The sequence below is a fragment of the Thermostichus sp. OS-CIW-30 genome (assembly GCF_054060215.1).
On sequence record NZ_JBSSCZ010000016.1, the window covers coordinates 1 to 54,733 of the forward strand.

The window sequence follows — 54,733 nt, forward strand, 5'->3', positions numbered from 1 at the left end:
ATTACCCTTGCCTCAATGAGAACTGCTTACCAGTACCGTTTGCGACCTACGCCCAGCCAGATTGCTTTGATGAGCGAGTGGCTAGACTTGTTACGCAAGCAGTACAACTACCGCTTGGCAGAGCGCTTTGCGTGGTGGGAACACAATCGCTGTGATAGCAATGCTTGTCCCCTAGTCTGTCATTTGCCCCAGCTGAAAGACAAGCCCGATTTCTACTCCCAGAAACGGGACTTGGTGAAGACGAAAGCCCTGTTTCCGGAGTACAGAGCCATCCATTCGCAAGTCCTGCAAAACTGCATAGAGCGAGTGCACAAAGCATTCGACCGCTGGCTGAAGGGGGACGGTAACGGCAAGCGGGCAGGGAAACCCAGATTCAAGGGAGTTGGGCGGTATCGCTCCTTCAGTTTCCCCCCAATGCAACAGGACTGCATTTGCGGGCAGTTTATCCATCTGCCCAAAATCGGTGCTGTTCGGATAATTCAGCACCGTCCTTTGCCTGAGGGCTTTGTGATTAAGGCGGCTACCATCAGCCGCAAGGCAGACGGGTGGTATGTGACCTTGAGCCTGCAAGATTCGTCCGTCCCTGAGTTTACTCCTGAGTCTGCAACGCTGGAAAACACTACAGGGATCGACGTGGGACTGGACTCCTTTTTGGTGACCGACGCGGGGGAGTCTGTTCCAGTTCCCCAGTACTATCGCAAGGCAGAGCTCAGGCTCAAGAGGTTGCAGCGAGCCTTGTCTCGCGAGAAGAAGGGGTCAAACCGCCTATGGCTAGTGACTAGTGGATAGTGACCAGTGGATAGTGAATAGTGACTATCCACTAACCACTATCTCAGCGCAAAGATTTTCATGACAAAACAGCGAACTGGCTGGTAAGCAAAGGCAAGCATATTGGGTACGAAGCCCTGAATATCAAAGGTGTTGCTAGAACCCGACTAGCAAAATCTACCTATGATGCTGGGTGGGGACAATTTCTGCGAATTCTGGCAGTCAAGGCTGAAAGAGCTGGGCTGAGGGCGATTGCAGTGAATCCCAACGGCAGCAGTCAAAACTGCTCTCGGTGTGGTCAAAGAGTACCGAAAGCGATTCAAGACAGGTGGCATTCTTGTTCCCATTGTGGGCTAGAACTAGGGCGCGACCACCATGCGGCCATCCACATCAAGCACAGGGCGGTGGGGCATCCCGTTCTTTTCGCGTCAGCGGGACGTAGTCCTTAAAGCGCAGGAAATGTCCTTTTCGCGCTAGCGGCGCGGAGCGCTTTGCGTCAGCATGAGTGTGGGAGTATGTCACGCTGAAGAAATCTACAGGGATCCAGTTGGGGACATGTCGAATCCTGCTGCTGTCCAGGACTTGTCTGCCAGCCTGAAGATCGGCCAGGTGGCATTGGCAGCTGGCTTGTCCGTGCGCACGGTGCGTTACTACGAGTCGATTGGCCTGCTGAAGCCAACGGTGGAACGGGCGGAGTCCAGCTATCGATTGTTCGACCCTTCGGTTTTGGTTCGCCTGGCTTTTATCCGCCGCTGCCAGAGCCTGGGCCTGAGCTTAGAAGAAATCCGCCAAATCCTGGATGTCCACGACCGAGGGGAGCAGCCTTGTCCAGAAATTCGCCAGCATCTGCAAGGCAAGCTGCAGGAGATTGAACAGCGAATTGCCGATCTGCAAGCGCTGAAAAGCCAAATTCAAGGTCTCCTCTCCGATTGGCAAATCACCCCTGCGGCTGCTGATGAAAAAGAGGTGATCTGCCCGATTTTGCAAAAACCAGAGGCCAGGGGCGGCAAGGGCAACAGCCGTTACTCCACCGTTACCGACTTGGCCAAGTTGCGCGGCTGATCCACATCGGCTCCGCGGCGCAAAGCCATGGCGTAGGCGAACAACTGCAGGGGGATCACGTTCAGAACCGCCGACAACAGGGGTGTCGTGCTGGGCACCTCGATGATGTGGTCGGCTTTCTCCCGCACCTGGGTGTCTTCGGGGTTGATGAGGGCGATCACCCGTCCCCCCCGCGCCCGCACCTGTTCGATGTTGGAGAGCATTTTTTCGTAGACGGGATCCCGGGTGGCAATGCACACCACCGGCACCCGCTCGTCGATGAGGGCAATAGGGCCATGCTTCATCTCGCCTGCCGGGTAGCCTTCGGCGTGGATGTAGCTCACCTCTTTCATCTTCAAGGCTCCTTCCAAGGCAATCGGGGCGTTAACCCAGCGGCCCAGGTAGAGCATGTTGGCAACATGATGGTACTGCTCCGCCAGTTGGTCGTAGAGGGCGGCGTCCTTCAGCATCAGGCTGATCTTGCCCGGCAGCTCAATCAAGGCTTGCAGGTGGGCTTGGATCTGGGCCGGGCTGAGGATCCCTTTGGCTTGGGCCAGTTGCAGGGCCAGCAAATACCCCGCCACCAACATGCCAGTAAACACTTTGGTGGAAGCCACGGCAATCTCCGGCCCGGCATGGATGTAGAGGACTCCGGCATCCGCCAGACGGCTGGCCTGGGATCCGATGGCGTTGACAATCGCCAGAGTCGGGATCCCTTGGGTGCGGGCCTCGCTCATGGCTGCCAGCGTATCGACGGTTTCTCCCGACTGGGTTAAGGCCAGCAACAGGTGGTTGGGGCGCAACACCGGCTGGCGGTAGCGAAACTCAGAGGCGTAATCCACCTCTACAGGGGTACGGGCCAAGCTCTCGATGAAGTACTTGAGCACCCAGCAGGCGTGCCAGGCAGTACCACAGGCTACGGCGTGGATGTGCTCAATGTGGGCCAGTTGCGCTTCAGAAAGCGTTAGCCCCTCCAGTGTCACCCGGCCCTGTTCCAGATCCACCCGCCCCCGTAGCGTATCGGTGGTGGTGCGGGGCTGCTCAAAGATCTCCTTTTGCATGAAGTGCTTGTAGCCTCCCTTGGCGGCTGAGACGGGATCCCAGGCCACGGTGATGCTGGATTTGCGCAGCTCCTCGCCGGTAATGCGCAGGTAGCGCACTTGAGACTCCGTGAGAACCGCCATTTCCCCATCTTCTAAGAACACCACCTTGCGGGTATGGCGGACAATGGCAGGCAGATCGGAGGCCACGAAGTTTTCTCCTTCTCCCTCTCCCACCACCACGGCTCCGGCATTGCCCAAACGGGCTGCGATCAGCCGATCCGGCGCCTCCCGATCCAGAGCCACCACGGCGTTTCCCCCCCGCAGTTGCCCCATGACCTGGCCAAAGGCCGCCTCAAAGGAGCCCAGCTCTTCTGTATAGAGGCCGAGCAGTTGGGCGATCACTTCCGTATCGGTTTGGGAGCGAAATGGGATCCCCCGCTCCAGGAGACGCTCCTTTAGCTCCAGGTAGTTTTCCACAATGCCGTTTTGGATCACCACAATGCGCCCGCGCTCGTCGCAGTGGGGGTGAGCATTTTCTTCGGTCACGCCGCCGTGGGTGGCCCAGCGGGTATGTCCGATCCCTACCTTGGCCGTGGGCATGTTGGCCGTCAGCTTCACCAGCAGGTTGTGCAGCTTGCCGGTGGCGCGAACAATCCTCAATCCCTCTTCGGGATCCACCGTGGCGATGCCGGCAGAATCATAGCCCCGATACTCCAAGGTGCGCAGGCCCTCCAACAGGATGGGGGCAGCCCACTGAAAACCCACGTAGCCGACAATGCCACACATTCCTCACACCTCAACCTCAGTCGCGCCAGCGTTGCGTAGCAATACAGGCAACACCTTATCCGCAAAGCCTACCCCAGGTTGGGGATCCCTTCAACGGCTTTGGCCGCCGTTGTTACCTCAGCGGGTCATCTCAGGGATCCCAGACTCCCGCTAGAGAGAGGGGAAAGGCAGCCAACTTATGGGGAAGTCTGCGGCTGCCATCCTTGGGATCCAGAGACAATCCCCTGGGCAAAAGAGACGGGCGCAAAACGAAAGTGATACCCTTCGGCCACCGCGGGCTGGATCCCATCTTCCCCAGGGACGCTGGAGACCAAGTTGCTCAGCCCTAATACCAACTCTCGAATGCCGCGGCGAAACTGGGGATCCCCGGTCAGCTCGTCGATGTCGGCGGTAATTTTTTGCATATTCTGAAAGGTGATGCGGGCGGAATCGAGGGTTTGGCGCAGAGTAGCTAAAGTGCCCGGATCGTTGAGGCTGGCGGCAATCTGCTGCAGATCTTCGGTAGCTTGGGCCACGTTCTCCGCAGCCGCTCGCACCTCGGCCAGGATCTGGCGCACATCGGCCTGGAGTTGTGGATCGGTAACCAGCGGGCGCACCGCGCTCGACATGGCCTGTAGATCGGCGCTCACCTGCTGAATGTTCTCCAGGGCGGCGTTAAGGGAAGTGCGGTTTTGATCCACCAGGGCGGTGAATTGATCGGCAGCCGCTTGCAAACTGCGGGCAGTTCCCCTCACAGCTCCAGCCGCGTCTTGGATGGCTGTGGCAGCGGTCGTGAATTGCAACAAGTCCAGATCTTCGGTGCGCAGGGCAGCTACTCGCTCTTCCACGGTTTCTGAGAGATCGGCCACGCTATTGGCAACGCGGGTGAGCCCTTCTAGGGTGGCGTTAAGGGTATCGAAGAGCTCATCGTCGTTGATCCGTGTGAGCAACTGATCCAGCCGGATCAATAACTGGCCAAAATCCACTCCAGGTTTGCCCTCCACCACATCCCCATCGCAGATGATTTGACTGCTGTCGCAATCCGCTGCCAGAGGGGATCCCGTTGCCGCCTGACCCCTCCCCTGGGGCAGGATGTCCATCACCGTTTCCCCCACCAACCCCGTCTGTTTGGTAAGAAACAGGGAATCGCGGGGGATGACTAGGGGCTGATCAATGGTCACCTGTACTTCTACTTGGCTGGGTTGAGGCACAATCCGCTCCACTCGACCTATGGTTACCCCCCGCAGCCGCACGCTGGATCCCTCTGTCAGGCCGACCACGTTGGTATAGGTGACGGTAAATTGAAAGCCGCGACTGCCAAAGCGCAGGTTGTAGATCCACAAAAACAGGCCGGCAAAGCCCAGCGCCCCCGCCAGGATCAATAGGCCCACTGCCCCTTCTCGCACTGCTCGCGAACGCATCACACCTGCCCCGCCACTTGAATTGGCCCTTCTACGCTACCGCTGAAAAACTGCCGCACAAAGGGGTTATCGCACGTTTCAATCTGCTGCACGGATCCCTCCCACTGCACCCGCCCCTGAGCCAACAGGACAATGCGGTCGGTGGCGCGGTAAATGGTGCTGTGCTGGTGGGTCACCACAATGTAGCTCTCACAGGCTTTTTTCACCTGCTGCAGCTCCCGGATGAGATCTTCAATTACCGTGGAGGCAATGGGATCCAAGCCCGCTGTGGGCTCGTCGTACAGCAGCAATTGGGGCTCATCCTGGGGCAGAGAAGGATCCTCCATAATGGCGCGGGCGAAGCTGGCCCGTTTGCGCATCCCCCCCGAGAGTTCTTCTGGCAGGTTGTGCTCTTTGCCCGCCAGTCCCACCGCCTCCAGCTTGGCGGCCACCAATTCCCGAATGCGGGAGTGGGGCAACTGCGAGTGCTCGTAGAGCAAAAACCCCACGTTTTCTTCCACCGTCAGGGAGTCGAAGAGGGCGGCCTGCTGAAACACCATCCCTACCCGCAAAGGGGGAGTTGCATGATGGGCTTGAATCTCCGGGAGTGGGATCCCGCACCAGAGCACTTCTCCAGCGTCTGGCTCCGTTAGGCCGGCGATGATGCGCAGCAGCGTCGATTTCCCGGTGCCCGAAGGCCCCACCAGGCCCAGGGCCTCACCCCGGTACACCTTCAGATCCACGTGGTCAAGCACCACCGTCGAGCCGAAGCGCTTGGAAACTTGGCGCAGCTCCACCAAGGGGGCAGTGCTCTGCACTGCTGGCATGCTCAGAACCTCCGCCCTCGCCAAAGGCTGGAGCCTATTTTCCGCGGCCTGCTGCTCCTTTGGGCTGTCTATGCTGCTTCTGAAGCACTTGACCAATGATTTCAAGCAAAACTGGGGGCTCAGGATGCTTCCCTCCTTGAGTCGGCTTCACTGCTAGTTTAGGAGTCGGCAGGGGCCAAGGCAATGAAGCAGCCCACAGCCCTATCAAGGCAGATCAGGGATCCCTGGCGATAGGCCCAAGCCGTACCTCTCCTCTCCATTCTCTCTGCTCTGGGGCTCAGGGGCGAGGTCTTCCTCAAGGGCAGTCACCCAACCGGAGGGGACGATTTCCATCTCGTCTGTAACCCCTGCTCTTTTCTCTTCCCTCTTCTCTCCGTCAGCCAGCTCCGGCTGTTCATCCTGCTCCGAATTGAGTTTCACGCGCCGCGAGAAGCCCCAGACAAATAAGGGGATCACGGCCACCACCATCCCCCACTCTGGGATCTCGATTTGGGGGAAAAACACCTCCAACAACATGGTGCTCCCCACCAGGGCAATGATGGCAAAAGCGGCATCTTCCAGGTGAGAGAACTCATCCAACCAACGCAAAAACAGAGAAGCCATGTAGCGCATCAGGGTAATGCCGAGAATGCCGCCGAGGATAATGACCCAAGCCTTGCGGGAGACACCCACCGAAGCGGCGATGCTGTCGAAAGAAAAGACCAGATCCGTCAGTTCCACCATTACCAGGGTCTGCCAAAAGTTGGCGTGGCGGGTGATGTCCTGTTCTGGGCCTTCTTCCCCGCCCCGAAAATGCTGCCAGGCCAGCCAGAGCAGATAACAGGCCCCGAAAAACTGAGCGGGTGGATACTCCACCAACCAAACTGCCGCGAAGACAATGGCAATGCGAAAGCTGTAAGCGCCGATGATGCCCCAGCGCAAGGCCCGATTCTGCTGCTGGGGGGTGGGCAGATGCTTCACCAGAGCTGCTAGGGCAACGGCGTTGTCCGCAGAGAGGGCGGCCTCCAAAAACACCAAAGCCACTACCAAGAAAATATCTGTCCAGGTGAAGGACTGAGTCATCCCTTGCGCCAGGATCAAGGTCGCTCCCATCGCATCTGTTGCATTTTTGACAAGTGTTGCATCAATTAGCATATTCGCGCGTTTTGTCCGCCCCAGTCAGTCCAACACAGCAGTTAACCAGCGTAGGAACCCTCCCCATCTTCGGATAAAGGTACCCCAGAAAAAGGCATGAACCCAGTTAGGTGACCAGAGGCAACACCCTCAAACTCCCGAAGGATGGGAAAGAGAAAGTCCAAGCCTAAACTATGGCCTGAGTATAGCCTGTTTGGCTCAGGATCTATTTACAATTCTTAACCTTCCGAAATCTGTCGATTCCCTGTTGGATCTCCAGTGGGGCCGCATGAACTCAATCGAGCTGCCAGCCGTTGTCCGCAACGCAGGATCTGGCCTGCCAGAATCGCCGCCCCAAAACCGTTATCAATGTTCAGCACTCCCACCCCCGCTGCGCAGGAGTTGAGCATCGTGAGCAGGGCAGCCAAGCCCTGGAAGCTGGCCCCGTAGCCAATGCTGGTGGGCACAGCGATCACCGGACAATCCGCCAGACCCGCCACCACGCTGGCCAAGGCCCCCTCCATGCCCGCCACCACGATCAGCACGTCTGCTTGCAGGGCCGCCCGGTTGTGCAGCAGCCGATGGATCCCGGCCACCCCCACATCCCAGAGGCGCTTCACCTGAAATCCGGAAAGCTCCAGCGTGAGGGCGGCTTCTTCTGCCACCGGTAAGTCGGCAGTGCCGGCGGAGATCACGCTGACCTGTCCAGGATGGCTGACCACCTGCTGGGACGGGATCCAACACAAGCGGGCCAACTCGGAATACTGGGCCTGGGGCAAGCGGCTGCGGATCTCGGCATACACCTGGGCTTCGATGCGGGTGGCCAAGGCCAGGGATCCCCGCTGGTGGAGTTGCTCCAGGATTTGGGCGATCTGATCTGGGGTTTTGCCCGGCCCCCACACGGCTTCAGGAAAGCCCGTGCGCAAGGGACGGTGGTGATCTACATGGGCGAAGTCTCCCACCGGCTCAAAGGGCAGAAAGCGACAGGCTTGCAGGGCTTGCTCTGGGGTGAGCTCCCCTTGGGCCACCGCCCGAAACAGATTCTGCAGCGCTGTCGTGGAAGGGGGGTTCATGGAAGGTGAGTTCAATCTGCAACACTCGGCTTGGATCTTGCTTGGATCTATGGCGCTAAGGACCCGCGCGGGAAAAACAACACCGGATGCCAACTTTGCCGCAAGATTTCGCCGGTGAGGCTGCGAACCGACCACTCCCAAAAGCTGCCCACATGGGGGGAGGCAGTGGCAATGGCCGTCATGTCTTCATCGGCGGCGGTGGCCAGGATCTCTTTGAGAGGGGATCCCACCCGCACCAGGGTGCGCAGCTGTACGGGCTTCACCTGCTCGCTCAGGGGTTCAAGCACCTGGGCCAGGTCAGCCTCGGCTTTGCGTTGGAGCACCTCCACCGGAGTTCCTTGGTTGCGGCGGGCGCTGGGATCCACCACGTAGAGCAGGGTAAGCGTCTGGCACTGGGAAGTACCGGGCAGCAGGTGGCCGAGATGGTTCAGCAACTGCTGACGCGGCTGCTCAAAGTCAAAGGGCACCAAGAGGCAGCGAAACAGGTGGCGACTGCGCAGGCGCAGTTCCTCCAGGGTAAAGGTAGCCAGCAGCTGGGGGCGCATCACCAGTAGGGGGATTTTCAGCTTCGGCAACAGCGTCATGGTGGTGCTGCCGAACAATTTTTCGGCGAGCAGGTTGTGGGTACCCATGCCTGTAATCAGCAGATCGGAGCCATAGGTTTGGATGCCTTTTAGGATTAGATCGGCTGGCCTGCCCACCTGCACCAGAGCCTCGACTTCCAACCCTGCTGGGATCGGGTTCAGCAGCTTCTGCAACTGGGTCTGCTCTGCCTGGACTTCGGGGGTAATGTCGTCGGGAATGCCGATGTCGTCCTCTTGCCAATCTACGCTGCGGACGAAGGTGACGCGCTCGATGCCATTGCTGTGCAGATCTTCTAGACACTTGCCAAAACGCTGCAGGCCATCTCGGCGGTCGGTGGCAATTAACACGTTTTTAAACATATCGTTTTGAGCATTAGGAGAGAGGGTAGCCGGCTCAAGAGCAACGCTTTGGCCCGCAGCGATCCTAAGCTAACACCTTGCGGGGTTGTTCCCAAGGCAGCAGCTCCGGATCTCTCTTCGGCATCGGTTGCTCAGCGGTTGGGATCTGCCAGGTTGCGAAACTGGGTGTACTGGCTTTCGAACAGCAGGCGCACAGTGCCGGTGGGGCCGTTGCGATGTTTGGCGATAATGACTTCGGCAATGCCGCGATCGCTGGTGTTGGGATCGTAGTACTCCGGGCGATAGATCATCATCACCAGATCGGCATCCTGCTCGATGCTGTTGTGAACTAGCAGCCCGTTGGCCACAAAGTTGTGGTGGCGGGGCATCTCGATGTCGTAAACCGGCTGAGGCTCCCCCGGCTCGCTGATGAGCACCACCGGATCCCAGATCAGCCCCTCCTGCACTACCACCGCCACCTCTTCCTCCAATTGCAGCTCGTCGAGGGTTTTCCAGCCGTCTGGGGTCAAGAAGGGATGGTTGCCGGTGGCGCGAATGGAAAAGTTGAGGCGGGTCTTCAGAACACAGGTGGGCTGCCGACCACTGCAAAACACTTTCACAGGCTGTTGGGGCACCAAGCGCCCGCGCCCGTTCAAGCTGAGCAGGCGGGGCAGTTCCGCCGCAGCCGGCAGGGCCGCCAGTTGATCCAGCCGCCAGATCTTGCCGCGATCCGCATCCATCACCTGCGTATCCCCGGCCAGACAGCCCGATTCCCGCAGGTCTGCCAGTTGCGGGCGCTTATCGGAGCGAGACTCAACAGCTCGACTGAGCTGAGAAAGCACCAGCACCGGCACCATCAGCTCTTTGGCCATGGCCTTGAGGCCACGGGTAATGCGCGACAGCTCCTGCACCCGGTTGTCAGCAGCGGATCCCTGCATCAGTTGTAGGTAGTCGATCAACACCATCCCCAACGTTCCCCCCTGTTCCGCCTGCAAACGCCGCGCTTTGGAGCGAATTTCTGTAACGGTACAGTCGGGGGTATCGTCGATGAACAGGGGCAATTGCGATAAAAAACCAATGGCTTGTCCCAGGCGCTGCCACTCGTGTTCGCTGATGCGCCCAGAACGCAGACGGCTGCTGTCGATGCGGGCTTCGCTGGCCAAAAGCCGCTGCACCAGTTGCTCTCGTGACATTTCCAAGCTAAAGATGGCGACCGGCTGCTTGGCATAGGCAGCCACATTTTGGGCAATGTTGAGGGCAAGACTGGTTTTCCCCATCGAGGGACGACCGGCCAGAATCAGCAAATCGGATCGCTGCAAGCCCTGGGTCAGGTTATCCAGGTCGATGAATTTGGTCGGGATCCCCGGAAGCTGTGCCCCGCTTTGGAACTTCTCTTCCAAGTCCGAGAAGATATTGACCAAAACCTCAGAAGCCGGGATGAGGCTACGCTGCACTCGCTCTTGGGTGAGGCCAAACACCTGCTGCTCGGCTTGATCCATCACCTGAGACAGGGGCTGACTGGTGTCGTAGGCCAAACGAGCCAAGGTATTGCTCACCTGGATCAACTGGCGGCGCATGTATTTATCCATCACCAGGCGAGCATACTGGTCGATGTTGACGCTGCTGACGGTTTGCTCCAGCAGACGACGGATCGCCCCTGTTCCTCCCACCCGCTCCAGAAGATGATGATCCGCCAACCAGGCAGACACAGTCATCAGGTCAGTGGGTTGGCCTTGGCTGTGCAGTTGGAGAGCAGCCCGGTAAATCTCTTGGTGGGCAGAGATATAGAACATCTCTGGACGCAGAAACTCCGCGACCCGCACCAACGCATCCGGATCGAGGAGAATGCCCCCCAGGATTTCCTCCTCGGCTTCAATGTTTTGAGGAGGAAGCCGATCCCCACCCGTTAAGTCGTAATCGCTGATCACCACAAGCCAGGATAGGAAAATCAACCCAGCCCTAGGGCAACCGGCCTCTCAGCCAGTCAGCTCCAATCGTCAGGCGGGTCAAGCTCTAGGCTGAGCATACCCGCTTGTTGCCTAAGGCAAAAACCCTACTCACCCCGGGATCCCTCACGGGAACTCAGGGATCCTCGAAGGTGAGTCCTCATTCGGGAGTAACCTGAATGCGCAGCGTAGCGGTAACTTCGGGGTGTAACTTTACCTGCACGGGATAAACCCCGGTTTTTTTGATTTCCTCGTTGAGGAGAATGTTGCGGCGGTCGATATCTAGACCGCTGGTAGCCAGCACCACCTCGGCAATATCGCTGGTGGTCACCTGCCCAAATAGGAGGTCGTGTTCTCCCACTTTCTTACGGATGACAAAGCGACCGATGGTCTCCAGAGCAGTCTTGTAGTTTTCCGCCTGTTGTCTTTCTGCCAGTTTACGAGCTGCCTCCTGCTCCAGACGCACCTGCTGCTCTTTCAATATGCCAGGGGTAACCCGCACCGCCATCTGCCGTGGGAAGAGGTAGTTGCGAGCATATCCGGGCTTGACGTTGACAATCTCTCCGGGCTTGCCCAGCCCTGGGATCGCCTGGCGCAGCACAACCTGCATGTTACGTTTCGACATTGGGAAGACACTTCTTTTCTCGACAGCCCTCCATTCTAGAGGCTCAGTAGAGCCATTGTCAGCTTATGGTCATTTCGATTCAAACCAGGACACTGCACCCCCACCTAGAACGTTGGTCGCGCCGTCGCGTCAGCGTTACGGAGCAATAATGTACGGGGGAAGAAGGCTTTTCTCAATAGCCCAGGCGTCTCACCCTAGCCTGAAACGACTATAAACTCCAAAGCAAGCTGCCCCCTACGCCTCAGCCCTTTGGCATGAGGGATCCCTTCTCGGAGCTCATTGCCGATGAAGCTCTCTTGCCAAAGCAAGCTGCCCCCTACGCCTCAGCCCTTTGGCATGAGGGATCCCTTCTCGGAGCTCATTGCCGATGAAGCTCTCTTGCCGCTCGCAACCCCGGTAGGAAGACAAGAAGCCACCTTGTTTCTAAACCAAAAATGCGGAAGGTTATTTGTTTCAGGAAATACTTAGCAGAGGGTATAGAGTGGCTGACACCAAAGGGGATCCCTTGAGGGGTTTGCAACATTTGGCGGATATCCCCAAGGATAACCTGGGCTTAACCTCGATTTAACCAAAAACAACTGACCTTTACGTTATAGTAGCTGGACGAATTGGTGAAGTCTTCGATGGAGCGTTCCGTGGGAAACCTTGCGTGCTCGGAGGGAGCCTTGGGGCGCTGCGATCGGTTGAAGGCTTGTTGAGGATCGCAGGGTTAGCTTGAGGGTTGCCTCCAAGCTTCCAGGCGGTAGTGGCATACCCAGCCCGACGAGTTTTGATTGGGTTGGGTAAGGTTCTCGAGTGAAGTAGCCTTTTTTAGATCTGGGCTAGGATTTTATCTTCATCTGGGAGAGGAGATCTGTATGGTGACGTTGCACCCCTTGGAGCGTCGTTCTTTCCTGAAGTTTCTATCTGCCACTGTTGCCGGCTTTGCGGCCAGTCAGACGAATTGGCAGCGGGTGTTTGCTCGGCAGACCATCACCATCAATGGCGCTGGGGCGACCTTCCCGGCCCCCATCTATCAAACTTGGGCCCAAGAGTTTGGCAAGAAAAACCCTAACATCCAGGTCAACTATCAGTCTGTAGGAAGCGGTGCGGGTCGTCGGCAGTTTGTAGCCCGCACGGTCGATTTCGGTGCCAGTGACAGCGTGCCCCGTCCTGAAGAGATCAACCAAATTGAGAATGAGGCTAACCCTCCCAAAGGGATGGTTTCTGTACCCATGGTGGGCGGAGCGTTAGTTGCAGCGTACAACATTCCTGGGGTGGGCCCCGAAATCCGCCTTTCCCGCCTGGCACTGGCGAATATCTTCCTGGGCAAGATCAAGAACTGGAACGATCCCCTGCTGGCTGGCCTTAACCCACAGGTGACTTTCCCGAATTTGCCGATTACCGTCGTGCATCGCTCTGATGGAAGTGGTACCACCGATATCTTCACCACTCACCTCAACGCTATTAGCCCAGAGTGGAAGCAAAAGGTGGGTCGCGGCTCTTCGGTAAACTGGCCAACCGGCGTAGGGGCGCGTGGGAACGAAGGGGTTTCCGAGCAGATCAAGCAAATTCCTGGCTCGATTGGCTACGTGGAATTCGGCTTTGCCAAGCTCAACAACCTGAACATTGCCCGTCTGGAAAACCGGGCAGGCAAGTTTGTAACTCCCAACGTCGAGACGGAGAAAGCGGCGCTGGCCAGAATTCAGCTCGACGAGCGTTTGCTGGGGGTCGATCCGGATCCTAGTGGGGAAGACTCTTACCCTATTGCAGGCTACACCTGGATCCTTGCCTACAAGGTTTACCCCAAAGCCGAGACTTCCAAGGCCGTTAGAGAGTTTCTCCGCTACGGCCTCACTGAGGGGCAGGCTTTCGCTGAGCAGTTGGGATATGTCCCTCTGCCGGAAGAAACGCGGCAAAAAGCTCTGGCTGCGCTGGAAGGCATTACCCCGTAAAAACTCTTACCAACCACTTCTGGCTTCAGGCGGATGAATACCTTTTTTTCTGACAGCAGTTCTATGTTTCGGCCTCGGCCGGTTTTCCAGCGCCGGCGCGACCAGGTTTTTATCTGGGCTACGCGGATTGCCGTGTTTTTCTCGGCCTTCCTGCTGCTCTGGATTGCTCTGGAGATCGGCATTCAGTCTTTACCTGCTATAGACAGGTTTGGACTAAGCTTTTTCTGGAACACCACCTGGGATCCGGTCGAGGATATCTATGGGGCCTGGCCACAGATCTACGGCACGCTAGTGACTTCTCTCATCGCTCTGATTGTGGGGGTTCCTTTTAGCTTTGGCATCTCTATTTTTCTGAGCGAGGATTTTCTTCCGAAGTCCTTGCGTCTGGCTCTGATCATTGTGGTTGAGCTGTTGGCGGCTATTCCCAGTGTGGTGTTCGGCATTTGGGGATTGTTTGTCTTCATCCCCTTCTTCCGCCCCGTTCAGATGTTCCTGTACGAGAACTTCAATTGGCTTCCCATTTTCGGCACACCACCGATTGGGCCGGGGATGCTGACGGCAGGGGTTGTCTTGGGGATCATGATCATCCCCATCATCACGGCCATCGCCAGAGAGGTTTTGGTGGCTGTTCCTCCTGAGCTGCGCGCGGCTGCCTATGCGATGGGGGCTACGCGATGGGAAGCCATTTTTGGAGTGGTACTACCGGCTGCGATTGGGGGTATGTTGGGGGCTGTGGTGCTGGGTTTGGGACGCGCCCTGGGCGAGACCATGGCGGTGGCAATGCTGATTGGCAATGCGCGGGGGATTAGAGTCTCGCTTTTGGCCCCTGCCAGCAACATCCCTGCATTGCTGGCCAGCGAGTTTGCAGAAGCAGCCGACGAGCAGATCTCGGCTCTGATGTATGCGGCTTTGATCTTGCTGGTCATTACGCTGGTGGTCAACATCATCGCTGAGCTATTGGTTCGGCGCGTCAAGTTTGCTTTGACAGCTTCTCGGGAGTAGAGGAACATGGCGACACAAGTGGCAGCACAGGCCAATTTGTTCAAACGCAAAGTCAGATCCAAGCGCGTCGTGCTGGACTGGGTGATGACAGGCCTGATCTTTGCTTCCAGCATTTTTGCGATTGTTGTGCTCGCTTCCATCCTTTACTATGTTTTCGTCAATGGCATTGAGCGCTTCAATTGGCAGACCTTAACCCAGCTTCCTCCTCCTCCTGGCGATCAGGTAGGCGGCTTTGGCAACGCTGTGCTGGGAACGATCATTGTGGTATCGATTGCCATTACAATCACTTTCCCTATTGGTCTATTTGCTGCGATCTATCTCTCGGAGTTCGGCCAGAACAGTTCTACAGCATCATCTCTGCGTTTCATTATCAAAGTGCTGACGGGGGTTCCTTCCATCATCGCTGGCGTGTTCGCCTATGGGGTGCTGGTGCTTTCCACCAAGACCTTTTCTGCCCTTTCTGGCGGAGTAGCTCTATCGGTATTGACTTTGCCGATCATCATCCTCTCCTGCGAGGAGGCTCTGCGCTTGGTGCCGGCGGACACTCGGGCTGCCGCCTACGCCTTGGGAGCTTCGCGGGTGCAGACTGTGTTTCGGGTCGTTTTGCCAGCTGCTTTGCCGGTCGTTCTGACGGGAGTGACCTTGGCCATTGCCCGAGCAGCTGGGGAGACTGCACCTCTAATTTTTACTGCTCTGTTCAGCTTTCTATGGCCTGATGGTCTGCTGAAGCCAGTAGCCTCGTTGGCGGTGCTGATCTACAACTTTGCCATTGTTCCCTTCGAGAACCAGCAGAAAATTGCTTGGGGAGGAGCCTTGGCTTTGGTGATTCTGGTTTTGATCACCACGATCAGTTTCCGGCTGCTGCTGAGTCGTCGTCAGGAAACCATTACTATCTGATCTGGTTCTTCTGAGATTTTTGCCTCACTATTCTTCGATTTTGAGTTTGGGTTCTGAAGCAACGTCTACCTCTGGTATTCCTATGCGCCCTCCATTTCCCGGCACTCCTGATTCCTCTAAGAAGTCTGCCAACTTAACTGTTAAGCTGGAAACGCAAGCAGTCAGTGTTTACTACGGCTCTCATTTGGCGGTGAAGCAGGTTTCTCTGAAGATTCCCAAGAATCACATCACTGCTTTTATTGGCCCTTCCGGCTGCGGCAAGAGTACTTTGCTGCGCTGCTTTAACCGCATGAACGATCTGATCCCGGGGGCGAGAGTAGAGGGATCCGTAATTTTTCACGGGAAAAACATCTACGATCCCGATGTAGATCCTGCTGAAGTGCGGCGGCGAGTTGGCCTGGTGTTCCAAAAGCCCAACCCCTTCCCGAAGTCCATCTACGACAACATTGCCTTTGGGCCACGGGTCAACGGCTACCAAGGAGACTTGGATGAGCTGGTAGAGCGCGCATTGCGTCAGGCCGTCCTCTGGGACGAGGTGAAAGACAAGTTGAAGACGAGCGGCCTCTCCCTTTCGGGGGGACAGCAGCAGCGCCTCTGCATTGCCCGCACCTTGGCCATCCAACCAGAGGTGATCCTGATGGACGAGCCCTGTGCCTCGTTGGATCCAATCTCCACGTTGCGCATTGAGGAGTTGCTCAAGGAACTGGGCCGTCGCTACACGATCATTATCGTTACCCACAACATGCAGCAGGCAGCGCGGGTCTCCGACTTTACCGCCTTCTTCAACACTGAAGTCGACGAAGAGGGGTTTCGCTACGGACGGCTAGTGGAGTTTAACCGCACTGAGAAAATCTTTAACTCTCCCGCCCATCGGGAAACGGAAGAGTACGTGAGCGGACGGTTCGGCTAATCTGCTGTTGGCGATCCCTCAATTCTGGTCAGTTGGGATCCCGCTCGCCTATTCTAATGGGCGGGAAGATCTATGCAAGGTGAGGCACCGGCGAGATGGCCAAGCGGGTGCGTCTGGATAGCTGGTTGGTGGAGCGCGGATATTTTTCCTCACGCCAGCAAGCGCAACGCTCCATTTTGGCAGGAGAAGTCTTTCTAAATGGGGTGCGGGCGGAAAAGCCTGGAACCTGGGTGAGCGGGGATCCAGCGGTGCAAGTCCAGTCTGGGCCTGCTTTTGTCTCACGGGGGGGAGAAAAGCTACAGGGGGCGCTGCAAACTTTTCCTGTTCAGGTGCAGGGTCGTATTTGTTTGGATGCGGGCATTTCCACAGGAGGTTTTACAGACTGCTTGTTGAAACGGGGAGCCCAGCGGGTCTACGGAGTGGATGTGGGCTATGGGCAACTGGCCTGGTCTTTGCGAACGGATGCGCGGGTGATCCTAAAGGAGCGGGCCAACTTGCGCCATCTGCAGCCGGAGGATCTGTACGGAAGCGAGGCACCTCCCCAGAGCTGGCCGGATTTGGCGGTGGTAGACCTGTCTTTTATTTCCCTGACTAAGGTGCTAGCTCCGCTGTGGAACCTGTTGCGTTTCCCACGGGAGGCGCTGTTGCTGGTGAAGCCCCAGTTTGAGGCGGGCCGAGACCAGGTGGGTAAAAAGGGGGTGGTACGGGATCCGGTTGTCCATGCCCGCGTGCTGGAGACGGTGATGCGCTCGGCCGTGGCCCAGGGCTGGCAGGTGCAAGGCTACACGTGGTCGCCCATCACTGGCCCTGCCGGCAATATCGAGTATTGGCTCTGGCTGGCTGAAGGAGAAGGGATCCCTCTCCCCAGCGGCAGTGCGCTACAACAGATGAGCGAGCAGGCGAGAGCGACTTTACATGCATAGATCGTCGATTTTGTCAATAAGCTAATGTGCTGGGTTGGGGGAGATGAGCCAAAAAATTGAAGAATTGTTTCAGGAAGGGATTCGGCGCTATGAATCCGGGGAAGCAGCCAAGACGTTAATTCCCTCTTTTGAGTCGATCTGTAAGGGATCCCCAAAGGCGGCGGCGGCTTGGACGTGCTTGTCCTGGCTCTACCTTCTGGAGGGGCAGGCGGAAAAAGCTCTGAAGGCCGCCCAGACTGCTGTGAAGTTGGATCCGGTGGATGCCCAGCCCCGTGTGAATCTGACCCTAGCCATGCTGGAGCTGAAAAAAACCGGGGTACGCCAGCAGGTGGAGGCCATTAAGCAAATCTTGGCACGGGATCCCGAGCAGATTGAGGGTGTCAAATCCAACCTGCAAGAGGGAGGGAACCGCCGTCCTGCTTGGCCCCACTTGAGCAAGATTTACAACTGGCTCTTTGAAGAAGATTAAGTGACCCTATTCCTGGTTTTGCAACAAGACTTTAGGAAAATCTAGAGCTTTTTATTTTAATCTACAACTCTTAGCGATGTTCTCATGGAGTTGGTGCTAAACTTCTTGTACCCAATAGCAATATGGGATCCATTTATCGATAGAGGTTAGCTCTCGTCGCTTCTCTTCCCCGGCCTCAGTTGATTGATGAGATTGAACTCCGGGCTGGCGCGAGATGCTTAGCTCGGCGGTGGCTGCACTTCATTATATTGCAGTGGTGTTGCACTGCCGCCGCTTCCACAGCCACTGAATCGAGTCCCGTTTTCCAACCTCACTTTTTTGACCCCTTTGACTGCAGATGGGAGGAACTTTAAGATGAACTGTCAGACCGTTTGGGTTAAGAGCGATACCCGAAACCACCAAGGCTATTTCATTCCCCAGTGTGAGTATACTTTGGTCGAGGCCGACCAAAACGGCTGGGCGCTGATCTGTGCGGACAATGCCCGCTGCTATTATGTGGATCCCGAACAACTCTGGTTTGAGGCGGGATGAGAACTGTTGCTGCCTATTCAGGGCTGCTTGACTTCGAGGGAGTTCTGTAGAAACGCGGGCTCCCCATCATACATCCTCCCCATGCCGTTGGGCAGGGGTTTTTTCATGGGATGAGGATTGGCCCGTCATGCCTGTACACAGAACGGGCTTTAGGCTGGTACCTTGGGGCTTCTTCGACCGCAACCCGACAATCAATCTAGCGGAGCCGGCCTAATACTCGACTGGAATCTGGTTCAAGTTCAACTTTCAATACAACTTTTTTCAATACAACTTTCAATACAGAGGGTCTGGTCTGTCCCAGGCCCTTTTTGACTGCCACTTAGGGAGATTCCCAGGGTTAACCCCGCTCTCGCATGGCTTCGGCCAGCAGCCGGGCCACTTCTGGTCGAGAAAACTCCGGCGGGGGCACTTCACCGCGGCGCAGCATTTCCCGCACCTTGGTACCTGAGAGGTGAATGCGCTGGTGAGGCTGGCTGGGGCTGGTCTTGGCCGTGGCCATGGTGCCGGTGACGGTGCAATAGAAAGCATGTTCAAACTTCAAGGGAATGATGCCCAGCTCCCCCGGCTGGAACTCATCGAAAATGTGTTGGGCATCGTAGGTACCGTAGTAGTTCCCCACCCCGGCGTGATCCCGCCCCACAATGAAATGGGTACAGCCATAGTTTTTGCGAATGAGAGCATGGAAAATAGCCTCGCGGGGGCCGGCGTAGCGCATCGACGCAGGATTGATGGCCAAGATCACCCGCTCCTTGGGGTAGTACTTTTCGATCAACACCTCGTAGCAGCGCATACGCACATCGGCGGGAATGTCGTCGCTTTTGGTAGCCCCCACCAGCGGGTGCAAAAATAGCCCGTCCACAATCTCCAAGGCACATTTTTGGATGTATTCATGGGCGCGGTGGATGGGGTTGCGGGTTTGGAAGCCTACAATGGTTCTCCAGCCTCTTTCCCGAAACAGTTGCCGCGATTGGGCCGGGTCAATCTGGTAGGCCGGAAAAAGAGGGTGGGGATCCCGCTGCAGGAGGGTGACGGGGCCGGCCAAATAGACGGATCCCTGCTCGTAGAGCACCTTTACCCCTGGATGTTGCTCATCGGTGGTGCGATAAACTTGCCGGGCTTCGTATGTTTTATCGTAGGTGAACTTCTCGGTCAGCTCCAGTAAGCCCAGGATCTTGCCCTCGGCACTGGCCAAGGCGATCATTTGCCCCTCTTTCAGACCCGCTGCCACTTCTGAGGAGACCGGCAGGGTGACCGGCAGCGACCAAGCCAAGCCATTGGCCAGGTGCATTGTTTCCAGAACGGCCTGGTAATCTTCCCGCCCCATAAACCCCGTTAGCGGGCTGAAGCCCCCAATGGCGATCATCTCCAGATCCGATTGGGCCCGCTCGTCGAGATAGAGGATGGGGCAATGTTCGGCTTTGGAACGCAGCTCCTGCGCCTGCTCAGGCGGGGCAATGCAGTTGATCAGGGTGCCCCCGTGGGGCGGAATGGTATCACCAGCAGGGAGAGTCGATTGAGATTGGCTCATGAGAAGGGCAGCGAGAACGACGGTTGTCCAAATCCAATATCCAGCTATCGAATCCCGGATCTCCAGGAAGCAGGGAAAAAAGCACAGGTCGGGCTGAAAACAGGAGGGAGCAGAACAGGTGGAGACCCCATCCAAATCACGCCCTCAGGGATCCCTTCCATCCCGGTCAATCCAACAAATAGGGGGGCATGCTTTCATCGGTGGCCGATACGTTGTCGAAGATGGGCCGATTCATAATCTTCTTTTGCGCGTGCAGAGGTGAGGATTGGGGTTTGGGCTGAATGGGGGCTTGTCCTCTGGGGTTCTGTAACTCCTGGATGGTTTTGGCCCGCTCGTCCGCAACCGCTTGCAACTGCGCCAGCGCCTTTTGCAATTCGTCCCGATGGGCAGTAACCTGCTGCAATTGAGCTTGCAGGGCAGAGACTTTGTTTTGGTAGTCTTGCAAGAGTTGTTGAGCTTCGGCCAGTTGGCTTTTGAGGGCTTCCATTTCCGGCGATTCTGGGGTTGGTTCTGGGGGAGACTGAGAAGACATCGTTGTCGGCTCCTCGCCTGTGGGAGTAGACTCTGCGGAGGTGGGCTCTGAACTGGTTTTAGCACCGGCCTTGCGCCGAATTCCGCCGGAGCGGCGGGAAATTTCCCCCGACGAAGGAAAGAGGCTGCGGTCAGATCCAGTCACAAGAGCACCTCGCGTTCAACAAACTGCAGCAGCCGCTGACACACCGCCGACCCAGGCCGATAGTCCATCACCGTCAAGCCGTAGTCAAAGGCGATGCGCAAATCGCTGCTATCTGGAATGGTAACGGGTGAAAGCACATCCGCAAAAATCTGTTGCGCTTGCACGTACAATTGCCCGGTGTGGGATCCCGACCAAATGCCCCCCGGCAGATAGCGGTCGTCCAGCATCGTCAAAACGGCGCGGGCGTGGCTGAGCTGGCCTTTCAGGGCCTCAATGTAGCGCAAGGTCACTTCCGTGCAGGAGAAATCGGCGCGGTTGAGCCGCGTCGGGATCAGTACCCGCTGGGCCACCCGCAGGGCATTGGCGGTGAGGGCATTCAGTTCTCCCGGCGTATCGAGAAAGATGAAGTCGTAGTCCGGCAGCAAGGGATCCAGTTGGCGCTGCAATAGATTCTGCCCCATCTCTCCAGCAGCAGCCAGTTGGGCCGCCACTTCCGCCATGGTGCTGTGGGAGGGCGCCACATCCACTCCCTTGTCCGTGCAGTAGATCACCTCTTCCAGAGGACGTTGGTGTTGCGGGTGTAAGCTGGCCCAAACCGTTTCCGGTGCCGGCAAGGATCCGGCCCCTTCCAGGTAAAGGTTGCTGGCGGTGGCCTGGGACGTGAGATCGATGAGCAAAACTCGGTATCCCCGTTGGGCCGTCAACTGAGCCGCGTGGACGCAGAGGGTGGACTTGCCAGTGCCCCCTTTGTTGTTGGTAAAGGCCAGGATACGCGCCATCAGCTCTCCCTGCATTCTGTCTTGCCAACTTGTTCCCCTTCCCGAGCAGCTTGGCCAGATTGAACAGGACAGTCGTTGAGGTGGCCCCGCAGCAGTCTATGCTATTGGGTGTAGCCTGGTGGAGGACAACCATGCGCGATGTACTGGCGATCATCTTGGGAGGTGGGCGTGGCACCCGACTTTATCCCCTGACCAAGCGCCGCGCCAAACCCGCTGTGCCCCTGGCCGGCAAATACCGCCTCATCGACATCCCGGTCAGCAACTGCATCAACTCCGACATCGAAAAAATCTACGTCCTCACCCAGTTCAACTCTGCCTCTCTGAACCGCCACATCGTCAACACCTACCGCTTGTCCCCCTTCACAGGCGGCTTTGTGGACGTTTTGGCGGCCCAACAAACCCCTGACAATCCCGATTGGTTCCAAGGCACCGCCGATGCTGTCCGCCAATACCTCTGGCTGATGGACTCCTGGAAGCCGCGGGACTTCCTCATCCTATCTGGGGATCACCTCTACCGCATGGACTACCGCCCCTTCATCCACCATCACCGGCAGGTTGGGGCCGATGTGACGCTGGCGGTGCTCCCCTGTGAAGAAAAAGTGGCCTCGGGTTTTGGCTTGCTCAAGCTTGGCGAGAACGGTTGCATCGTCGATTTCAAGGAAAAGCCAACAGGAGATCTGCTGAAAGCCTGTCAGGTGGACACCCAAGCCCTCGGCCTCAGCCCGGAAGAAGCCAAAGCCAAGCCCTACATCGCCTCCATGGGCATCTATGTATTCAAGCGAGAAGCTCTGATCGAGATGCTCAAAGTCAAGGAGCACACCGACTTTGGCAAAGAGGTGCTGCCGGCAGCCATCGGCAAGTACCATCTGCAAGCCTACCTCTTCCAGGGTTACTGGGAAGACATCGGCACCATCGAGGCTTTTTACCGGGCCAACCTGGCACTGGTGCAGCAGCCCAACCCGCCCTTCAGCTTCTTCGACAGCGAAATGCCCATCTACACCCGCCCGCGCTTTTTGCCCCCCAACAAAATCCTCGACTCCCAGATTGTCAACTCCATGATCGCCGATGGTTGCATCATCAAAAACGCCCAAATTCGCAACTCCATCATCGGCATTCGCAGCCGCTTGGAGGCCAACACCATCATCGAAAACACCCTGGTAATGGGAGCCGATTACTACGAGTCGGCAGAAGAGCGACAGGCCAGGCTGGAGGAAGGGATCCCACCGGTGGGCATCGGGGCCAACTCTCACATTGTCAACGCCATCGTGGATAAGAATGCCCGCATTGGGCGCAATGTCCGCATCCTCAACAAGGATCACGTCACCGAAGCGCAGCGGGAAGAGGAAGGGATCTGGATCAGCAACGGCATCGTCACCATCATCAAAGACTCGGTGATCCCGGACAACACCATCATTTGAGGGGGAAACAGGCCGGCCCTGGCCGAGAAGGGGGCAGGATGGGGCTGACAGGCCCTTGCGCAGAAACGGCGAGGCTTTTTCTGTTAAGATGGATACCAAGAGCTTCAAAACAAAAAACTGTGAGATCGCTGGAGTGTGTTTAGTAGAACTTCGCCCATTGCCGCTTTGGAAGTTTACGATCCGCAATTGATCTGCCGCTATTACCGCTGGCGCCTGCCCCAAGTGATCGGTCGGGCGCTGGCCATTCTCTGGCCTTTCTTGTGGTTTGTCCTCTGTTTGCGCTGGGATCAACTGTGGGGACACACTGATCGCAATGTGGGACGGCGCTCGGTGCAGTTGCGAAAGCTGCTCACCGACCTGGGGCCAACGTTCATCAAGGTGGGTCAGGCCCTCTCCACCCGCCCCGATCTGGTGCGCAAAGACTACCTAGAAGAACTCACCCAACTGCAAGATCAACTGCCGCCATTTCCTTCCGAGCAAGCATTTGCCCGCATCGAATCCGAGTTGGGCCGTCCGATTGCCGAGATCTTTGCCCAGATCTCTCCAGAGCCGGTGGCCGCCGCCAGCCTGGGGCAGGTCTACAAAGCGCAGTTGCACAGCGGCGAATGGGTGGCGGTGAAGGTGCAGCGACCCCATCTGCAAGAGCAGTTGAGCCTGGATCTGTACCTGATTCGCTGGGCCTCGACATGGCTGGGCCCCTGGCTGCCCTTGAACCTGGGCAGTACTTTGACGGCGGTGGTGGATGAGTTTGGCCGCAAGCTTTTTGAAGAGATCGACTACCTGCACGAAGGGCGAAACTGCGAGCGCTTCGCCGAATACTTCCGCGACGATCCGGATGTGTACGTGCCGCGCATCTTTTGGGCTTACAGCACCCGCCGGGTTCTGACCCTGGAGTGGATCGACGGCATCAAGCTGACGGATGTGGAGCGCATTCGAGCAGCCAACCTGGAAGTGAAACAATTGGTGCGCATCGGGGTGGTTGCTGCCCTCAAGCAATTGCTGGAATACGGCTTTTTCCACGCGGATCCCCATCCAGGTAACTTGTTTGCCCTCACCGATGGCCGTATGGCCTACATCGATTTCGGCATGATGGATCAGCTTACCGAGGAAATGAAGGAGTACTTGGTGGATGCTCTGGTTCACCTGGTGGATCGCGACTACAACGCCCTGATCGATGACTTTATTCATCTGGGCTTTTTGCAGCCGGATGTCGGCCGCCAAGAGCTGATCCCCGCCTTGGAAAAGGTGCTGGCAGACGTGCTGACCCAAGAGGTGGTCAACTTTAACTTCAAAACGGCCACAGATCAGTTCTCCGACTTGATGTACCGCTACCCCTTTCAGGTGCCCTCCCACTTTGCTCTGGTGATCCGATCTTTGGTGACCCAAGAGGGAGTAGCCCTCAGCCTCTATCCCCAGTTCCGCATCGTCGGTGTGGCCTATCCCTATGTGGCCAAGCGCCTGCTGACGGACGAATCGCCGCGTATTCGCCAACGGCTGCTGCAAGTGTTGATCAAGGATGGTAAGTTCCGCTGGAACCGCCTGGAGAACCTGATTCAAATTGCCCGCAGCGATGGGGGATTGGATTGGTTACCCACCGCCCAAACGGGTTTGCGCTACCTGATGTCGGAAGAGGCCCGCGATCTGCGTCGCCAGTTGGTGCTTTCCCTCACAGAAGATGATCGCCTTCACTTTGAGGAGCTGCAGCGTTTGTGGCAGTTGCTCAGCCCTGAACTTTCCCCAGCTTACCTCTGGCAGGCAACGCTGAGATCCCTACCCTCGACCGGCGATCTGCAACACACGCTTGCCGAGTTGAGGGAGCAGGTGCAAGCCCATCTGGAATATCTCAGCCGCTGGCGGCTACCTCAACCTTGGTCGGATTTGCTGGCAGGAGTGGGACAGGAAAGGTAGAACGGAAGAAGATGACTCAAGTTTATTGTTATTGAGCTGGACAAAAGCGTGGCAGATCAGAAAGGTGACTTCATTGCGGGTGTAGTGACTGGCGCCCTGTTGGGAGGGATCATCGGCGGGGTCATTGGGTTTGTGCTTGCCCCTCGACTCAGAAAGGGATCCGCCGAAGGCCAACGCCGGGATCCAGATCGCCTCAACGGCACCTCGGTAGCCCCTGAACGACCGCGCCTCAGTGCTTCGGGTGAGTCGGCCATGTCCAGCGACTGGAGGAAGTGGGAAAATGAGGCAGAACGCATTGCTCAAGCCCGCCGCACTCTAGAGGCCAAGATTGCCGAGTTAAACGAGGCGATCCAGGCCATGCGCACGCAATTGCTCGTCAAGGAAACCTCTTCCAGGGCTGTTGAGGAAAAGCCTTGAGCAGGGGATCCCTGTCCATGCCAAACTAGAGGCGGCAGCGGCTTTCCTCTCTAGGTTCTGCCATCCTCTCTCGGCTGAGTTGCGATCCTGGGCCAGGTCTGCCTCTGGCGAAGGTGCTTCAGCTTAATGGATGTTGAGTTGATCGAGTTGTTTCCCTACTTTTCCCAACCATGATGCTCAGTCACTTGTTGTCTCCTCTCGCTTGGGTGGACGGCCTCTCCCTGGGGTTGGTCTACGGCACTGCCGCGTCTTTGCTGTTCCGCTCCCTTTACCAGTTCATTGTCATTTACAATGCTCTGCTGATCGTGCGGATTTTGCTGAGCTGGTTCCCGCAACTGAACTGGTCTAACCCCATCCTGTCGGTGCTCAGCCAACTCACCGATCCCTATCTCAACCTGTTCCGCGGCATCATTCCCCCCATTGGTGGCTTGGACTTTTCCCCCTGGTTGGCCTTCATTTTGCTCAGCTTTGCCATGCAGGTGGTGGGCCAGTTTGCCTAGCTGCTGTAGCACTGGATTCCTCCTGAGGGGCTCGGATCCCCTTAAGATTGGGAGTCACTTTTTCGTTGCCCGCCATGCAGATCCCCGGCGTTGCCCACTACTGGCTGCTGAATGCTCAGGTTCCCCTGTCGGTACTGAAGGAGGCGGTGCCAGGAGCTGTCCCCAACCGCGATAACCTGGTGTTGCTGGATCTGGAAATCGAAGGGGGGCAGATCCGCCAAATCCAGGCGGCAACAGGGATCCCGCCCCAGGGGATCCCCAGCGTGGATCTAAGGCGGGGCCAAGTGTGGCCGTGTTTTGTGGACATCCATACCCACCTGGACAAGGGGCATGTGTGGCCGCGCACCCCCAATCCCGATGGTACCTTTGCCGGGGCGAGGCAGGCCGGCCAGGAAGATTGGGTGAAGATGAAGCAAGCCTATGACGGGGATCCGGAGCAGTTTCGGGAGGATCTCTACCGTCGCTTCAGCTTTGGTTTGCGCTGCAGCTATGCCCATGGATCCCAGGCGGTGCGCACCCATCTGGTCTGTGAGAACCCTCAGGTTATGGGGGCCAGCTGGGAGGTGTTTGTCCAGTTGCGCCGAGAGTGGGCGGGCAAGCTGGAACTCCAGGCGGTCACGCTTTTGAGCTTGGATGCCTTTCTCACCCCTGCAGCAGAAAAGCTGGCGGACAAGGTGGCGGAAGTGGGCGGGATCCTGGGTGGGGTGGCGGCGATGGGGCCGGAACTGGATCGGCAATTGGATCGGGTGTTTGCCCTGGCCAAGGAGCGGGGCTTGGCTCTGGACTTTCATACGGATGAGACGGACGATCCGGGATCCCTCACGTTGAGACACGTGGCAGCGGCGGCCTTGCGCAACGATTTTCCCCATCAGGTGGTGTGTGGCCATTGCTGTAGCCTGGCCGTGCAACCGCCGGAGGTGGCCCACAAGACTATGGCCTTGGTCAGAGAGGCGGGAATTGCCGTGGTCAGCCTGCCCATGTGTAATCTCTATTTGCAAGCCCGTAACCCCGGCCATACCCCCCGTTGGCGGGGAGTGACCCTGCTCCACGAGCTGAAAGCCTTGGGCGTGCCGGTGATGATAGCCAGCGATAACTGTCGGGATCCCTTTTATGGCTTTGGGGATCACGACGGCCTGGAGGTGTTCCGGGAGGCCACCCGCATTTTGCACCTGGATACCCCCTATGGGGATTGGCCCCAGGCGATTACCACCACCCCTGCCCGCATCATGGGCTTGACCGAGCGAGGGCAAATTGGGGTGGGCTTGCCGGCAGATCTGGTGCTGTTCAAGGGACGTGGCTTTGACGAGCTGCTCTCGCGACCCCAACATGACCGGGTGGTGTTGCGTCAGGGGCAGGCCATCGACACCACTTTGCCGGACTACAGCGAGCTGGACGACCTAATGGAGAGGGTGGGAGCAGCGGTTAGTTCTGGCTCCAAGCAGTAGAGCAGGGTTACTTGAATTGCAGCGAAGCAGCTTGGGGATCCCTGGCGTTTCTCCCCAGAGTGGGAAAAATGAAATTTGGAGTCATGGGGTGGGTCGGTTATCCCCAGATTAGGGTGAGATCCATAACAAAGCCAGGAAGAACGGGATCCCCAGACAAACTCACAGGCTGCTCCAAAACTTGTACCGGCTGACCGGGGCGATAGACGTGGACTTGGCGACTTTCCGGGTCAATTAACCAGCCCAGTTGGGATCCGTTGTCTAGGAACTCCTGCAACTTGGCCTCAAGGGTGGCCAGCTCATCGGTAGGGGACTTCAGTTCCAGCACAAAGTCAGGGCAGAGGGGAGCAAAACGACGGCGCTGCTCTGGGGTGAGCTGCTGCCAGCGCTCTTTGGCAACCCAGGCGGCATCGGGAGAGCGAATGGCCCCATTGGGCAGGGCAAAACCTGCAGAAGAGTCGAAGACAAGACCTAAGTTCTTGCGTCGATTCCACTGCCAAAGTTGGCCCAGTAGGTCGGCATTGCGGAATCCACTTTCGCTGCCTGCAGGGGCCATGGCGATCAGTTCTCCTTGGGCGGTGCGTTCCAGGCGCAGCTCAGGATTCTGCCGACAAAGCTGCTCGAAAACTTCATCGGTTAAATTCACAGCCGGCTGCAGGTTGAGGGCAATCATGAGCTCATCCTGGTGGGCAGTTTTAGAGCGTGGGGAGCACTATTCCCAGATTAAGGTGAGATCCACCACAAAGCCAGGGAGAACGGGATCCCCAGACAAGCTGGTAGGTCGCTCCAAAACTTGCACCGGCTGACCTGTGCGATAGACATAGACCTTCCCGCTTTCCGGGTCGATTAACCAGCCCAGTTGGGATCCGTTGTCCAGGTACTCCTGCAGCTTGGCCTGAAGGATGGCCAGCTCGTCAGTAGGAGACTTCAGTTCCAGCACAAAGTCAGGGCACAGAGGAGCAAACCGACGGCGCTGCTCTGGGGTGAGCTGCTGCCAGCGCTCTTTGGGCATCCAAGCGGCATCGGGAGAGCGAATGGCCCCATTGGGCAAGGCAAAACCGGCGGAAGAGTCAAAGGCCACACCAAGCTGAGTTTGCCGGTTCCACTGCCAGAGCTGGGCGCTAAGGCTCAAGTTTTGACGACTGCTTTCGCTGCCTGCAGGAGCCATGGCGATCAGTTCTCCTTGGGCGGTGCGTTCCAGGCGCAGCTCAGGATTCCGCCGGCAGAGCTGCTCGAAAACTTCATCGGTTAAATTCACAGCCGGCTGCAGGTTGAGGGCGATCATCATCCTTCCTGTGCAAAACTCTCAGGGTATGGGGCCTGTGGCTCGTATTGATCCCCTAGGATGGAGCGTATTTTTTGGCGAGGGGCGCGAAGGGCTGGACTTCTACCCAACTCTCGGCTTTGGGCCAAGACTTCTGGTACCCACTGTGACATACTCCCGCACTCATGCTGACGCAAAGCGCTCCGCGCCGCTAAAGCGAGAGAGTGCAGGCTTCAAGGGCTCCGTCCCGCTGGCGCGAATGGGAGGGCAACCCGACAGAGGAAGTGCCGTAGCAGAACCAGGAACCGGAATCCTCGCCCTTTATGACGGGGAGTATGTCAAAGGGGTCAAGTGCCATCAGGTGAAAGTCCTCCTATTGGGGATCCCTGTGGGCAGCCAGAATGGCCTGAGCAGCCAGGTGGCCGGAGAGAGTGGCCCCTTCCATGCTGTCGATGTAGTCTTGGGCGGTGTAGCTGCCGGCAAAAAAGAAGTTGGGCACGGGAGTCTTTTGCTGCGGGCGATAGGGATCCATGCCCGGCGCTTCTCGATAGAGGGAGTGGGCCAGTTTCACCACGCTGTACCAGGTCATGTTCAGCTGCCGGGATGAGGGAAACAGCTCGTGGACTTGGTGCAACACGTGCTGGGCAATTTGCTCGTTGGGCATGGAAATGAAGGGATCCCCCGGCGTGAGCACGCATTGTAGCAGGGATCCCTGGCCCGGCTTGTAGTAGTCGGCGGGGCTGGTGAGGGCCAGATCGGCAAAGCAGGAAAAATCGGCATCGGCGGTGTAGAGGAGATTGTCGATACCCAGAGCCTCTGGGTGTTGGCTGGCTCGTTTGGCCTGGCCTTGGGGGTTCAGCTCCGTCACCCAGCCATCGAAGCGCAACTGCACCGTGGCCACAGGTACGGATTCCAGCTTGTAGAGGTTGTCGAACTGAGGCCACTGCCGCCATACTTCCGGGATCAGCCGTTTGGCCCCTTCCACTGCCGTTGCACACACATACACATCTGCCTCCACCCGCTCTCCATTGGCCAAGAGCAAGCCGGTCACCGCGTAGGGAGGAGAGTCGTTCACTTCAATGCGGCTGACCCCTCTGCGGGTGTGGATCTGGCCCCCACGGGCTTGGATGTAGCGGACGATAGGCTGAGTGAGATAGGTGTCCGGGGATCCCTTGAGGAAATTGAGCTTGGAGGCCTCTGTTTTGCTGGCAAACATCTGAAAGATCGTCAGCATGCAGCGGGCAGAAATCTGCTCCGTGTCAATAAAGCCCAAGGCATAGGCAATCGGGTTCCACATCCGCTTCAGGCTACCTTCGGATCCCCCATGCCGCCGAAACCAATCGGCAAAGCTCATCCGATCCAAGGCGCGAATTTGCCGCATTGCCCCTTCATAGTCCAGCAAGCCGCGAATCAAAGGGCTGGTGCCCAGCGCCAAGGCGTTGCGCAGCTTGTCCGCCCAAGAGAGCTGCTCGGTGGTGAAAAAAGCTTTGAGGCCGTTGAAAGGCGCCCCCAGGGGAAAGCGAAAATCCAGACTGGCCGTTTGCCCACCTCGGTTGACAAAGGTGTGGGTGTGTTGCTTGGGCAGCAGGTTCTCGTAGGCCCCCACCTTTTTCATCAGGGCAAACAAATTGCTGTAGTTGCAGAAAAAAACGTGCAGCCCCATCTCGATGTGGTTGCCATCGGCATCCTGCCAGGATCCCACCTTGCCGCCGACAAAAGGCCGCGCCTCGTAGAGCTGCACCTCGTGTCCTGCCTCGACCAAATCGACTGCCGTCACCAACCCGGCCAATCCGGCCCCAATAATGGCTACCCGCATAGCAATACCCTCAAACAGGCGCTGCCCGGGATCCCGCCCAGACTTTGCGCAACTGCAAAGAAAGATGAACTTCTCTCATTCTGGAACAAAATGCGCCAGGGATCCCTGACTTGACAAACCACCGCAAAACTTGCCATCATAAATTTCCCGACGCGGATGTAGCTCAGTGGTAGAGCTTCTCGTTGCCAACGAGACGGTCGCGCGTTCGAATCGCGTCATCCGCTTGCTTAGGCTTGTGAACCCATTCAAGAGGGGAATGAGATCCCTGCAAGGGAGAGGGCCGTGACGGTAGTCCCAAGGAGCTCCCCCTTTCCTCTCTCCCCAAAGGAGTCAGCCCTCACTCCCAGCTCTTCTCCCTCTGGAAGACGGGAGAGTAGGGGTCTCGGTTTGATTGGGCTGATTTGGGAATGGTTTGATTTGGGGAGCGTAGAAGGTCTCCAGGCTGTCACGGTCGCCCACAAAGCGCCAGTGCCAGGGTTCGTAATTCACCCCCTGAGGGTTGTTTCTGGGGAAAGACAGCTCAAAGCCAAAGCGGGCCGCGTTGCTCTGCAGCCACTGGAAGGCCGGGGTGGTCTCAAAGGCTTCTTGAGTATCCCACTGCGGAAACCCGGCATCCCCAAGGTCGATGGCATAGCCAGTGTGGTGCTCGCTGTAGCCAGGGGGAGCACTGACAGCAGCTCGTTCCTCGGGTCGCAAGGCTCGGGATTGAGCCAATTGAAAAAACAAGAATTCCTGCTCCGCCATGGAGCGAAACCCGGAAATGGGGACAAGGCGGATCCCGGCAGCTCGAGCTGCTTCGCTCATGCGTAGGTAACTTTCAGCAGCCCCCTGGCGTAGGCGCACCTCGCGACCGCGGTAGTGGCCCACCACCCGCAAGCTGTCTGCAGGGGCTTCGGAATAGGCATAGTGCCCCAACAGAGAAGGTCGCCCATTCTGCACAGTTGGCTGCGGCAGAGAGGGCTGACCGGTTTCTTCCAGAACTTGGGGATCCGCCGCCTGCTGGGATCCCGGTAACTTCTCTATCCCCCAACCCGCCAGGAGCACTAGCCCAACCAGCACCAGGCCCAAGACTAGACGGGACCTCAGGGCAGGCACCGAACTTTGCGCTTTTTTCGCCGGAGTGGACTGGCGACGGGCGACCGGAATGTCGTCGTTCATGCGCAAAGGCCGGGATCTAGCGAGGAGTACTGAAAAGAGGCAGCGTTTCTACAAACCCAAATCCGCCAAAATATCGCGGGCATGGGTTTCGGTATTGATGTTCTGGTAGACTTTGGCAATTTTGCCCTCGCCATCAATGACGTAGGTCACCCGCTTGGCATAGCCGCCCCCATCCACATCGTAGGCGCGGGTAATCACCCCACTGCTATCCACCAGTAGGGGGAAAGGCAAGTTGTACTTTTCGGTGAACTTTTGGTGAGAAGCTTGGTCGTCCATGCTCACCCCCAGCACCACCACGTCCTTGCTTTGGTAGTCGGCGTAGGCGTCGCGGAATCCACAGGCTTCTTTGGTACAGCCGGGGGTGTCGTCTTTGGGGTAAAAATAGAGGACAACGGTTTTGCCGGCAAAATCAGCCAGCGAAACCTGGTTGCCTTGGGTGTCAGTGGTGTTGAACCCAGGAGCAGGGGTGCCAACAGCGAGAACCATAGGTGCGTGACCCAAAAAGTGTGATGAATAGGGCTGCCCTCAGCATTTTCTTCAGCCCTGCTTGTCTCTGTCAAGGCATTACCGCTCCAGCTTGGCATTGCAACTCAGCCACCAGCTCTTGAAGCTCCGCCGATAGATTGCCGGGCAGCCGTCGCCTCAGAATCTCTGCCAACGATCGATAATACCACAGGGATCCCTCTTTTCCGGCGGAAAACCGCTGCCAGAGTTCATCCCCCAGTTGGCGAAAATCCCGCAAGATGCAGCGGGCGTTGTGCAGCTTGTCAGAGGCGGCCACCAACAAAACCGAGGCATTTGCCGTTTCCAGGTGCTTCAGGTAGGCGGTTTTGCGCTCTTTCCAGTTTTCTTTGGGCTCGCCTCGGGAGCCATCGCTTTCGGTATCCGTACATCCCAGGATGATCTGCAGCACCCGTTCTCCAAAGTGCTCCCGGATCTGTTGCTCAATCTGGGCCCGGGGCTCGCCTGTGTTGTGGGGGCCGTCCTCTAGGCTGTCGTGGAGCAGAGCGGCAATCGCTTCATCTTCATCCGCCCCATGCTCCAGGGCGATGGCTGCTACGGCCAACAGATGGCTGAGGTAAGGGATCCCGGTTCCCTTGCGGGTCTGAGAAGCATGCCAGCGATGGGCATAGTGCATTGCCTGCACAAACCGCTGTGTGAGTTGCGTTGACATCTGGACTCTCCAATTGGGGTTAAGTTGACCAAGAAAACTGGGTTGCAAGCCCTGCCCTAAGGCCTACAGCCCGCTGACGCGGCAAGGGCGGCTTCGTGCTACGCTGTTGGTTGAACTCCGCCAACTTGAGTATGGCGCAGTGTTAGCAAGAGCAATGTCAGCAGGAAAAGTATCTGGGAGTTCATCCCAGTAGTCGGGGTTATGGCATCCCCCACCACTCGCAAGGGTGGTGTAGCCCAAGAAGTAGGAATTATCCTGTGGCCTGGGAAAGAATCCTTGCCTTTTAGGGCAGGGAGAATGCCAATTTTTGGACAAGGTTGATCCAAGCGAGGTTCAGGCGCTGAGATGGCAAGGTTCAGCCGGTGGCCGGAGTCTGTTTTGCAGGCAGCGGCACCAGCGTTCCTGTTCCCTGCCAAGCGCACAAATCCACGAACTGGTCGGCTATCCGAATTAACGCCGGGTTCGTGTTCGGCCTGTAGGCGGCTACCTCCAGCCGGCAGCCTTGGCGGCGGATATGCTTGAGGGCCGGCACAAAATCTCCATCCCCACTCAGCAGCAGCACCGTCTCGTAGTGGGAGTGCAGCGCCATCAAGTCCACGATCAGCTCCCCATCCAGATTGGCTTTGCGGCTGCCGTCGGCGTGGATCACCACCGGCTTGGTGACCACCCGATAGCCCTGTTTTCTCAACTCCCGCAGGAAACGACGCTGAGCTAGGTTGTGGCGATCTACCCCGCTGTAGACATGCACTTCCATCTCGGATCTGCCCTGGGCCAGCCAGCTGAGCAGACTGGGATAGTCGAGATGGGATCCCCACTGCTGGGCGCTGGCGTGGAGATTGGCCGCGTCGATGAACACCCCCAGGGCTTTGCGGGGAAAAGCAGGGTTCGGCTGGGATGCCACCAGCTGCTGCAGGTGTTGGAGTTGCGCCTGCACCAACTCCAGTTGCTCCAAAGTCACTTGGGGCTGGGATACCGGCAGAGCATTCAACCGCAGCTCCACGGCTTTTAACCGCTGCTGGATTTGCTGGATGGCCTGGGTGATGGGGGCCAGCTGTTGCCGCACGGACAGATGAGACGTGGGCCGAGCTTCGAGGGCGTCGATCCGCCCTTGTAATGTTTCCAGTTGGGCCGCCGTCTGCTGCTGCTGTACCCAGATGGGCTCCAAAACCTTTACTTTCTGCTCGAGCTCTTGAATGGCTTCAGCCGGGGAAGCCAAGGTCTGCTGCAGAAGGGACGGTTCAGCAGTGAGCCGAGCGTCCAGCACCTCGAAACGCGCTTGCAGGGTCTCCAGTTGGGTTGCTGTCTGTTGCTGCTGTGTCCAGGTCTGTTCCAGAACTTGGCCAAGCTGTTCTTCGCGGCGGCGGATGGCAGGGTAGGCTGCTGCCAAAGGTAAGAGCCCCCAGATCACTTGGCGGGTCACCAGGGCCGTCACCCCCAGGGCCAGGGATCCCGTCCACAGCCAGGTTAAGGGGAAGGCAGAAGCCCTATTCATACTCATACTCATAGTCAGCTCTCCTCAGTTTGGGTTATCGATCTGCTCGGTTGCCAGGATTTCACCTCACTCACATGGGCCACCTCAGGGATCCCTCTCGAAGATCGAGATGCCCAGAACTCCCAGAGGCATCGAAGAGGAGCCATTCAGCAACTGCAGTATGCCTTCTATTGGAAGGAGGATCTTCCAATTGTTGGACAAACCCATTCCCCTTGTTGATCAGATGGCTCGGTTATCGAAAGCGGGCCCAAACTGGTTCCTCTCAACCGACAGGCCCCGTCCCAGCATGGGCTACAGAGGGCGCGAACCTTGGACGGGGGAAGGTCAGTTGGGGATCTCGAGGGTTACCAAAAAGCGCCGTAAAGCCCTGCCTTTCAAGGCAGGGATGTAAGGCGCTATCTTCTTATCCAAAGGCTTCCGTGATAAACTAGAGCTATGCGTGTCCTGGAAGCCAAGCTCCTATACGGCACACCTGAGCAGTACCGAGCTTTGGATGAAGCCATTCGTACTGCCCAGTTTGTGCGCAACAAGTGCCTGCGCCACTGGATGGATAACCGGGGCATAGGCAAAAAGGAGCTGTACACCCTCTGCAAGCATCTGGCCCAGGAGTTCGAGTTTGCCCAAAAGCTCAACTCCCAAGCCAGGCAAGCCAGTGCAGAACGAGCCTGGGCAGCCATCTCCACCTTCTACCGTCGGTGCCGTGCCGGTGAGAAGAAGAGCTACCCGCAGTTTAAGAAGAACTGCCGCTCTGTGGAGTACAAGCAATCCGGCTGGAAGCTGTCGGCAGATGGCATGGCCATCACTTTCACCGACGGCAACCAAGCCGGCACTTTTGCCCTGTACTGCAACAGCGAGGCCAGACAGCTCATTCTCCACTCCAAAATCAACCGGGTGCGAGTAGTCCGCAGAGCGGATGGGTACTACGCCCAGTTCTGCCTGGACATGGAGCGCCAGGAGCAGGGCGAGTATGCGGGGAAGATGATTGGTATTGACCTGGGGCTGCAGCACTTCTACACCGACCAGGACGGCAACACGGTGGACTGCCCCAAGTATCTGCGCAAAGCAGAGAGGCGGTTGAGGCTGCACCAAAGAAGACTGAGTCGTAAGTTGAGGAGGGGATCCAAGGAACAGTCGAGGAACTACCTTAAACAGAAACAGAGACTTGGCAAGGTACACCTCAAAGTTCAACGCCAGCGTAGAGACTGGGCTATGAAGTTGGCCCGGTGCGTGGTGGCGTCTCACGACGTCGTGGCGTACGAGGACTTGTCGGTGAAGAACCTGATGAGGAACCACCACCTGGCCAAGTCGATTCAGGATGCGGCCTGGTCTTTGTTCACCCGGTGGCTGGACTACTACGGGAAGGTGTACGGCAAGGTAGTGATTGCTGTGCCGCCGGAGTACACCACCCAGGAGTGTTCGGGGTGTGGTCACCTGGTGAAGAAGACGCTCTCTACTCGTACCCATCAGTGCCCTAAGTGTGGGTTGGTGCTGTGTCGAGACCAGAATGCGGCACTCAACATCCTGCGGCGGGCATTGAAGATGTTGGGCATGGAATGGAACGGTACCCAAGGGCATTGGGGAACCGCCTCGAAAGAGGGAACGCCTGGGGAGACAAGCACCTCTGCCATGGAGGGGCAGCCTAACATGGTAAGTGCTGTCGTGGAACCAGGAACCAGAATCCTCGCTCTTTAGGGTGGGGAGTATGTCAAATTGGCCAACTGCACATCGTCATGATCCACCCAGGCTCCGCCGTGCCGGACGACCGTATCACCTCCCACCGGCACCGAGATGTGCAGGGATCCGCCAAAGAGGGGAATACCAACAAGCACTTGGGGGCCGCGGGTGACCATGCTGGGCTCAATCAGGGTTTTACCGGTGCGCAAGGTAACAGTGTTCAGGCCCAGGCGCAGAGGTTGCAGAGGCAGGGGAATCTGTAGGTTATCTCCCCCCAGGTGAATCTGTTCGATTTCCACCCCGTTCAAGATGACTTGCATGGGAGACATGTTGGCGCTGGGGATCCGGGATTGGCCGGCCCGATAGGCGGCGGCAGTATCCAACCCAATCAGGGATCCAATCCGCAAAACCGGTGGGCGCGAAGGCAGGCGTTGCAAAGTGAAAGAGCGGGTCATCTCCACCCCTTGGGCAGGGCCCAAAAATTGCCCGGCGGCAGCCGATTCCGGTGAGTACTGGTTATCCCCCAGGCGGATGACATTCGCCTCCAGTACCAAAGTCGTGTTGGGATCCCAGCGCTCCAACTGCAGTTGCCAAGGCCGATCCCCGCTGGCTTGACCGCTGCCTGTACTTTGGGAATAGGGCAAATAATTCTCCAGCCGCGCCACCAAAATTTCCTCTGCCGGCAGTGGCCCTGGCAGGCGAAACCGACCCTGGGCATCGGTGCGCACCGAAATACCCGCCCCTGGAATGGCCACCTCCGCCCCGGCCAAAGGCTGCCCTGTCAGCCGATCCACCACCTGTCCCGAATAGGCGGAATCCAACTGCACCTGTCCTGTGGGCACATCCGTTGCTGCCTGAATGCGCTGCTGCAACACTTGCCAGTCGGCTTCTGTGATCCGTCCATCCTGGTCGACATCGGCAGCTCGGATCTGGTCGTCGGTCAATCCCCGTTCTCCCCGCAAGTAGGCCCCCAACAGGTTGAGATCCTGCACCGTCAAACGGCCATCCCCGTCCAAATCGCCCGCTTGAAAGGGCTGCGCTTGGGCAAAAGACACGCCTATCCAACCCAGGCCAAGGGATCCCAGTAGCAAAAGAGAATGAGCCAAACAGGAGACCCTAAACATGGCAACTCTCCTGGGAGTTGTTCATGTTCTAACGTAATTCACCTCCTCGCAGCAGGGTTGACCGAGCCGGTGTAGAGTACTCTTGAGCGCAATTTTGCCGGTTCGCCTTTGGCTGCAGGAGCCGAAAACTTAATGGTAGGATAACCGTGGTGGCTTGCCTGTTCTATGGCTCGATACTCTTGCGTTACCCAGCTTGTGGGCTCAGCCGAGCAGCTCAGCGAGTCGATCCGCGCTGTTTTGGAGCGCTGCCAACTCAATATCCTCCACAACAGCCTTGATTATTGGGTGGCCGGCGAGCCTCCCGGAAAAAATCCCCACACCAAACTGGTGACGGTGGAAGTGTTTGTGGATCGCACCCGTCAGGCTGCCGACGGCTCTGTACAGGTGACCTGCATTGCCAAAAACGAAGAGCTGCCCCTCAGAAGCGTTAACCACTGCCAACAAACCTTTGACCGACTGAAGGCAGAGCTAGCCCAGTTGCAAAGTCAACTTCAGCTTGCTGCCCAACAAAAAGATGCCTTACGATAGCTAGGCTGAGTTTGCTTTGATCCCATGGCGCGTCGCTGCCAACTAACCAACAAGAAACGCAACAACGCTTTTGCCATCTCCCACTCCCACCGGCGCACCAAGCGCCTGCAGGAAGTCAATTTGCAGTGGAAGCGCATCTGGTGGGAAGAGGGTAAGCGGTTTGTTCGTCTGCGCCTTTCCACCAAAGCCTTGAAGACTCTCAAGGCCAAGGGTATAGGAGCCATGGCCCGGGAAGCCGGGATCGACCTCAACCAGTTTTGAGTTTTCTCTTTAGCCCGGTTGTCCTTGACGGCTCCAACCTCACAGCAAGCCAAAAAGCTTACGCGACTTGGGTTGCAATCCCGCCAGCAAGGTGTTGAGGGTATCCCGTTGGGTAAGCTCGTTGGTGCCGCTGGCCCGCTCGATTAAGAGCTTGCGCGTCTCATCGGAGAGCTTGGCATCGGTAAAATCGGCTCCACTGAAGAGCGTATCTTCAATCTGAGCGTCCCGTAGGTTGGCCCCCACCAAAATGGCTTGTTCTAGGTTGGCAAACTGAAGCTGGCAACTCACCAAGGCAGCCTGGGAGAGGTTGCAGCGAGATAGGTTGGCCTGGCGGAAGTCGGCGGCAAAAAAGTTCCCCTCCGCCAGATTAGCAGCCACCAAGCTGGCTTCGCGAAAGATGGAATGGCTGAAACGGCCCCCCTGAAAGCTGCTTTTGTCCAGTTTGGCGGCGGTAAAGTTGCTGTAGTCCCCCAGAGCCTGGCTAAAGCTGGATCCCCGTAGATCTGAGGCGGTAAAATTGGCCCGCTCTAGCTCAGCGCGGCGAAAGTTGCACAGACGTAGGTCGGCTTGCTGCAGGCTGATCGAGCGCAGGTTAGCCCGCGTCAAATTGGATTTGGGCATCTGAATGCGGTCGAACAAGCCCCGCGAGAGGTAGGCATTCTCCAGGTTGGCACCCACCAGGGAGCGCCCCTCACGCAAGGCTTCCAGCAAGTCCCGCGTGGTTTCAATGCGAACCGGCTCTGAGGGTTGAGAAGGGGGAGCACTCACGGATGGAGCATTCCTCACAGTTAGGCCAGAAACCCGGCCAACCCAGCCGTAAACTGGGGGCCAACAGGGATCCCACCTATCAAGCTAACGTTTGCGCCGCCTGCCGAGGTTAAGAGGATGTTAAAAAGACAACCCTGCATCGAGCTTTCCAGAGGGGGCCTTCTCTTGTGGAAACAGCCTACCGGGGGAGAGCCATCGGCTCCGATTTGTTGCATACTCGGGGCAGCCTTTCGTCAGTGAACCACACCTCCCATGCAGGTAGCTTTTATTGTCGATCCATTGCCTCAGTTGCAGGTGGGCCATGACACCAGCATTGCCCTGATGGAAGCTCTGCAGAAACGGGGACACCGCATTTTCTGCCTGGGCCTGGCGGATCTCTACTGGGATCAAGGGGAAACTTGGGGATCCCTTGAGGAAATCCGGTTGGATCTGCAAGCGGATCCCTGGTATGAGGTCAAAGACCGGCAACTGCTGCCCCTGAGCCAAATGCAGGCGGTGTGGATGCGCAAGGATCCGCCGGTAGATGCGGCCTATCTCTATGCCACTTACCTTTTGGATCGTCTCTCTCCCAGCCGCACACTGGTGCTCAATCATCCTGCCGGGATCCGCTCGGCCAACGAAAAGCTCTATGCCCTGCAATTTCAAGAGTGGATCCCGCGCACCCGCGTCAGCAGCAACAAGCGTCTGCTGCGTCAGTTCGTCGAACAGGAAGGACAGGCGGTGCTCAAGCCCTTGGGTGGCAAAGGTGGGGAAGGGATCCTGAGGGTCAATGCCGGGGATCCAAACCTCAACTCGTTGATTGAAATGAGCACCCAATTTGGTCGGCTGCCTGTGATGGTGCAGGAGTATTTGCCACAGGCGGCCGCAGGAGATAAACGCATTTTGTTGCTGGAAGGAGAACCTTTGGGCGCCGTCAATCGGATCCCTGGAGAGGGCGATTTTCGGGGCAATGTTGCTGCCGGCGGTCGAGTGGAAAAAACCAAGATTACCGAAAAAGAACGGGCTCTCTGCGGGGCTTTGGCACCGGTGCTCAGGCAGGAGAAGCTGTATTTTGTCGGGATTGATGTTATCGGGGAACGACTAACCGAAGTGAACGTGACCAGCCCAACAATGCTGCGAGAACTCTGTCAGTTGGAAGGAGTTGACCTGGCAGATCAAGTGGCTCAGTGGCTGGAAAAGAAGGTGCCCGTCAAGGGCTGAATGACTACCCACCAGGATGTTTCTGGGATCCGGCGCGTCTGTTGCCTGACGGGGTTCCCGTCTATTTAGGGAGTCTATAGAGATCAAATTATAGCTTGGAATGACCATAGTAGGTTGAGTTCAACTTTTTCCGGTCGGCAGATAGAAAATAAAAAGCCCCACAAGGGGGCTCTGCCGCGACCAGTCAGCGACTTATAAAACTCTAGAGCAATGTAAAGAAAAGCTCCATGAATAGGCCGTATTGAACATCGCATTGAGCACAGTTTTTAGAATCTCAGAAAAAAGGCCAAATCCTCGGAGCTGTTATCTTTTTTTTAGATTTTCCGACCCGAGGCTAATCCCAGGCCCCTTCTGCTTTGCCGGAGCGGTCTTTAGAGTTGCTGCTCTTGCCCAGTGGGTTACGAGTCAGCCGGTGGCCTTTCCCGTCCCACCCAGCGCCAGATGGTGGGCAGCAGCACTGCCGCCAGTCCGCACTTCACCAAGTCTCCTGGGATAAAAGGGAAGACCCCTTTGTTGAGGACGGCCAAGATCGAGGTGGGCTCAACATTCTGGTTCAGCCACACCCCCAGCCAAGTGGCTCCCAGCAAAAAAATCAGAGCTGAGCAGGATAACATCGCCAGCGCCATCTTCCAGGGGTTGCGATCCACGCCCCAGCGCTCCACCAACCAGCCCATCAGCCCCGCAGCTAGGGGAAAAGCCAATAGGTAGCCCCCCGTCGCCCCCGCCAAGTGGCCAAGCCCGGATCCGCCACCGCTGAAGAAGGGCAATCCCAGGATCCCTTCCAGCAGGTACACCAGCAACGTGAGAAAGCCCAGCCGTGCCCCAAAGCCTGCCCCCACCAGCATCACCCCAAAGGTTTGCCCGGTAATCGGTACCGGCGTGAAGGGCAGAGGGATCCGCACCTGAGCCAGGGCAGCTACGAACAAACTTCCCCCCAGAACCAGCAGGAGATCCCGAGTTCGGGAAGGGCGAGGCAGAACAGTTTGCGCCAAGGGTGTGTGAACAAAGGTAGCAGTCATGAGAGGTTTGCACTCCTGTTTACCCGAAGACTGAGCTTAAGGCCCCGTCCCATCGCTGCGCGGAAGCAAGCCAGTAGGGCGGGGAGTATGTCAGGGTTTCAGAATACAAGAATTCGGTTACCGAAAAACTGGGTTTGAAGCCCCGCCCTTTAAAGCGGCTTTGTGCTACGCTGCCTGCAGTGCCAGGGTAGTCAGCCGCTCTCGCCCACAGCAGCACAGGGCGCATTGTTCGCGTAAACGGGCTGTAGGCCCTAAACCCGACAGCCTGACGGTTGGATCCGACCTCAGTGGGTTTTGTGGTTGTTGTTTACAACGGCACCTAAAGGCACTCGGGAACCACCCTGTGTGCTGGCGAGTACGTAGCGCTGGGGAGCTGCGTGGCAGCAACGTTGAGGTCGAGGATGATCCCACGCTGCTCATTTTGCACCCTGTGCATCGGAAAGAGCTATAAAGCCAAGCAGGGGCTAGATGGATTCTTGCGGCACTTCTGAGCCTTTTTCAGGTTGAGCAACACTGGGCCGGTTCTGGCGAGTTGCTTGTACAATCGCCACCGTAAGCAAATGGGAGAGCAGACCCACAGGCCCAGCAAACAAGCACAAAATCAGGGAATGGGTTGTCCATACTCGCTTATCCCACCCTTCCAAGAAGATCCAGCGGCCCACAAACAAATCCATGACGATGTAGTGGACCCATCCCGTCGCCATAACAGAGGGTTGACTGAATAGGCCAGTTAAGCTGGTCAGAGACAGTTGAGGGTTGGAAAATTCCTTGAGAACATCGGCATTAAACCCGGTGACCAAAAGATACAAATAAACCGCCGCCAAAAGAGCGATGGGCAAAAGCGATTCCATCACTTTGCGGGTTACCTTCCAACCCGGCAGCAGAATCATCAAGGCCCAAAAGGGCAGAGCAAACCAGTTAGCCCCGTTAAAGATCATCTCCAGCATGCTTGGCAGCCCCCAACGCTACCTGTCTATTATCGGCCCAATGCCCCCTGGGGATCCCTGCAGTGGTGGGTAGGAATGGATAGGAGCTATTCCTGACTTGCCCTGAAGTTTTTTCTGGAGCCAGAGGGATCCCGGTCGCTATTCCGGTTGGCGGAGCCTAGCAGTCGCAATGGAGCTGACCGCACGGCCACTGTCGGTGGTGGCAGCAATGCAGGAAATCCGGGATCCAGTGTCGGTCATGGCCCAGAAGCTGCTGATGCTTTTGGCCGTAGAGGTGGGTTGAGCTGGGCCGATGGGGGATTCTACTGCCTGGGAGTCTGGGGATTTTTCCTGAGCAGGGATCCACACCACAGGTTCCTCACCCCGTTGGGCTACTGCAACTTTTGGGGCGGGATGTTCTGGGGTGGGCTCAGGGGCTTCTTCTCTGCGGGTAGCCTTCGCAGCAGCGGCCTTCTGAAGAGAGGGCTGCTGAACCGGCCTCTTGCCAAGGGGCGGTCGTGGGGCCTTGCGTGGCGCGGCAGCGGGGGGTGCAGGGGGGGCTTGGCCGGCGATCTTTCCCCATAAGGCTTTGAGGAGTTGCCACATGGCTGGGTTGGCTACTGAGGGAGAGAGCAGTGAGGAATGGTGTTATCCTGCCATGCTCTGGCCTGAGAATCCATACCCTCTGCCAGTCTTGATAGAGCAAAGTCATAACGAGTATGATTAAGTAGCTTGCTTAGGGAGAAAGTTCAACATGGCGCAGATTCGCGAGATTCCCCTTGCCCAAATTCGCCGCCCTTTGCCGCGGCAAACGGATCCGGATAAGGTGCAGGCGCTGATGGCTTCCATTGAAGCAGTCGGCCTACAGGAGCCCATTGAGGTTTTGGAAGTGGAAGGGGAGTATTATGGGTTCTCCGGCTGCCATCGCTACGAGGCATTTGTCCGCTTGGGCAAGGAGCGGATCCCCTGCCGGGTGCGAAAAGCGCCACGTGCTGTTTTGAGGCTACACCTGGCCTGAAAGGGATCCCTTCTGGCCCGGCTCCTCTTCGGCGGTGTAGCCCCGTTCGTAGGCAAAACGCACCAGTTGCGAGCGATTTTCCAAAGAAAGCTTGCTGAGGATGTTGGTCAGGTGAGTTTGCACGGTGCGCGGGCTGATGAACAGCTTCTCGCCGATTTGCTTGTTGGTGAAGCCGCGAATGACTTCCCGAAAGACCCGCTCTTCGGCAGGGGTCAGGGGCAATTCGGGTGGGGTGGGGCGGGGGTCCGCTTCGGGTTTTGGCTGGGACTGCTGTTGGATTAGCCGCAAAATTTCCGATTGGGTGCGGCGGGAGCGTTCAATCTGGGCCTCGATTTTGGCCACCAGTTCCAGGGGTTCAAAGGGCTTGATGATGTAGTCATCCGCCCCCCGCTCATAGCCCTGAACTCGGTCATCGATCTCTCCCCGCGAAGAGAGAAAAATGAAGGGGACGAGCTCGCCGCCGCGCTGTTGGCGCAGTTGTCGGCAAAACTCAAAGCCGTCCATTTCCGGCATCACCACATCTGAAACCACCACATCCGGCTGCTCTTGGGCAAACAGACGCAATCCTTCCACACCCGAAGCGCCTGTACAAACCCGATAGCCATGCTGAGTCAGGTGGCGGCTCAGCACCTTCAGGGAGAGGGGATCGTCATCTACGACCAGTACACGCTTCATGAGGACTCGAGGAGGCTGTTAGGGAAAAGGGTAAAGCGCTATTCACCTGTTATCTGTCGCTATTTTAGGGAGACGGACAGGATTCGTCATTTGGCTGGGGTGCCTTGACCCATAATAGTGGTTTCAAGGGTGGCCTGGTTGAAAGGTAAACTACCCGGCTCCGACCGCTAAGCGGTACGGAGCGGGCTTTCAGTAGCCCTGAGCCTGTTCTGCTCTACCAGAGAACAAAACAAGCCCGGACCTCTAGGCTGGTTTACGGCAGCCCCCAAGAGCGCAATCACATTCGCACCATTCAAATCCGCATCCCCTTCCCATCCACAGTGCCCACACTTGAACGACTTGCCACTGCGGTAGGATTGCGCAGGGTCGGGATGGATGTGCAAACACTTGTGGCAGGTCTGCGACGTGTAGGCGGGCGGCACAAGAATCAGAGAAACCCCTGCAACCCTCGCCTTGTATTCCAGAAATTGACGTAGTTGGTAGAACGCCCAACTGTTGGTCCTACGCCGCTCGGCTTTGCTGCGTGGCTGTTGATTGACCCTTTCCCGGATCCCTGTCAGGTCTTCCAGAGCAATAGCGCTGTTGGTAGCTTTTGCCCTAGAGACAATAGCTTTGGAGATGCGATGATTGACCCACGTTTTTGCTACGCAACGCTGACGCGACTGAAAGCGTCTCTCCTTGCCAGACAGCCGTTGCAACAGTTCTCTGCATCTGCGCCGCGAACTGCGTGTGCCCTTACTGGCTTTGCGTTGGAGTGCCGCCCTCAACCGGGAGTAGTGGTCGCGGACTCTGTTCAACTGCTGTCCATTCCAGTTGTCCCCGTCTGACGTATGGGCAATATCTGTCCTTCCCAAGTCCACCCCGATCACCTTGTCGGTATCTTGTTGCTTGGGTGGTTTTTTCTCTACGCAAATCTGGATGTAGTAGGAGCCATCCTTCCGCTGGACTAGGGTGGCCGATTTGGGGTTAGAGCCAGCCAGCATTCCCCTCTGGTAGTTACCAATGGCTAGCTCAAAGCGTTCTCTCCCTTCAACCGTGGTCAGCGACACCGTCCAGTCTTTCTCGCGGAATGAAAAGATACGTGCGTCGTAGGTAACGAACCTACGCTTGAACTCTTTAACCGGACGGTTGCGCTGTCTCGCCACTTTGCGGGAACCCGCTACCCGTCTGCACACCTGTTGGTCGCGTAAGCGGGACGTAGTCCTTGCCAAGTTACTGGACAAGCCGAACCGGGCTCGAATCTCGTAGTAGCAAAGGGATTGCAGTTTGACCGCGTTGACGATCTTCTCCGGCGTGTTCTGGTTGACCCAGTTCAAGGCTTGGCCAAAAGCCTCCATCGTCGCGTCCAATTTGGCGGCTTGCGACTGGGACGCCTTGAGCTTACAGGAGACGGTCAGGACTTGGCTCATAAGTTCATTGTACTTCATCAAAGCGCATTCCTCCCGGCACTGACCCTACGGGTACAGTGCGGGGCTCCTGCGATTTCTAGCTGAACCTGGCCCTCTAAGCTCCCATTCCCGAGTACTGTTGCAAGCCTTTGCGCCACAACCAGCGGTTAGCCAGCCAGAGCAGGCCCGTCCAGGCCAGGCCCAGGCCAAAACCGCGCAGAATGTCCACCGGGATCCCTGCCCAGAGGCTGGCGGGAAAATGCACCAGGTAGGGGAAGGGTGTCCAGGCCAAGACCTGGCGCACGGGTGGTGGGAACACCTCCAGAGGAGCGATCACCCCCGAGAAAAACAAGTACACCAAAAAATGGAACTGCTCCAAGGCCGTCACCCGTTCCACCCAAAAGGCCAGCAGCGCCAGGGTGTACTGCATGAGAAAGCGCAGGGCAAAAGCCAGGAGAATGGCCAGGGATCCCAGCCCCGCCTGGGCCCAAGAGGGGATCCAAAAGGCACGGGGGTAGAGGACGAAGAAAAGGGCGATTAAAACCAGGGTAAAGGGGAGACGGGCCAAGCGCTCCATCAGGTGGCTGGCCACATGGTGCCAAGCGGGATCCAGAGGCTGCAACAGGCGAGGAGATAATTTGCCTTCGACCACCTCTCGCTCAAAGTCCCAGATGACCCAGACGATGGTGAACTGGCGCACCAGGAACACCGCCAGAAAGTAGCGGATGAACTCCAGAGCAGACAGCGAGAAGTCTCCTGAGCGGGCTGCCTCGCTCCACACCCCAATCATGATCAGGGGCAGGGATCCGGCCAACACCCACAGGATCAGCTCGGCCCGGTACTCCAGCATGTAGGCGTAGTAGGCGGAGAAGAGGGCACCCAACTTGCGAAAGAAGGCGTTCATGGAGATTCCGGTTGCGCAAGCGCTGCGGAGCAATACGAGACTGGCGGACGCAAAGTGGGCAACAAGCTGGCCAGGCTGACCACCGCTCCCACCACAACAATTGAAGGCGGTGCTACGGGCGAGGGCTGCCCAGCCAGAGTCTGCAGGCGGAGCAGATGAATCTCTTGCTCAGGGGTGGTGCCCCAGCGGATCAGGGCAACCGGGGTGTCGGGAGCTTTCCCTCCGGCCAACAATTCAGCGGCAATGTGGCTGAGGTTGTGCATGCCCATGTAGATCACCAGGGTTTCCACCGCCCCGGCCAAAGCCCGCCAATTGACCTGAGGGCGGTATTTCCCTGCCGCCTCATGTCCGGTAACAAAAGCAACTGAGGAGCTGAGGTCGCGATGGGTGAGAGGGATCCCGGCATAGGCGCTGGCGGCAATGCCCGCCGTAATTCCCGGCACCACCTCCACTGGGATCCCGGCCTGCACCAGAGCCAACATCTCCTCGCCGCCTCGCCCAAAGATGAAGGGATCCCCCCCTTTGAGCCGCACCACCACGGCTGCCGTCCGAGCTTTCTCCATCAGCAAGGCTGTGATCTGCTCCTGGGGCAAGGTGTGAGCGCCGCAGTGTTTGCCAGCATAGATCCGTTCTGCCGTCGGCGGGATCAGCTCCAGGATGGAGGATCCCACCAGAGCATCGTAGATGACCACATCCGCGTGGGCGAGTAGCGCCTTTCCCTTCACCGTCAGCAGCCCTGGATCCCCAGGCCCTGCCCCCACCAAATACACTTTGCCCATCTCAAGTCCTGGTCGCGTCATTGCTGTTGGAAATATCCATTTTGAGGGAACGGGAAAGATTCGGCTATTCCAGCGCCGGGCTAAAAGCCTGGAGTGTCTCCACAATGGCCTGCATCAGTTGAGGATCCCGCCAGAGGGGCGGCTCCACCTGGATTTGGAGCAGAGGCCATTCCCGCTGTAATCGCTGAGCCTGTTCTTGTAGGGCGCGCAGCAGACCGCCTGGAAAGAGAAAAAACGGCAGCACCCGTAGACGGCACTGGCTAAGGCGCAAGCAATGGATCACGACCGCTTCTAAGGTGGGGGACTGGGCAGCAAAAGCCACATGCAAGGGGATCTCGGGCAAGCGCCGTTGCACAGTTTGGATCCCGGCTTGGAGCTGGGCGGCAAACCCCGGCAGACGGCTGCCATGGCCAAGCACAATCCAGGCATCTGCCCGTTCGCCGGATTGCCTGAGCGTTGCAGAGCAAGAGGGCTGTGGAGCCAGAATGCGAGCCACCAACAGATCCAGGAGGGCCGGGTGCTGGCCAATGGGGGGTGTTAACCGGATGGGCAGGCGCGGCCAGCGAGCTTGAACCTGCTTCACCGCAGCCGGTAAATCCTCTTCCACATGGGATCCCTCGCCCATAAACAGCGACAGCAGCACCACTTGATCGGGAGATCGGCCTGCGCCCAGCCAAGCTGCCAGCCGTCCTTGAATCTGTTCGGCCAGGGTGAGAGGCTGACCTTCCAACTGGGCCAGCTCCACCGGCTGGGGAGCCAGCTGCTGCTGCACCCGGGCCAACAAATCTGCCAAAGCCTGCTGATAATCGGGATCCCGGCTGCCGTGACAGACCAAAAACACCAGGGGATTGGAGGACATGGCAGAGGTCAGGGATCCGAGCGGAAGGGTTCCATTTTGCTACTTTAGGGGATCCCGCCAACTTCTCGCGTAGGATCTGCGCGTATGATTTGAAGAGTACACATCCTCTTTCCCAGCTTCGTCAGCCCTTTCCCAGGTTTTCATGTCATTTGAGAATCGTTCCACCGCCCCTGAACTCTTAATCCATGTCTTGCGGGAGGGGTTGACCGAATCTATCCATCATTGCCAAGCTGTCGTGGCCGATAGCCGCGGGCGTTCTCTGGCCATGGCCGGCAACAGCACCACCCCTGTTTTTGCCCGTTCTGCCCTCAAACCTTTCCAAGCACTGGCCATGCTCTCCACCGGCATCCGCGAGCGCTACCGCCTCAGCGAGAAAGATATTGCCATCATGTGCGGATCCCATCAGGGCACCACGGCTCATGCGCGGCAGGTGTTCAGCATACTGTGGCGGGCCGATCTGTCTCCCGATTTGCTGGTCTGCCCCACCCCACCCGGCAAGCCCAGCCCCCTGTGCCACAACTGCTCCGGCAAACATGCTGGCATGCTCGTGGCCAGCCGCGCCCAAAACTGGACCTTGTCGGACTATGCCCAGCGGCAGCATCCGGTGCAAGCGCTGGTGCGGGCCAAGTTGGCGGATTTGCTGCAAATGCCCTCGGAGGAGTTTTTGTTTGCGCGGGATGACTGTGGGGTGCCCACCTACCAATTGCAACTGAACCACCTGGCTTCTCTATTCGCCCAACTGACCGCCGGCGAGCGGCCCGACTTGGAATCGGTAGCACGGGCCATGACCCATCACCCGGAGATGGTGGCTGGACAGGGGTGTTTCGACACGGAATTGATGCGGGCCACTCAAGGGGATCTGGTGAGCAAATCGGGTGCTGAAGGGATCCAGTGCATTGGCCGGGTGGGGGAAGGCATGGGCCTGGCCATCAAGGTCCAGGATGGAGCCGCCCGGGCCAAGTATGCCCTGGCTTTGCACCTGCTGCAGCGTATGGGCTGGATTCAGCCTGCTGCTGCTGAAATGCTAGGGGAGCGCTTCCTCTCCATTGGCCCTTACACCCGCCTTGAGGTGGAAGGGGAACTGCGTATGCCTTGAAGAGCCGGAGGTGGGAAGGCCTTGCACCCAAACTCTTGGTGATGCTAGATTTCTCGAAGAAAAGGCCCAAAAACTAATGATTGAAGCCCTCTTCAAGACTCTTGACGACGAGCTAGGCAAGCTATTTGCCCTGACTAAGAAAGCAAAGGAGACCGCAGGGAAAGCCCAAGTCGCTTGTAAAGGAGGGCAAGTTCCAGCCCTGAGCCGCCAGCTACAAGGCTGTAGCTCTGTCCTCAGCGAGGCTCTTTCCCAGGTGGAGACGGTAAGACAAGCCCTTGAACAAACCCAGCAGGTTTTGGAGAGAACTTCTCTTGAAGAACTTGCTAGCGAGGTAGGAGAACGAGTCGGCCAGCCTTGGCTGCCTACGGAAAGCCCCCATGTCTTTGTAGCTTTCCCCGCCTTAGTGCGCTTTTCCAGGGAGGGAGTGCGCATAGATCGCAAGCTTCTACGCTCTCAACGGCCCAGTGCCATTGCAGAGAAGATTCTCCGAGCAAGAATGACCAAAGGGAAAGAAACTAATCCAGAGGTAGTTCTTGAACGCATCTGGAAAGCGGCAAAAATTGCAGCGGGTTACTTGAGAAAGTCAAGCGCAGAGCTGCCTCGTTCTCTTCAAGTACCTGCTCGCGATGTCTTCGAGGTGCTCCACCTCAACAACCCAGACTACACCGAAGTGGAGTTTACGCGGCATCTTTACCTCTTGGATCGAAATGGCACCAACCATGTGGAGGGCTACCGCTTGATCTTCTCCGCGTCTACAGGCACGCGCTCGGGTCGCTACTACCGCATTCGAGACGAAGCTGGGGTGGAGCACGCCTACTATCTTTTGGAGTTTGAGAAGCTATGAGCGAAGAGGGCCAGGGTCGGCTAGAGCCTGATTTGTGGCTGCGCTGTCTGGAAGAAGACTACTTGCGTTCTTTTATCCCTGAAGGTGGTGCCACTGTCAAGCTGGCCGTTGTTCCGAAAGATTCCTACTCTTGGGTGCGGAAAGCGCTGCTGGAAAAGCTTAACCAGTATTCCTTTCATATTTTTGATTTGACAGAGGAGTGCTTAAAGCTGCATTCAGTCGAACAGCTTTGGTTTGCCCTTGCTCAGAGAGTAGATTGGGAGACTTTTGCCAAAGATCTGCGCTTCAACATTCTCCAAAAAATTGGATACCCTCCCAGGCTAGATCTGCAGGACTGCACTTTAGAGCAGTTGGCCGAATTCTATCAGATTGAAGCCCGTGAGATCAAACTAGAGTTTCAGCGGGAAATTAAGAGAGGTATTTTTCTGGATTACTCACTAGCCCTTGACTTTCGCAAAGCCATAGTCCGACTTGTCTACGAACCCCTTCAAAGCCCAGGCACTCTGGAAGGTCTATGCTCTGCAATTCAAGAGTGGCTTAAAGGTACGCTGAGCTCTATCAGCCGGGTGCGTGAAGCGGCTATTTTTCGAAAGATTGACAGGACAAATGCTCGAGGGATTCTACTTTCTTTCTTAAGACTATTTACACGACGATCCGGCTTAGTAGCAGTCCTTGTCAGCTTGCTTCACTACTACGAGCGGACCCCCAGTGGACGCCCTAACTTTACCAGTCGACAAATCCTTGAGCTCTACGAGACTTTGCGTGAGTTTATCGATGCGGAGAGTGAACTAGAAAAAACTGTGTTAATTTTCTTAGCTCCTCCAGAGTTTATTGAATCTGAGCGTCTGTCTTATCATAGATATCGAGCTTTGCAAACTCGAATTGAGAATGAGGTTTCTTCTCTTCAAAAGCCTAATCCATGCACAGCTATGGTGCAGCTTCTATGAATGTAGCGATTGCAGCTAGGCGGGCCATTGAAGCCCTACGAAATGGCGTTCCTAACCGGTTCGCAGTTGCAGAACTTGGCTCTTGGCAGTCTCAGATTGAGGAGGGTTTTCAAGAGCTGTGCAAGGGTGCTAGTTCAGGCCCTGCAGGAATGCTGATAAAGGGGGATTTTGGGACAGGCAAGTCCCATCTTCTACTAACCCTGCAGGAGCGAGCAAGGAAGAATAATTTTGCCACCTCCCTAGTTGTCGTCTCCAAAGAGTTGCCCCTCGGTAACCCCAATCGCCTGATTCCCCGCCTCCTTGCCCAGGTCGAGCTCCCTGACATGGTTGAGCGTGGGATCCAAGGCATGGCAGCCCGGCTACAGGACTCCTCGCCTTCTTTCTCGCCTTCTTTCCAGAAGTTCCAGCTTTGGGTTAACCAGTGGCAGTTTGGGTCAGGCTGGTGGCCGGCCACCTTGGCTCTGTACCAAAGGTTAGGAGGCGATGACGAGAAGCTAGACGCCATTGTCCGCTTTTGGGCTGGTGAGCCCACTCTGAAGTCCTCAGAGGTAAGGCGAAGCCTACGGGATCACGGCTTGGCAGGTGCTTATCCCATTGGCAAGCTACCCCCTGCAGAAAGCCTACACTGGCAGCGCCTGGCCTTCTGTGCCCAGCTATGTCGGGCCATAGGGTTTGGGGGCTTGGTGGTTTTGGTGGATGAGATTGAGCTTATTGCCCAGTACAGTCTTCTTCAGCGGGTCAAGTCGTACCGCGTTCTTGGGCACTTGTTTGGTACAACAACCCTGCCTGAAGAAATAAAGAAAGCTCCGCTGGTTTTCGTAGGAGCAGTAACCCGCGATTTCGAGAGGGTCATTCTACAAGAAAAAGGAGATTGGGAGAAAGCACCTAAGATAGCTCTCCAGAAGCATATGTCTGAGGAAGTTGTAAAGGCCGGCATGGAGGCTATTAGCCAAGCTACCCCTCTCTGTTCCTGCTTAGAAGCCCGCGAGGACATTCAATCCATGTGGCATAGGGTAGCGGATCTCTACCAGAAAGCTTATCCCGATTGGGTACGCCCATCGCTGCCACAGCTTCCTGAGCTCTACAGCACAACCACTGTGCGGTCAATTATTCGCCGCTGGATTACGGAGTGGGATGTGCGTCGGTATTACAGCCCCGATACAGAAATTGTGATTGTAGAAGATGAGGCGATCAAGTCTACCCCAACTGAGGAGCTTCCAGAGTTGGAAGAGGACGAAGAATAAGCCCAGTCAATCCCTAACTAGCTTTGAGAGGCCTCAGCGCTGGAAAGGGTTTTGGAAAGGATTCGGGCTGGAGCTTTGCCCCTTGTTGCGGTACTTGGGGTTGATGGTCAGGGTGCCAGCTCCCAGGCCTCGCTGCGCCAAAAACTCCAGGTTGCGGCGGCGCATGGTGGTGTCGTAGTCATTTTTAACGCGATCTTCCAGCATGGCCACCTGCTGCAGCGCGCTCAGCAAGATAGCAGCAGCTTGCTCGGAGGTGTAGCCATTCTGGGAGGCATAGCGCACGGCAAACTCGTCGGCTGCCACCTGGGCCTTCTGGCCCTTCTCCGCTTTGCGCAACAGAAACACCGCTGACGCGGCCAAGCCTGCTGCTAAGCCAACGCCGAGGTTATCTCCCATCTGCAGCTCTACCAAAATGCCCATGCTGCCGGCCCCGATCAAGGCGGGATACAGCAACAACGCCGACCAGTTATCCCCCAAAGCCAGCTCTGTGGCCATCACCGCTTCTCGCAAGAAGTAGATCTTCTGCTGGTCAGGGCTCAGCTTCTGCCAACGGCTGAGGTCAATGGCGAAGCGAGAGTATTTCTGCCAGGGAAAGCGCCACAACGGCTGCACAACCCGAGACTGGTCGGGGGTGCCGATCTCGATCTGCACTTCAGGGCGGATCTCCACCGGGAGAAACTGGATCAGGCGGTCAAAGTCGGAAATGGTATACATGCTGGCACAGTGCGGCTAAGGGAGCGGCTGGAGAGGATTACCCATAGTAAAAGATTCTAGCCTTCCTTGCAGGCCAGCTCCAAGCAAGCTTTTTGCAATAGGGCTGGCGGCAGAGGGACAAGCCTGAGCCTAGATGGAAAGGGGGTATGCCGCGTAACATACTCCCGACCCTGTAGCTAGCTTCCCGCAGGGTTGCTACGCATACAGCGCGGGGCTTCTCGGCGGTTTAGCTAAACCTGAGGTGAGCAATCTATTTGGCGGATTGCCCAAGGGACTGAATTTATCATCCCAGTCAAACCCTTGAGGACCAAGACAGCCGTTATCTTAGTTTGAAGAGGGATCCCTGCTGGGGTGTTTGAGATTGGTCAAATCGTTGAGGCGGCGCAGGATCCCCCATCCCTGTAGGGCCTCCAGCAGGGCTTCCCGCACAACCGCTACCGTCTCTTGGTCGAGGGCCAACCGCAGATAATCCACCGCCAGCCGGGTTTGCTCGGGATCCAGGTGGGACATTAAGCTCTGCAAGCGGCGAACGCCCGCCAGCCGTCGGAAGGGATCGGGAGAAGCAATGTCGCTGAGGTCGCGCTCCAATTGAGACCGTTGCCGCTCTTGTCGGCCCCTGAGCCACTCCCCAAACAGCAGCGACAACAAGGCTAGAGTGGCCAATCCCTGTAGAATGGCACCGGTGGCCAGCCAGCGTTGGGTGGATTCTGCCCAGATGGAGATGAGGGTGTAGGTGCCCAAGGTGGCGGCTGCTCCCGAACCAATTGCCAGCAAAAGCCAGCGATCCGCCTGCCGAAACCAAGCTTGCCACTCCTGCCAGCGGCGGTTGAACTCAGGGCTGCGCACCCCCTGTAGCCCCAACATCACCAAGGTGCCCACCCCCAGAGAGAGCGCCAGCCGCCCATTCCAGAAGGCCAGCCCTGCCAACGCCAAGGCCGACAGAGCCAAAACCCGCCACTGCGGCCCCGATAGGATCCACAGAGCAACTTGGGATCCCGTCTCCACTGCCCCACGCCCCACCCGCTGCAGATATTCTGGCCAGGATCCCTGGCCGGAAGAAGGGCGACCCGATTGATGCTTCACCGATGGCAACTCCCAAAACTCGGCCCTATCTGGCCCTTTGCAAGCGGCAAGATAGATCAACGCTCCTTAAATTATGCTCTTATGCTTTATAGAGTCGAGGTAGGCTTTCCACCCTTGGGTTTGCAACTGGTCGTTTTTCTCCTGCACCGCCTGTTTTAGGCTTTCCCGATAGGCGATCACCCGCCGGAGCAGATCGGGATCCCCACTGGCTAGGATCTGCACCGCCAACAGACCCGCGTTGTAGCCGTTGCCAATGGCCACCGTGGCCACCGGGATCCCTTTGGGCATTTGCACAATCGAGTATAAGGAGTCGATCCCCTGCAGGGATGGGCTGAGCACCGGCACCCCGATCACCGGCAGAGGGGTGAGGGACGCCACCATCCCCGGCAAATGGGCTGCTCCCCCTGCCCCGGCAATGATGACGCGGATCCCTTGGGTATGGGCGCGGCGGGCAAACTCTACCATCGCCTCGGGAGTGCGATGGGCGCTGAGGATCTGCAATTGGTAAGGGATCCCAAACTCCTCACACACCTGGGCGGCAGGTGCAAGGGTGGGCAAATCGGAATCGCTACCCATTACGATGGCAACGAGGGGGGAGAGTTCCATATCGCTAAGCGACGCTAACGCGAAAGGCTGCTGGCCCGGCGTAGCCGATCCATCATCGCATAGCCCAACCCCGTCGAGATGGGTGGGGGCTCTGCCAGCAGGAGCGTAGCATCTCCCTCATCCAGTCGGCGCAGGCTGGCAAAGAGGGCGCGGGCGGCTGCCTTGGGATCCGAACCCAAACACTCCAAACTGAAAGTGATCCCCGGCCAATGGCGGGAGAGGGTGTTCAGCAGAGCCTGCGGATCCGTGGCAAAGCTGAGGATGCCCAGGTGGGAATGACCGGTTGTCAGGTGCTGCACCTGTTGCCAATCGCCGGGCTGAAGCTGGGCAAAAGGGGTGGGCAAAAGCCGGAGGGGCTTACTGGGGGCATAGTGGCTGCTCAGTCGTCCCGGCGCTTCTGGCGGGCCCGTTGTGCCATCCTTGGGGGCCTGTTCTGGGGGCAACCGGATGGGCAACCCCAGGTGGGCCTCCAGGGCTTCCAGTGGGATCCCTCCTGGGCGCAGCAGCGTTGGGATCCCTTCGGGGCTGAGCTTTAGCACGGTGGACTCCAGGCCCACAGCACACTCTCCCCCATCCAAGATGTAAGGGATCCGCCCTCCCAACTCTGCATAGACGGCCTGGGCTGAGGTGGGGCTGATGCGGCCAAAGCGATTGGCACTGGGGGCAGCCAGAGGGGTTTGCACCGCCTGCAACAAAGCTTGAGCCACCGGGTGAGCAGGCACCCGCAGGGCAACAGTAGGCAACCCGCTGCTCACCAGATCCGGCACGGTGGGACACTTGGGCAGCACCAAGGTTAGGGGCCCCGGCCAGAAGGTGTCGATCAGGGATCCCAGCAGAGCACGGGCGGCGGGAGTAAAAGCCGACACATCCACCAGCCACCCCTGCAGCTGCTCTAGGGTCACCCCAGCCGGCAGATGCAGGATCAGGGGATCGAAGCGGGGGCGCTCCTTGGCGGCAAAAATGTTTGCCACTGCCTGCTCATCCAAGCCATTGCCCGCCAGGCCGTAAACCGTCTCCGTGGGGATGGCCACCAACTGGCCCTGCAGCAAGGCCGCAGCCGCTACGGCAATGTGCTCAGGAGTGGGCGAAAGAATTTCCGTCTGCATCCATAACTCGGATTTGGGGTGGGGCTAGGGATCCCGTTCTGCAATCCATTTTCGCGCCTGGTAGAGGGCGATGTTGATTTGATCCCCAAACAGCAGCGCCAAGGAAGTGAGCCAAACCCAGAGCAGCAGAACAATAACCGCCCCCACCGCCCCGTAGACTTGGTTGAACTGCCCAAAGTGCTCCACGTAAATCCGCAACCCCCACGAC

General features: G+C 57.5%; 55 protein-coding genes, 1 tRNA gene and 3 pseudogenes (1 of these 59 cut by a window edge). 26 read left to right on the top strand and 33 right to left on the bottom strand.

What is annotated here, in order from left to right; all coding sequences use genetic code 11:
- Positions 1–15: 15 nt before the first annotated feature.
- Both ACVWZF_RS08055 and ACVWZF_RS08060 read left to right on the top strand, forming a co-directional pair.
- Positions 16–1,217, top strand: a pseudogene (locus ACVWZF_RS08055) (RNA-guided endonuclease InsQ/TnpB family protein).
- A 106-nt stretch (positions 1,218–1,323) separates the two neighbouring features.
- The gene (locus tag ACVWZF_RS08060; RefSeq protein ID WP_049749565.1) at positions 1,324–1,830 is read left to right on the top strand and encodes a heavy metal-responsive transcriptional regulator; all 507 of its coding nucleotides are present in this window, start codon (positions 1,324–1,326) and stop codon (positions 1,828–1,830) included.
- Here the strand turns inward: ACVWZF_RS08060 and glmS are convergent.
- From glmS to rplI, 8 genes are all read right to left on the bottom strand, one after another.
- A complete protein-coding gene (gene glmS / locus ACVWZF_RS08065) occupies positions 1,791–3,638 on the bottom strand; it encodes a glutamine--fructose-6-phosphate transaminase (isomerizing) (RefSeq protein WP_011432719.1) in 1,848 nt (615 codons plus the stop codon). The two genes, ACVWZF_RS08060 and glmS, sit on opposite strands and share 40 nt — an antisense overlap.
- Positions 3,639–3,814: 176 nt before the next feature.
- Positions 3,815–5,038 carry an MlaD family protein gene (locus ACVWZF_RS08070; RefSeq protein WP_011432718.1) on the bottom strand — a complete coding sequence of 408 codons (1,224 nt, stop codon included), beginning with the start codon at positions 5,036–5,038 and terminating at the stop codon, positions 3,815–3,817.
- Entirely contained in the window at positions 5,038–5,844 is an 807-nt protein-coding gene (locus ACVWZF_RS08075; RefSeq protein WP_011432717.1) for an ABC transporter ATP-binding protein, read from the bottom strand. Before ACVWZF_RS08075 ends, ACVWZF_RS08070 begins: the two co-directional genes overlap by 1 nt.
- A 204-nt stretch (positions 5,845–6,048) precedes the next feature.
- Complete coding sequence (locus ACVWZF_RS08080) at positions 6,049–6,936, bottom strand: TerC family protein (protein ID WP_457411245.1); 888 nt, start codon at positions 6,934–6,936, stop codon at positions 6,049–6,051.
- Between the two features lie 260 nt (positions 6,937–7,196).
- Positions 7,197–8,030, bottom strand: a complete 834-nt coding sequence (gene larB / locus ACVWZF_RS08085; RefSeq protein WP_457411247.1) for a nickel pincer cofactor biosynthesis protein LarB — start codon at positions 8,028–8,030, stop codon at positions 7,197–7,199.
- 47 nt (positions 8,031–8,077) lie between these two features.
- Positions 8,078–8,974 carry a universal stress protein gene (locus ACVWZF_RS08090; RefSeq protein ID WP_457411248.1) on the bottom strand — a complete coding sequence of 299 codons (897 nt, stop codon included), beginning with the start codon at positions 8,972–8,974 and terminating at the stop codon, positions 8,078–8,080.
- Positions 8,975–9,105: 131 nt separating this feature from the next.
- Positions 9,106–10,881 (bottom strand): replicative DNA helicase, encoded by a 1,776-nt coding sequence (gene dnaB / locus ACVWZF_RS08095; protein ID WP_011432712.1) that lies wholly within the window; start codon positions 10,879–10,881, stop codon positions 9,106–9,108.
- Between the two features lie 178 nt (positions 10,882–11,059).
- A complete protein-coding gene (gene rplI / locus ACVWZF_RS08100) occupies positions 11,060–11,524 on the bottom strand; it encodes a 50S ribosomal protein L9 (RefSeq protein ID WP_041436365.1) in 465 nt (154 codons plus the stop codon).
- An 857-nt stretch (positions 11,525–12,381) separates the two neighbouring features.
- On the opposite strand from rplI, the gene pstS reads away from it, so the two are divergent.
- From pstS to ACVWZF_RS08140, 8 genes and pseudogenes are all read left to right on the top strand, one after another.
- Positions 12,382–13,458, top strand: coding sequence for a phosphate ABC transporter substrate-binding protein PstS (pstS, locus tag ACVWZF_RS08105; protein ID WP_011432708.1), 1,077 nt, complete (start codon positions 12,382–12,384; stop codon positions 13,456–13,458).
- A 33-nt stretch (positions 13,459–13,491) separates the two neighbouring features.
- Entirely contained in the window at positions 13,492–14,460 is a 969-nt protein-coding gene (gene pstC / locus ACVWZF_RS08110; protein WP_011432707.1) for a phosphate ABC transporter permease subunit PstC, read from the top strand.
- A 6-nt stretch (positions 14,461–14,466) separates the two neighbouring features.
- A complete protein-coding gene (gene pstA, locus ACVWZF_RS08115) occupies positions 14,467–15,357 on the top strand; it encodes a phosphate ABC transporter permease PstA (RefSeq protein WP_011432706.1) in 891 nt (296 codons plus the stop codon).
- Positions 15,358–15,439: 82 nt separating this feature from the next.
- Entirely contained in the window at positions 15,440–16,267 is an 828-nt protein-coding gene (gene pstB, locus ACVWZF_RS08120; RefSeq protein WP_011432705.1) for a phosphate ABC transporter ATP-binding protein PstB, read from the top strand.
- A 95-nt stretch (positions 16,268–16,362) separates the two neighbouring features.
- A complete protein-coding gene (locus tag ACVWZF_RS08125) occupies positions 16,363–17,190 on the top strand; it encodes a TlyA family RNA methyltransferase (RefSeq protein WP_011432704.1) in 828 nt (275 codons plus the stop codon).
- Positions 17,191–17,233: 43 nt separating this feature from the next.
- Positions 17,234–17,659, top strand: coding sequence for a hypothetical protein (locus tag ACVWZF_RS08130; RefSeq protein WP_011432703.1), 426 nt, complete (start codon positions 17,234–17,236; stop codon positions 17,657–17,659).
- 354 nt (positions 17,660–18,013) lie between these two features.
- Positions 18,014–18,190, top strand: a complete 177-nt coding sequence (locus ACVWZF_RS08135) for a hypothetical protein (RefSeq protein WP_187147266.1) — start codon at positions 18,014–18,016, stop codon at positions 18,188–18,190.
- A gap of 112 nt (positions 18,191–18,302) precedes the next feature.
- Positions 18,303–18,404 (top strand): annotated as a pseudogene (locus ACVWZF_RS08140) (copper amine oxidase); the annotation flags it as partial.
- A gap of 123 nt (positions 18,405–18,527) precedes the next feature.
- Here the strand turns inward: ACVWZF_RS08140 and sat are convergent.
- The 3 genes from sat to ACVWZF_RS08155 all read right to left on the bottom strand — a co-directional run bounded on the left by sat (position 18,528) and on the right by ACVWZF_RS08155 (position 21,173).
- Complete coding sequence (sat, locus tag ACVWZF_RS08145) at positions 18,528–19,718, bottom strand: sulfate adenylyltransferase (protein ID WP_011432701.1); 1,191 nt, start codon at positions 19,716–19,718, stop codon at positions 18,528–18,530.
- Positions 19,719–19,884: 166 nt separating this feature from the next.
- Complete coding sequence (locus ACVWZF_RS08150) at positions 19,885–20,250, bottom strand: hypothetical protein (RefSeq protein WP_011432700.1); 366 nt, start codon at positions 20,248–20,250, stop codon at positions 19,885–19,887.
- 140 nt (positions 20,251–20,390) lie between these two features.
- Positions 20,391–21,173: a ParA family protein gene (locus tag ACVWZF_RS08155; protein ID WP_011432699.1), complete on the bottom strand. Its 783-nt coding sequence runs from the start codon at positions 21,171–21,173 to the stop codon at positions 20,391–20,393.
- Positions 21,174–21,304: 131 nt separating this feature from the next.
- Between ACVWZF_RS08155 and ACVWZF_RS08160 the strand changes: the two genes are divergently transcribed.
- The 5 genes from ACVWZF_RS08160 (at position 21,305) to ACVWZF_RS08180 (ending at position 26,861) form a co-directional block, all read left to right on the top strand.
- Entirely contained in the window at positions 21,305–22,591 is a 1,287-nt protein-coding gene (locus tag ACVWZF_RS08160) for a glucose-1-phosphate adenylyltransferase (RefSeq protein WP_457411250.1), read from the top strand.
- A 135-nt stretch (positions 22,592–22,726) separates the two neighbouring features.
- Entirely contained in the window at positions 22,727–24,499 is a 1,773-nt protein-coding gene (locus ACVWZF_RS08165; protein ID WP_457411251.1) for an ABC1 kinase family protein, read from the top strand.
- Positions 24,500–24,547: 48 nt separating this feature from the next.
- Complete coding sequence (locus ACVWZF_RS08170) at positions 24,548–24,916, top strand: hypothetical protein (protein ID WP_011432696.1); 369 nt, start codon at positions 24,548–24,550, stop codon at positions 24,914–24,916.
- A gap of 170 nt (positions 24,917–25,086) precedes the next feature.
- The gene (locus ACVWZF_RS08175) at positions 25,087–25,416 is read left to right on the top strand and encodes a YggT family protein (RefSeq protein ID WP_011432695.1); all 330 of its coding nucleotides are present in this window, start codon (positions 25,087–25,089) and stop codon (positions 25,414–25,416) included.
- A gap of 74 nt (positions 25,417–25,490) precedes the next feature.
- A complete protein-coding gene (locus ACVWZF_RS08180; protein WP_011432694.1) occupies positions 25,491–26,861 on the top strand; it encodes a cytosine deaminase in 1,371 nt (456 codons plus the stop codon).
- Positions 26,862–26,958: 97 nt separating this feature from the next.
- Here ACVWZF_RS08180 and ACVWZF_RS08185 read toward each other — a convergent pair whose 3' ends face one another.
- The 3 genes from ACVWZF_RS08185 to zds form a co-directional block, all read right to left on the bottom strand.
- Positions 26,959–27,531 carry a Uma2 family endonuclease gene (locus tag ACVWZF_RS08185; protein ID WP_011432693.1) on the bottom strand — a complete coding sequence of 191 codons (573 nt, stop codon included), beginning with the start codon at positions 27,529–27,531 and terminating at the stop codon, positions 26,959–26,961.
- A gap of 39 nt (positions 27,532–27,570) precedes the next feature.
- Positions 27,571–28,143 carry a Uma2 family endonuclease gene (locus tag ACVWZF_RS08190; RefSeq protein ID WP_011432692.1) on the bottom strand — a complete coding sequence of 191 codons (573 nt, stop codon included), beginning with the start codon at positions 28,141–28,143 and terminating at the stop codon, positions 27,571–27,573.
- Positions 28,144–28,495: 352 nt separating this feature from the next.
- On the bottom strand, positions 28,496–29,938 hold the full coding sequence (zds, locus tag ACVWZF_RS08195) for a 9,9'-di-cis-zeta-carotene desaturase (protein ID WP_011432691.1): 1,443 nt from the start codon (positions 29,936–29,938) through the stop codon (positions 28,496–28,498).
- Between the two features lie 152 nt (positions 29,939–30,090).
- Here zds and ACVWZF_RS08200 point away from each other — a divergent pair.
- Positions 30,091–30,162: transfer RNA gene (locus tag ACVWZF_RS08200), tRNA-Gly, on the top strand.
- 106 nt (positions 30,163–30,268) lie between these two features.
- Here the strand turns inward: ACVWZF_RS08200 and ACVWZF_RS08205 are convergent.
- The 4 genes from ACVWZF_RS08205 to ACVWZF_RS08220 form a co-directional block, all read right to left on the bottom strand.
- On the bottom strand, positions 30,269–31,096 hold the full coding sequence (locus ACVWZF_RS08205; RefSeq protein WP_011432690.1) for a M15 family metallopeptidase: 828 nt from the start codon (positions 31,094–31,096) through the stop codon (positions 30,269–30,271).
- Between the two features lie 48 nt (positions 31,097–31,144).
- Positions 31,145–31,582 (bottom strand): peroxiredoxin, encoded by a 438-nt coding sequence (locus ACVWZF_RS08210; protein WP_011432689.1) that lies wholly within the window; start codon positions 31,580–31,582, stop codon positions 31,145–31,147.
- A gap of 70 nt (positions 31,583–31,652) precedes the next feature.
- Positions 31,653–32,270: an HD domain-containing protein gene (locus ACVWZF_RS08215; protein ID WP_011432688.1), complete on the bottom strand. Its 618-nt coding sequence runs from the start codon at positions 32,268–32,270 to the stop codon at positions 31,653–31,655.
- A 355-nt stretch (positions 32,271–32,625) separates the two neighbouring features.
- Positions 32,626–33,762, bottom strand: coding sequence for a LabA-like NYN domain-containing protein (locus ACVWZF_RS08220; RefSeq protein ID WP_049749564.1), 1,137 nt, complete (start codon positions 33,760–33,762; stop codon positions 32,626–32,628).
- 435 nt (positions 33,763–34,197) lie between these two features.
- Between ACVWZF_RS08220 and ACVWZF_RS08225 the strand changes: the two genes are divergently transcribed.
- On the top strand, positions 34,198–35,454 hold the full coding sequence (locus tag ACVWZF_RS08225) for an RNA-guided endonuclease InsQ/TnpB family protein (protein ID WP_011432686.1): 1,257 nt from the start codon (positions 34,198–34,200) through the stop codon (positions 35,452–35,454).
- On the opposite strand, the gene ACVWZF_RS08230 is transcribed toward ACVWZF_RS08225, so the two are convergent.
- Positions 35,451–36,560, bottom strand: a complete 1,110-nt coding sequence (locus ACVWZF_RS08230; RefSeq protein WP_011432685.1) for a dockerin type I domain-containing protein — start codon at positions 36,558–36,560, stop codon at positions 35,451–35,453. The two genes, ACVWZF_RS08225 and ACVWZF_RS08230, sit on opposite strands and share 4 nt — an antisense overlap.
- A gap of 165 nt (positions 36,561–36,725) precedes the next feature.
- Between ACVWZF_RS08230 and ACVWZF_RS08235 the strand changes: the two genes are divergently transcribed.
- On the top strand, positions 36,726–37,088 hold the full coding sequence (locus ACVWZF_RS08235; protein WP_011432684.1) for a hypothetical protein: 363 nt from the start codon (positions 36,726–36,728) through the stop codon (positions 37,086–37,088).
- A 24-nt stretch (positions 37,089–37,112) separates the two neighbouring features.
- Complete coding sequence (gene rpmB / locus ACVWZF_RS08240) at positions 37,113–37,349, top strand: 50S ribosomal protein L28 (protein ID WP_011431026.1); 237 nt, start codon at positions 37,113–37,115, stop codon at positions 37,347–37,349.
- Between the two features lie 39 nt (positions 37,350–37,388).
- Here rpmB and ACVWZF_RS08245 read toward each other — a convergent pair whose 3' ends face one another.
- The gene (locus tag ACVWZF_RS08245) at positions 37,389–38,117 is read right to left on the bottom strand and encodes a pentapeptide repeat-containing protein (RefSeq protein WP_238376916.1); all 729 of its coding nucleotides are present in this window, start codon (positions 38,115–38,117) and stop codon (positions 37,389–37,391) included.
- Between the two features lie 252 nt (positions 38,118–38,369).
- Here ACVWZF_RS08245 and gshB point away from each other — a divergent pair, with 252 nt between their 5' ends.
- Positions 38,370–39,317 (top strand): glutathione synthase, encoded by a 948-nt coding sequence (gene gshB / locus ACVWZF_RS08250; RefSeq protein ID WP_011432682.1) that lies wholly within the window; start codon positions 38,370–38,372, stop codon positions 39,315–39,317.
- Between the two features lie 398 nt (positions 39,318–39,715).
- Here the strand turns inward: gshB and ACVWZF_RS08255 are convergent, their stop codons facing one another.
- From ACVWZF_RS08255 to ACVWZF_RS08265, 3 genes are all read right to left on the bottom strand, one after another.
- Positions 39,716–40,336, bottom strand: coding sequence for a biotin transporter BioY (locus tag ACVWZF_RS08255; RefSeq protein WP_011432681.1), 621 nt, complete (start codon positions 40,334–40,336; stop codon positions 39,716–39,718).
- Positions 40,337–40,800: 464 nt separating this feature from the next.
- Entirely contained in the window at positions 40,801–41,283 is a 483-nt protein-coding gene (locus ACVWZF_RS08260; RefSeq protein ID WP_011432680.1) for an ABA4-like family protein, read from the bottom strand.
- A gap of 138 nt (positions 41,284–41,421) precedes the next feature.
- Positions 41,422–41,868, bottom strand: coding sequence for a hypothetical protein (locus ACVWZF_RS08265; protein WP_011432678.1), 447 nt, complete (start codon positions 41,866–41,868; stop codon positions 41,422–41,424).
- 148 nt (positions 41,869–42,016) lie between these two features.
- On the opposite strand from ACVWZF_RS08265, the gene ACVWZF_RS08270 reads away from it, so the two are divergent.
- A complete protein-coding gene (locus ACVWZF_RS08270) occupies positions 42,017–42,280 on the top strand; it encodes a sulfiredoxin (RefSeq protein WP_011432677.1) in 264 nt (87 codons plus the stop codon).
- Here ACVWZF_RS08270 and ACVWZF_RS08275 read toward each other — a convergent pair.
- The 5 genes from ACVWZF_RS08275 to ACVWZF_RS08295 all read right to left on the bottom strand — a co-directional run bounded on the left by ACVWZF_RS08275 (position 42,266) and on the right by ACVWZF_RS08295 (position 46,885).
- Complete coding sequence (locus ACVWZF_RS08275; RefSeq protein ID WP_011432676.1) at positions 42,266–42,955, bottom strand: response regulator transcription factor; 690 nt, start codon at positions 42,953–42,955, stop codon at positions 42,266–42,268. The genes ACVWZF_RS08270 and ACVWZF_RS08275 overlap by 15 nt on opposite strands.
- 167 nt (positions 42,956–43,122) lie before the next feature.
- Positions 43,123–44,364, bottom strand: a complete 1,242-nt coding sequence (locus ACVWZF_RS08280; RefSeq protein ID WP_457411264.1) for an RNA-guided endonuclease InsQ/TnpB family protein — start codon at positions 44,362–44,364, stop codon at positions 43,123–43,125.
- Positions 44,365–44,458: 94 nt separating this feature from the next.
- Entirely contained in the window at positions 44,459–45,247 is a 789-nt protein-coding gene (locus tag ACVWZF_RS08285; RefSeq protein WP_457411254.1) for an ABC transporter permease, read from the bottom strand.
- The gene (gene cobA / locus ACVWZF_RS08290; protein ID WP_011432673.1) at positions 45,244–46,026 is read right to left on the bottom strand and encodes a uroporphyrinogen-III C-methyltransferase; all 783 of its coding nucleotides are present in this window, start codon (positions 46,024–46,026) and stop codon (positions 45,244–45,246) included. Before cobA ends, ACVWZF_RS08285 begins: the two co-directional genes overlap by 4 nt.
- 64 nt (positions 46,027–46,090) lie before the next feature.
- Complete coding sequence (locus tag ACVWZF_RS08295; protein WP_011432672.1) at positions 46,091–46,885, bottom strand: sirohydrochlorin chelatase; 795 nt, start codon at positions 46,883–46,885, stop codon at positions 46,091–46,093.
- A 142-nt stretch (positions 46,886–47,027) separates the two neighbouring features.
- Between ACVWZF_RS08295 and ACVWZF_RS08300 the strand changes: the two genes are divergently transcribed.
- From ACVWZF_RS08300 to ACVWZF_RS08320, 5 genes and pseudogenes are all read left to right on the top strand, one after another.
- The gene (locus ACVWZF_RS08300; RefSeq protein ID WP_011432671.1) at positions 47,028–47,981 is read left to right on the top strand and encodes an asparaginase; all 954 of its coding nucleotides are present in this window, start codon (positions 47,028–47,030) and stop codon (positions 47,979–47,981) included.
- 574 nt (positions 47,982–48,555) lie between these two features.
- Complete coding sequence (locus tag ACVWZF_RS08305) at positions 48,556–48,825, top strand: hypothetical protein (protein WP_238376915.1); 270 nt, start codon at positions 48,556–48,558, stop codon at positions 48,823–48,825.
- Positions 48,822–49,772 carry a hypothetical protein gene (locus ACVWZF_RS08310; protein WP_011432669.1) on the top strand — a complete coding sequence of 317 codons (951 nt, stop codon included), beginning with the start codon at positions 48,822–48,824 and terminating at the stop codon, positions 49,770–49,772. Before ACVWZF_RS08305 ends, ACVWZF_RS08310 begins: the two co-directional genes overlap by 4 nt.
- A pseudogene (locus ACVWZF_RS08315) lies at positions 49,769–50,032 on the top strand (BREX system ATP-binding domain-containing protein); the annotation flags it as partial. The gene ACVWZF_RS08310 and the pseudogene ACVWZF_RS08315, both read left to right, overlap by 4 nt.
- A gap of 63 nt (positions 50,033–50,095) precedes the next feature.
- Positions 50,096–51,016, top strand: coding sequence for an ATP-binding protein (locus tag ACVWZF_RS08320; protein WP_238376913.1), 921 nt, complete (start codon positions 50,096–50,098; stop codon positions 51,014–51,016).
- Between the two features lie 33 nt (positions 51,017–51,049).
- Here ACVWZF_RS08320 and ACVWZF_RS08325 read toward each other — a convergent pair whose 3' ends face one another.
- From ACVWZF_RS08325 to ACVWZF_RS08345, 5 genes are all read right to left on the bottom strand, one after another.
- Entirely contained in the window at positions 51,050–51,730 is a 681-nt protein-coding gene (locus ACVWZF_RS08325; protein WP_011432666.1) for a DUF3318 domain-containing protein, read from the bottom strand.
- A gap of 324 nt (positions 51,731–52,054) precedes the next feature.
- On the bottom strand, positions 52,055–52,813 hold the full coding sequence (locus ACVWZF_RS08330) for a hypothetical protein (protein ID WP_011432665.1): 759 nt from the start codon (positions 52,811–52,813) through the stop codon (positions 52,055–52,057).
- Between the two features lie 66 nt (positions 52,814–52,879).
- Positions 52,880–53,419, bottom strand: coding sequence for a 5-(carboxyamino)imidazole ribonucleotide mutase (purE, locus tag ACVWZF_RS08335; RefSeq protein ID WP_011432664.1), 540 nt, complete (start codon positions 53,417–53,419; stop codon positions 52,880–52,882).
- A 14-nt stretch (positions 53,420–53,433) separates the two neighbouring features.
- Positions 53,434–54,525, bottom strand: a complete 1,092-nt coding sequence (locus tag ACVWZF_RS08340; protein ID WP_457411255.1) for an L-threonylcarbamoyladenylate synthase — start codon at positions 54,523–54,525, stop codon at positions 53,434–53,436.
- A gap of 24 nt (positions 54,526–54,549) precedes the next feature.
- Positions 54,550–54,733: the 3' portion of a YihY/virulence factor BrkB family protein gene (locus ACVWZF_RS08345; RefSeq protein WP_457411257.1), read on the bottom strand. Its footprint extends 791 nt past the window's final position; 184 of the gene's 975 nt are visible here — the last part of the coding sequence; the start codon falls outside the window, past its right edge — the gene reads right to left on this strand; its stop codon occupies positions 54,550–54,552.

What these genes read in the sequence shown, in the direction of transcription:
- ACVWZF_RS08060 (WP_049749565.1), top strand. Translation starts at nt 1,324, where the DNA reads ATGTCGAATCCTGCTGCTGTCCAGGACTTGTCTGCCAGCCTGAAGATC.
- glmS (WP_011432719.1), bottom strand. Translation starts at nt 3,638, where the DNA reads ATGTGTGGCATTGTCGGCTACGTGGGTTTTCAGTGGGCTGCCCCCATC.
- ACVWZF_RS08070 (WP_011432718.1), bottom strand. Translation starts at nt 5,038, where the DNA reads ATGCGTTCGCGAGCAGTGCGAGAAGGGGCAGTGGGCCTATTGATCCTG.
- ACVWZF_RS08075 (WP_011432717.1), bottom strand. Translation starts at nt 5,844, where the DNA reads ATGCCAGCAGTGCAGAGCACTGCCCCCTTGGTGGAGCTGCGCCAAGTT.
- ACVWZF_RS08080 (WP_457411245.1), bottom strand. Translation starts at nt 6,936, where the DNA reads ATGGGAGCGACCTTGATCCTGGCGCAAGGGATGACTCAGTCCTTCACC.
- larB (WP_457411247.1), bottom strand. Translation starts at nt 8,030, where the DNA reads ATGAACCCCCCTTCCACGACAGCGCTGCAGAATCTGTTTCGGGCGGTG.
- ACVWZF_RS08090 (WP_457411248.1), bottom strand. Translation starts at nt 8,974, where the DNA reads ATGTTTAAAAACGTGTTAATTGCCACCGACCGCCGAGATGGCCTGCAG.
- rplI (WP_041436365.1), bottom strand. Translation starts at nt 11,524, where the DNA reads ATGTCGAAACGTAACATGCAGGTTGTGCTGCGCCAGGCGATCCCAGGG.
- pstS (WP_011432708.1), top strand. Translation starts at nt 12,382, where the DNA reads ATGGTGACGTTGCACCCCTTGGAGCGTCGTTCTTTCCTGAAGTTTCTA.
- pstC (WP_011432707.1), top strand. Translation starts at nt 13,492, where the DNA reads ATGAATACCTTTTTTTCTGACAGCAGTTCTATGTTTCGGCCTCGGCCG.
- pstA (WP_011432706.1), top strand. Translation starts at nt 14,467, where the DNA reads ATGGCGACACAAGTGGCAGCACAGGCCAATTTGTTCAAACGCAAAGTC.
- pstB (WP_011432705.1), top strand. Translation starts at nt 15,440, where the DNA reads ATGCGCCCTCCATTTCCCGGCACTCCTGATTCCTCTAAGAAGTCTGCC.
- ACVWZF_RS08125 (WP_011432704.1), top strand. Translation starts at nt 16,363, where the DNA reads ATGGCCAAGCGGGTGCGTCTGGATAGCTGGTTGGTGGAGCGCGGATAT.
- ACVWZF_RS08130 (WP_011432703.1), top strand. Translation starts at nt 17,234, where the DNA reads ATGAGCCAAAAAATTGAAGAATTGTTTCAGGAAGGGATTCGGCGCTAT.
- ACVWZF_RS08135 (WP_187147266.1), top strand. Translation starts at nt 18,014, where the DNA reads ATGAACTGTCAGACCGTTTGGGTTAAGAGCGATACCCGAAACCACCAA.
- sat (WP_011432701.1), bottom strand. Translation starts at nt 19,718, where the DNA reads ATGAGCCAATCTCAATCGACTCTCCCTGCTGGTGATACCATTCCGCCC.
- ACVWZF_RS08150 (WP_011432700.1), bottom strand. Translation starts at nt 20,250, where the DNA reads ATGTCTTCTCAGTCTCCCCCAGAACCAACCCCAGAATCGCCGGAAATG.
- ACVWZF_RS08155 (WP_011432699.1), bottom strand. Translation starts at nt 21,173, where the DNA reads ATGGCGCGTATCCTGGCCTTTACCAACAACAAAGGGGGCACTGGCAAG.
- ACVWZF_RS08160 (WP_457411250.1), top strand. Translation starts at nt 21,305, where the DNA reads ATGCGCGATGTACTGGCGATCATCTTGGGAGGTGGGCGTGGCACCCGA.
- ACVWZF_RS08175 (WP_011432695.1), top strand. Translation starts at nt 25,087, where the DNA reads ATGATGCTCAGTCACTTGTTGTCTCCTCTCGCTTGGGTGGACGGCCTC.
- ACVWZF_RS08180 (WP_011432694.1), top strand. Translation starts at nt 25,491, where the DNA reads ATGCAGATCCCCGGCGTTGCCCACTACTGGCTGCTGAATGCTCAGGTT.
- ACVWZF_RS08185 (WP_011432693.1), bottom strand. Translation starts at nt 27,531, where the DNA reads ATGATTGCCCTCAACCTGCAGCCGGCTGTGAATTTAACCGATGAAGTT.
- ACVWZF_RS08190 (WP_011432692.1), bottom strand. Translation starts at nt 28,143, where the DNA reads ATGATCGCCCTCAACCTGCAGCCGGCTGTGAATTTAACCGATGAAGTT.
- zds (WP_011432691.1), bottom strand. Translation starts at nt 29,938, where the DNA reads ATGCGGGTAGCCATTATTGGGGCCGGATTGGCCGGGTTGGTGACGGCA.
- ACVWZF_RS08205 (WP_011432690.1), bottom strand. Translation starts at nt 31,096, where the DNA reads ATGAACGACGACATTCCGGTCGCCCGTCGCCAGTCCACTCCGGCGAAA.
- ACVWZF_RS08210 (WP_011432689.1), bottom strand. Translation starts at nt 31,582, where the DNA reads ATGGTTCTCGCTGTTGGCACCCCTGCTCCTGGGTTCAACACCACTGAC.
- ACVWZF_RS08215 (WP_011432688.1), bottom strand. Translation starts at nt 32,270, where the DNA reads ATGTCAACGCAACTCACACAGCGGTTTGTGCAGGCAATGCACTATGCC.
- ACVWZF_RS08220 (WP_049749564.1), bottom strand. Translation starts at nt 33,762, where the DNA reads ATGAATAGGGCTTCTGCCTTCCCCTTAACCTGGCTGTGGACGGGATCC.
- ACVWZF_RS08225 (WP_011432686.1), top strand. Translation starts at nt 34,198, where the DNA reads ATGCGTGTCCTGGAAGCCAAGCTCCTATACGGCACACCTGAGCAGTAC.
- ACVWZF_RS08230 (WP_011432685.1), bottom strand. Translation starts at nt 36,560, where the DNA reads ATGTTTAGGGTCTCCTGTTTGGCTCATTCTCTTTTGCTACTGGGATCC.
- ACVWZF_RS08235 (WP_011432684.1), top strand. Translation starts at nt 36,726, where the DNA reads ATGGCTCGATACTCTTGCGTTACCCAGCTTGTGGGCTCAGCCGAGCAG.
- rpmB (WP_011431026.1), top strand. Translation starts at nt 37,113, where the DNA reads ATGGCGCGTCGCTGCCAACTAACCAACAAGAAACGCAACAACGCTTTT.
- gshB (WP_011432682.1), top strand. Translation starts at nt 38,370, where the DNA reads ATGCAGGTAGCTTTTATTGTCGATCCATTGCCTCAGTTGCAGGTGGGC.
- ACVWZF_RS08255 (WP_011432681.1), bottom strand. Translation starts at nt 40,336, where the DNA reads ATGACTGCTACCTTTGTTCACACACCCTTGGCGCAAACTGTTCTGCCT.
- ACVWZF_RS08260 (WP_011432680.1), bottom strand. Translation starts at nt 41,283, where the DNA reads ATGCTGGAGATGATCTTTAACGGGGCTAACTGGTTTGCTCTGCCCTTT.
- ACVWZF_RS08265 (WP_011432678.1), bottom strand. Translation starts at nt 41,868, where the DNA reads ATGTGGCAACTCCTCAAAGCCTTATGGGGAAAGATCGCCGGCCAAGCC.
- ACVWZF_RS08270 (WP_011432677.1), top strand. Translation starts at nt 42,017, where the DNA reads ATGGCGCAGATTCGCGAGATTCCCCTTGCCCAAATTCGCCGCCCTTTG.
- ACVWZF_RS08275 (WP_011432676.1), bottom strand. Translation starts at nt 42,955, where the DNA reads ATGAAGCGTGTACTGGTCGTAGATGACGATCCCCTCTCCCTGAAGGTG.
- ACVWZF_RS08280 (WP_457411264.1), bottom strand. Translation starts at nt 44,364, where the DNA reads ATGAGCCAAGTCCTGACCGTCTCCTGTAAGCTCAAGGCGTCCCAGTCG.
- ACVWZF_RS08285 (WP_457411254.1), bottom strand. Translation starts at nt 45,247, where the DNA reads ATGAACGCCTTCTTTCGCAAGTTGGGTGCCCTCTTCTCCGCCTACTAC.
- cobA (WP_011432673.1), bottom strand. Translation starts at nt 46,026, where the DNA reads ATGGGCAAAGTGTATTTGGTGGGGGCAGGGCCTGGGGATCCAGGGCTG.
- ACVWZF_RS08295 (WP_011432672.1), bottom strand. Translation starts at nt 46,885, where the DNA reads ATGTCCTCCAATCCCCTGGTGTTTTTGGTCTGTCACGGCAGCCGGGAT.
- ACVWZF_RS08300 (WP_011432671.1), top strand. Translation starts at nt 47,028, where the DNA reads ATGTCATTTGAGAATCGTTCCACCGCCCCTGAACTCTTAATCCATGTC.
- ACVWZF_RS08310 (WP_011432669.1), top strand. Translation starts at nt 48,822, where the DNA reads ATGAGCGAAGAGGGCCAGGGTCGGCTAGAGCCTGATTTGTGGCTGCGC.
- ACVWZF_RS08320 (WP_238376913.1), top strand. Translation starts at nt 50,096, where the DNA reads ATGGTTGAGCGTGGGATCCAAGGCATGGCAGCCCGGCTACAGGACTCC.
- ACVWZF_RS08325 (WP_011432666.1), bottom strand. Translation starts at nt 51,730, where the DNA reads ATGTATACCATTTCCGACTTTGACCGCCTGATCCAGTTTCTCCCGGTG.
- purE (WP_011432664.1), bottom strand. Translation starts at nt 53,419, where the DNA reads ATGGAACTCTCCCCCCTCGTTGCCATCGTAATGGGTAGCGATTCCGAT.
- ACVWZF_RS08340 (WP_457411255.1), bottom strand. Translation starts at nt 54,525, where the DNA reads ATGCAGACGGAAATTCTTTCGCCCACTCCTGAGCACATTGCCGTAGCG.